At 51.8% G+C, this 57,671-nt stretch carries 45 protein-coding genes, 2 tRNA genes and 2 pseudogenes (1 of these 49 cut by a window edge); 31 read left to right on the forward strand and 18 right to left on the reverse strand.

The features are described 5' to 3' along the window. Positions 1-88: 88 nt before the first annotated feature. Complete coding sequence (locus A7E78_RS15280; RefSeq protein WP_235606780.1) at positions 89-274, reverse strand: hypothetical protein; 186 nt, start codon at positions 272-274, stop codon at positions 89-91. A 237-nt stretch (positions 275-511) separates the two neighbouring features. On the opposite strand from A7E78_RS15280, the gene pepN reads away from it, so the two are divergent. From pepN to A7E78_RS02165, 6 genes are all read left to right on the forward strand, one after another. Further along, positions 512-3,151: an aminopeptidase N gene (gene pepN / locus A7E78_RS02140; RefSeq protein ID WP_072282718.1), complete on the forward strand. Its 2,640-nt coding sequence runs from the start codon at positions 512-514 to the stop codon at positions 3,149-3,151. Between the two features lie 91 nt (positions 3,152-3,242). After that, positions 3,243-3,317, forward strand: a tRNA-Gln gene (locus A7E78_RS02145). Between the two features lie 447 nt (positions 3,318-3,764). After that, the gene (locus A7E78_RS02150) at positions 3,765-5,069 is read left to right on the forward strand and encodes an aminotransferase class I/II-fold pyridoxal phosphate-dependent enzyme (protein ID WP_072282719.1); all 1,305 of its coding nucleotides are present in this window, start codon (positions 3,765-3,767) and stop codon (positions 5,067-5,069) included. Positions 5,070-5,258: 189 nt separating this feature from the next. Next, entirely contained in the window at positions 5,259-6,602 is a 1,344-nt protein-coding gene (locus A7E78_RS02155; RefSeq protein ID WP_072282720.1) for a tRNA nucleotidyltransferase/poly(A) polymerase-related protein, read from the forward strand. A gap of 28 nt (positions 6,603-6,630) precedes the next feature. Continuing rightward, positions 6,631-6,705: transfer RNA gene (locus tag A7E78_RS02160), tRNA-Gly, on the forward strand. A gap of 266 nt (positions 6,706-6,971) precedes the next feature. Next, positions 6,972-7,667, forward strand: coding sequence for an MlaD family protein (locus tag A7E78_RS02165; protein ID WP_072282721.1), 696 nt, complete (start codon positions 6,972-6,974; stop codon positions 7,665-7,667). Positions 7,668-7,951: 284 nt separating this feature from the next. On the opposite strand, the gene A7E78_RS02170 is transcribed toward A7E78_RS02165, so the two are convergent. The 4 genes from A7E78_RS02170 to ppk1 form a co-directional block, all read right to left on the reverse strand. Continuing rightward, positions 7,952-8,455: a SixA phosphatase family protein gene (locus tag A7E78_RS02170; RefSeq protein WP_072285002.1), complete on the reverse strand. Its 504-nt coding sequence runs from the start codon at positions 8,453-8,455 to the stop codon at positions 7,952-7,954. Positions 8,456-8,505: 50 nt separating this feature from the next. Beyond that, positions 8,506-8,979, reverse strand: coding sequence for a CYTH domain-containing protein (locus A7E78_RS02175; RefSeq protein ID WP_072282722.1), 474 nt, complete (start codon positions 8,977-8,979; stop codon positions 8,506-8,508). Between the two features lie 107 nt (positions 8,980-9,086). Then, positions 9,087-10,643 (reverse strand): CHAD domain-containing protein, encoded by a 1,557-nt coding sequence (locus tag A7E78_RS02180; protein WP_072282723.1) that lies wholly within the window; start codon positions 10,641-10,643, stop codon positions 9,087-9,089. A gap of 46 nt (positions 10,644-10,689) precedes the next feature. Next, on the reverse strand, positions 10,690-12,876 hold the full coding sequence (gene ppk1 / locus A7E78_RS02185) for a polyphosphate kinase 1 (RefSeq protein WP_072282724.1): 2,187 nt from the start codon (positions 12,874-12,876) through the stop codon (positions 10,690-10,692). Between the two features lie 224 nt (positions 12,877-13,100). On the opposite strand from ppk1, the gene A7E78_RS02190 reads away from it, so the two are divergent. The 5 genes from A7E78_RS02190 to A7E78_RS02210 all read left to right on the forward strand — a co-directional run bounded on the left by A7E78_RS02190 (position 13,101) and on the right by A7E78_RS02210 (position 17,092). Further along, positions 13,101-14,636, forward strand: a complete 1,536-nt coding sequence (locus tag A7E78_RS02190) for a Ppx/GppA phosphatase family protein (protein WP_072282725.1) — start codon at positions 13,101-13,103, stop codon at positions 14,634-14,636. Positions 14,637-14,768: 132 nt separating this feature from the next. Further along, positions 14,769-14,981, forward strand: coding sequence for a DNA gyrase inhibitor YacG (locus tag A7E78_RS02195; RefSeq protein WP_072282726.1), 213 nt, complete (start codon positions 14,769-14,771; stop codon positions 14,979-14,981). A gap of 24 nt (positions 14,982-15,005) precedes the next feature. Next, positions 15,006-15,377, forward strand: coding sequence for a 6-carboxytetrahydropterin synthase QueD (gene queD, locus A7E78_RS02200; RefSeq protein ID WP_072282727.1), 372 nt, complete (start codon positions 15,006-15,008; stop codon positions 15,375-15,377). Next, positions 15,349-16,110, forward strand: coding sequence for a 7-carboxy-7-deazaguanine synthase QueE (locus A7E78_RS02205; protein WP_235606782.1), 762 nt, complete (start codon positions 15,349-15,351; stop codon positions 16,108-16,110). Before queD ends, A7E78_RS02205 begins: the two co-directional genes overlap by 29 nt. Positions 16,111-16,372: 262 nt before the next feature. Continuing rightward, the gene (locus A7E78_RS02210) at positions 16,373-17,092 is read left to right on the forward strand and encodes a creatininase family protein (protein WP_072282729.1); all 720 of its coding nucleotides are present in this window, start codon (positions 16,373-16,375) and stop codon (positions 17,090-17,092) included. A gap of 12 nt (positions 17,093-17,104) precedes the next feature. Here A7E78_RS02210 and coaD read toward each other — a convergent pair whose 3' ends face one another. After that, entirely contained in the window at positions 17,105-17,593 is a 489-nt protein-coding gene (coaD, locus tag A7E78_RS02215; RefSeq protein WP_072282730.1) for a pantetheine-phosphate adenylyltransferase, read from the reverse strand. Further along, complete coding sequence (gene rsmD / locus A7E78_RS02220) at positions 17,590-18,168, reverse strand: 16S rRNA (guanine(966)-N(2))-methyltransferase RsmD (RefSeq protein WP_072282731.1); 579 nt, start codon at positions 18,166-18,168, stop codon at positions 17,590-17,592. The genes coaD and rsmD overlap by 4 nt, the downstream gene beginning before the upstream one ends. Before the next feature lie 92 nt (positions 18,169-18,260). Here rsmD and A7E78_RS02225 point away from each other — a divergent pair, with 92 nt between their 5' ends. Beyond that, positions 18,261-19,394 carry a deoxyguanosinetriphosphate triphosphohydrolase gene (locus A7E78_RS02225; protein WP_072282732.1) on the forward strand — a complete coding sequence of 378 codons (1,134 nt, stop codon included), beginning with the start codon at positions 18,261-18,263 and terminating at the stop codon, positions 19,392-19,394. Positions 19,395-19,538: 144 nt separating this feature from the next. Next, the gene (locus A7E78_RS02230) at positions 19,539-21,632 is read left to right on the forward strand and encodes a putative bifunctional diguanylate cyclase/phosphodiesterase (protein ID WP_072282733.1); all 2,094 of its coding nucleotides are present in this window, start codon (positions 19,539-19,541) and stop codon (positions 21,630-21,632) included. 3 nt (positions 21,633-21,635) lie between these two features. Here the strand turns inward: A7E78_RS02230 and yhbY are convergent, their stop codons facing one another. After that, positions 21,636-21,929, reverse strand: a complete 294-nt coding sequence (gene yhbY / locus A7E78_RS02235) for a ribosome assembly RNA-binding protein YhbY (RefSeq protein WP_072282734.1) — start codon at positions 21,927-21,929, stop codon at positions 21,636-21,638. A 672-nt stretch (positions 21,930-22,601) separates the two neighbouring features. Here yhbY and A7E78_RS02240 point away from each other — a divergent pair. From A7E78_RS02240 to A7E78_RS02285, 10 genes and pseudogenes are all read left to right on the forward strand, one after another. After that, positions 22,602-23,117, forward strand: coding sequence for an NADH-quinone oxidoreductase subunit NuoE family protein (locus A7E78_RS02240; protein WP_072285003.1), 516 nt, complete (start codon positions 22,602-22,604; stop codon positions 23,115-23,117). A gap of 18 nt (positions 23,118-23,135) precedes the next feature. Further along, positions 23,136-23,513, forward strand: coding sequence for a (2Fe-2S) ferredoxin domain-containing protein (locus tag A7E78_RS02245; protein ID WP_072282735.1), 378 nt, complete (start codon positions 23,136-23,138; stop codon positions 23,511-23,513). 25 nt (positions 23,514-23,538) lie between these two features. Then, a complete protein-coding gene (locus A7E78_RS02250; RefSeq protein WP_072282736.1) occupies positions 23,539-25,005 on the forward strand; it encodes an NADH-ubiquinone oxidoreductase-F iron-sulfur binding region domain-containing protein in 1,467 nt (488 codons plus the stop codon). An 18-nt stretch (positions 25,006-25,023) separates the two neighbouring features. Beyond that, a complete protein-coding gene (locus A7E78_RS02255; protein WP_072282737.1) occupies positions 25,024-26,781 on the forward strand; it encodes an NADH-dependent [FeFe] hydrogenase, group A6 in 1,758 nt (585 codons plus the stop codon). Between the two features lie 257 nt (positions 26,782-27,038). After that, positions 27,039-28,109: a [FeFe] hydrogenase H-cluster radical SAM maturase HydE gene (gene hydE, locus A7E78_RS02260; RefSeq protein ID WP_072282738.1), complete on the forward strand. Its 1,071-nt coding sequence runs from the start codon at positions 27,039-27,041 to the stop codon at positions 28,107-28,109. Positions 28,110-28,135: 26 nt separating this feature from the next. Next, the gene (hydG, locus tag A7E78_RS02265; RefSeq protein ID WP_201258024.1) at positions 28,136-29,557 is read left to right on the forward strand and encodes a [FeFe] hydrogenase H-cluster radical SAM maturase HydG; all 1,422 of its coding nucleotides are present in this window, start codon (positions 28,136-28,138) and stop codon (positions 29,555-29,557) included. Between the two features lies 1 nt (position 29,558). Further along, positions 29,559-30,967 (forward strand): annotated as a pseudogene (locus A7E78_RS02270) (aspartate ammonia-lyase). Then, positions 30,967-32,214, forward strand: coding sequence for a [FeFe] hydrogenase H-cluster maturation GTPase HydF (hydF, locus tag A7E78_RS02275; RefSeq protein WP_072282739.1), 1,248 nt, complete (start codon positions 30,967-30,969; stop codon positions 32,212-32,214). The pseudogene A7E78_RS02270 and the gene hydF overlap by 1 nt, the downstream one beginning before the upstream one ends. A gap of 400 nt (positions 32,215-32,614) precedes the next feature. Then, positions 32,615-33,112 (forward strand): hypothetical protein, encoded by a 498-nt coding sequence (locus tag A7E78_RS02280; RefSeq protein ID WP_072282740.1) that lies wholly within the window; start codon positions 32,615-32,617, stop codon positions 33,110-33,112. A gap of 33 nt (positions 33,113-33,145) precedes the next feature. Continuing rightward, a complete protein-coding gene (locus tag A7E78_RS02285; protein WP_072282741.1) occupies positions 33,146-33,979 on the forward strand; it encodes an MBL fold metallo-hydrolase in 834 nt (277 codons plus the stop codon). 131 nt (positions 33,980-34,110) lie between these two features. On the opposite strand, the gene A7E78_RS02290 is transcribed toward A7E78_RS02285, so the two are convergent. Next, complete coding sequence (locus A7E78_RS02290) at positions 34,111-34,614, reverse strand: hypothetical protein (RefSeq protein WP_072282742.1); 504 nt, start codon at positions 34,612-34,614, stop codon at positions 34,111-34,113. A gap of 289 nt (positions 34,615-34,903) precedes the next feature. Here A7E78_RS02290 and A7E78_RS15695 point away from each other — a divergent pair. Then, positions 34,904-36,369 (forward strand): annotated as a pseudogene (locus A7E78_RS15695) (NADH-ubiquinone oxidoreductase-F iron-sulfur binding region domain-containing protein). 57 nt (positions 36,370-36,426) lie between these two features. Here A7E78_RS15695 and A7E78_RS02300 read toward each other — a convergent pair. Genes A7E78_RS02300 through lexA form a run of 3 tightly spaced genes read right to left on the reverse strand, consistent with a single transcriptional unit; the run spans position 36,427 to position 41,211 of the window. Further along, positions 36,427-39,432 (reverse strand): DNA polymerase III subunit alpha, encoded by a 3,006-nt coding sequence (locus tag A7E78_RS02300; RefSeq protein ID WP_072282743.1) that lies wholly within the window; start codon positions 39,430-39,432, stop codon positions 36,427-36,429. A gap of 8 nt (positions 39,433-39,440) precedes the next feature. Then, positions 39,441-40,601 carry a Y-family DNA polymerase gene (locus A7E78_RS02305; RefSeq protein WP_072282744.1) on the reverse strand — a complete coding sequence of 387 codons (1,161 nt, stop codon included), beginning with the start codon at positions 40,599-40,601 and terminating at the stop codon, positions 39,441-39,443. A gap of 1 nt (position 40,602) precedes the next feature. Next, the gene (gene lexA / locus A7E78_RS02310; RefSeq protein WP_072282745.1) at positions 40,603-41,211 is read right to left on the reverse strand and encodes a transcriptional repressor LexA; all 609 of its coding nucleotides are present in this window, start codon (positions 41,209-41,211) and stop codon (positions 40,603-40,605) included. A 129-nt stretch (positions 41,212-41,340) separates the two neighbouring features. Between lexA and A7E78_RS02315 the strand changes: the two genes are divergently transcribed. The 3 genes from A7E78_RS02315 to A7E78_RS02325 all read left to right on the forward strand — a co-directional run bounded on the left by A7E78_RS02315 (position 41,341) and on the right by A7E78_RS02325 (position 44,372). Next, positions 41,341-41,676, forward strand: coding sequence for a transcriptional regulator (locus A7E78_RS02315; RefSeq protein ID WP_072282746.1), 336 nt, complete (start codon positions 41,341-41,343; stop codon positions 41,674-41,676). Positions 41,677-41,841: 165 nt separating this feature from the next. Beyond that, positions 41,842-42,291: a chemotaxis protein CheX gene (locus A7E78_RS02320; RefSeq protein ID WP_072282747.1), complete on the forward strand. Its 450-nt coding sequence runs from the start codon at positions 41,842-41,844 to the stop codon at positions 42,289-42,291. A gap of 152 nt (positions 42,292-42,443) precedes the next feature. Beyond that, positions 42,444-44,372 (forward strand): phosphoenolpyruvate carboxykinase (GTP), encoded by a 1,929-nt coding sequence (locus A7E78_RS02325; RefSeq protein ID WP_235606783.1) that lies wholly within the window; start codon positions 42,444-42,446, stop codon positions 44,370-44,372. Positions 44,373-44,463: 91 nt separating this feature from the next. On the opposite strand, the gene A7E78_RS02330 is transcribed toward A7E78_RS02325, so the two are convergent. Further along, complete coding sequence (locus A7E78_RS02330; RefSeq protein WP_072282748.1) at positions 44,464-45,162, reverse strand: ATP-binding protein; 699 nt, start codon at positions 45,160-45,162, stop codon at positions 44,464-44,466. A gap of 428 nt (positions 45,163-45,590) precedes the next feature. Here A7E78_RS02330 and A7E78_RS02335 point away from each other — a divergent pair, with 428 nt between their 5' ends. Continuing rightward, positions 45,591-49,934 carry an EAL domain-containing protein gene (locus tag A7E78_RS02335; RefSeq protein WP_072282749.1) on the forward strand — a complete coding sequence of 1,448 codons (4,344 nt, stop codon included), beginning with the start codon at positions 45,591-45,593 and terminating at the stop codon, positions 49,932-49,934. A gap of 76 nt (positions 49,935-50,010) precedes the next feature. On the opposite strand, the gene A7E78_RS02340 is transcribed toward A7E78_RS02335, so the two are convergent. Next, entirely contained in the window at positions 50,011-50,403 is a 393-nt protein-coding gene (locus A7E78_RS02340; protein WP_083552564.1) for a nitrous oxide-stimulated promoter family protein, read from the reverse strand. A gap of 70 nt (positions 50,404-50,473) precedes the next feature. On the opposite strand from A7E78_RS02340, the gene A7E78_RS02345 reads away from it, so the two are divergent. After that, positions 50,474-51,904 carry an aldehyde dehydrogenase family protein gene (locus tag A7E78_RS02345; protein WP_072282750.1) on the forward strand — a complete coding sequence of 477 codons (1,431 nt, stop codon included), beginning with the start codon at positions 50,474-50,476 and terminating at the stop codon, positions 51,902-51,904. 62 nt (positions 51,905-51,966) lie between these two features. Here A7E78_RS02345 and A7E78_RS02350 read toward each other — a convergent pair whose 3' ends face one another. Continuing rightward, positions 51,967-52,638: a DNA-binding protein gene (locus A7E78_RS02350; RefSeq protein ID WP_072282751.1), complete on the reverse strand. Its 672-nt coding sequence runs from the start codon at positions 52,636-52,638 to the stop codon at positions 51,967-51,969. A gap of 386 nt (positions 52,639-53,024) precedes the next feature. On the opposite strand from A7E78_RS02350, the gene A7E78_RS02355 reads away from it, so the two are divergent. Together A7E78_RS02355 and A7E78_RS02360 are read left to right on the forward strand one after the other, a co-directional pair. After that, a complete protein-coding gene (locus A7E78_RS02355) occupies positions 53,025-53,378 on the forward strand; it encodes a DUF3135 domain-containing protein (protein WP_072282752.1) in 354 nt (117 codons plus the stop codon). Positions 53,379-53,514: 136 nt separating this feature from the next. Then, positions 53,515-53,850, forward strand: a complete 336-nt coding sequence (locus A7E78_RS02360; RefSeq protein ID WP_072282753.1) for a PilZ domain-containing protein — start codon at positions 53,515-53,517, stop codon at positions 53,848-53,850. Positions 53,851-53,882: 32 nt separating this feature from the next. Here the strand turns inward: A7E78_RS02360 and A7E78_RS02365 are convergent, their stop codons facing one another. From A7E78_RS02365 to A7E78_RS02375, 3 genes are all read right to left on the reverse strand, one after another. After that, on the reverse strand, positions 53,883-55,274 hold the full coding sequence (locus A7E78_RS02365; RefSeq protein ID WP_072282754.1) for a TatD family hydrolase: 1,392 nt from the start codon (positions 55,272-55,274) through the stop codon (positions 53,883-53,885). Between the two features lie 67 nt (positions 55,275-55,341). Then, a complete protein-coding gene (metG, locus tag A7E78_RS02370) occupies positions 55,342-56,874 on the reverse strand; it encodes a methionine--tRNA ligase (protein WP_072282755.1) in 1,533 nt (510 codons plus the stop codon). Next, positions 56,867-57,671: the 3' portion of a PSP1 domain-containing protein gene (locus A7E78_RS02375; RefSeq protein ID WP_072282756.1), read on the reverse strand. Its footprint extends 242 nt past the window's final position; only the last 805 of its 1,047 coding nucleotides appear in the window; the start codon falls outside the window, past its right edge; it ends in the stop codon at positions 56,867-56,869. Before A7E78_RS02375 ends, metG begins: the two co-directional genes overlap by 8 nt.

Genomic DNA, 57,671 nt, shown 5'->3' on the forward strand with positions numbered 1-57,671 from the left:
ACGCAACCCGCCGGTTTTGAATCTAAGTTTTGTTGGCAAAAATCACAATCGCTGCTCGGCTGATAATTCAGAGGATGTGCTGTCTTTACTAGCATTCTCTGAAGGTACGGTTGTTTTTTTTGCGAAAAGCTTTACGCAGCGCCCCTGCTGCTCCGAACAGCAACCAGCCCGTCAACGCGAAGATGCCGACAGACAAAGCGACCAGCAAGGTGTCGCCCTTTGCCAGGAACTTCAGAAGATTGGCGCCCATGGCCCAGATTGTCACGATCAGCATAAAGAGCATCGGTATGGCGGTGACCAGGTAATTCCTACAGCGCTTTGCCAGGTAGACAGTGGCAACCGTCAGGCCCAGTGCGAGAGCAGTTCGTTGAGGGTGCCGAACAGGGGCCAGAGCATCAACGCACCCTTGGCGCCGGGTTTTATGAAGGTCAGCAGCGCTGCCAGGCCCAACATCATCAGGGTGGCTACGGTACGGTTCGAAACAACCTATGAATTCAGGAGAAAGCAAATAATGGCCAAACGAGCGGAAACCATCTATCTGAAAGATTATACGGCGCCGGCCTTTTGGGTCGACAGCGTCGATCTGCATTTCGAGCTCGGTGAAGAACAGACCAGAGTTGCCAGCCGCTTGGCCCTGCGTCGTCGTCCCGACTCGCCTAGCGGGGCACTGGTTCTCGATGGGGATAAACTTGAGCTCGAGCAGATATTACTTGATGGTCGGCCTCTGGCAGCGAACGAGTACCTGCTCGACGACGAAAGCCTCACCGTCCTGGCGGTGCCGGAAAGTTTTGTCCTCGAAACCACTGTTGTCATTCGGCCCCAGGACAATACCGCCCTGGAAGGCCTCTATCGATCCGGTAACATCTTTTGCACCCAATGCGAAGCCGAAGGTTTTCGCAAGATTACCTACTTCTTTGATCGGCCCGACGTTATGAGCCGCTTTACCACGACTATCGTTGCGGATAAGCAAAGCTATCCCGTGTTGTTGTCCAACGGGAATTGTATCGACCGGCAGGACTTGGGCGACGGTCGCCATTCTGCCACTTGGCAGGATCCTTTTGCCAAGCCTTGTTATCTCTTCGCATTGGTTAGCGGTGATCTCGGTTGCGTCGAGGATCGTTTTACCACCTGCTCCGGGAGGGAGGTGGCGCTAGAGATCTACGTAGAAAAACACAATTTGGATAAATGCGCCCATGCCATGCATGCACTCAAAAAGGCTATGCGCTGGGATGAAGAGACTTACGGCCTGGAATACGATCTCGATATCTATATGATCGTTGCGGTGGATGATTTCAATATGGGGGCCATGGAGAACAAAGGGCTCAACATCTTTAACTCCAAATATGTTCTGGCACGCCCCGAGACCGCCACCGATGCAGACTTTCAGGCCATTGAAGGCGTTATCGCCCACGAGTATTTTCATAACTGGACCGGCAATAGAGTGACTTGCCGGGATTGGTTTCAACTAAGCCTCAAAGAGGGTTTGACCGTATTTCGTGATCAACATTTCTCCTCGGATCAAGTTTCTCGAGCCGTGAAGCGCATTGAGGATGTGTGTGTGCTGAGGACTCATCAGTTTGCCGAGGATACGGGGCCTTTGGCCCACGCCGTACGTCCGGAGCATTATCAGGAAATCAACAATTTCTATACTGTTACCGTTTATAACAAGGGGGCTGAACTGGTCCGTATGCTTCAGACCATACTCGGTCCCGATACTTTTATTCGAGGGGTGAGGCGTTATCTGCAGCACCACGATGGCCAGGCGGCTACCGTAGAGGATTTCCTGATGGCCCTGAGGGAAGCGGGCAACTTGGACCTGCAGCAGTTCCAACGCTGGTATTCTCAGGCCGGCACTCCTCAGGTTTCCATAACCAGTCAATATCTGGCTGCCGAGCAGGCCCTGGAGATTACCTTCGAACAATTTTGTCCGGCCACACCGGGCCAGGCCAATAAACAGCCGCTACATATTCCCTGTAAGATCGGCATGCTTGATACTGGGGGGCAACCCTTGACGCTTCAGTTGTCGGGTGATGAAGCGGGTACGGGAACGGAAGAGATGGTACTGCATTTGCGTCAGGACAAGGAAACCCTGCGCTTTATCAATCTACCCGAACCCCCGGTGCTGTCTCTGTTCCGTCAATTTTCCGCGCCGATTCGATTTGTTGGTGAAGAGTCGTCGCAAACATTAGCGTTTCTTCTCAAACACGACAGTGATTCATTTAATCGATGGGACGCGGGGCAGAGGCTGGCAGAGCGAATAATATTGAATGGAGCAAACCAGTCGAGTCGCGAGACTGCGGCAAATGATCTAGACCTGTTGGCCGCAAGTTTCGCTTCCATTCTGCAAGATGACAGCCTGGATAAGGGGTTAGCTGCCAAATTGCTCGAATTGCCCAATGAACTCTATTTAGCCCTGCAAATGCAGGAGGTCGATGTTGAGGGCATCCATACAGGCAGAGAACAAGTTCGCAAACATCTGGCAGTTAATTTACGGGAACTCTTCAGGGCAGTCTTTAATGCCAGTCAAAGTACAGGTGACTACAGTGTTGAGCCCGAAGCCGTAGGGCGGCGCAGCCTGAAAAACCGCTGTCTATGGTATCTTGATGCTTTAGATACGGAGGAGTCCTCTCAACTGGTGGCCGACAGCTATCGATCGGCAACCAACATGACAGATCGTATCGCCGCTTTGATGTTGAGTGTGGATAATTCCGGAGCATTGGGGCAGGAACTGCTCGGGGACTTTTATAGAAGGGCCGAAAACGATCCGTTGGTTCTCGATAAATGGTTTGCAGTGCAGGCTCGTTCCAGTAAGCCCGAAACCTTGGCGTCTATCAAGAACCTGCTCAGCCATTCGTCTTATCAGCCGCAGAATCCTAACCGCGTGCGCGCCCTGATTGGTACCTTTAGCCGGGCCAATCCCCTGCGCTTTCATGTTTCGGATGGAAGCGGGTATGCGTTGTTGGCTGAGCAAATCATTGCCCTCGATCCCGTGAATCCTCAACTGGCCGGATATTTAGCTGGTGGTTTCAGTGCCTGGCGCCGTTATGATGAAGGACGCAGGAAGGCAATGCAGCAACAATTGCAAAGAATTGTTTCCCTGCCGAAGCTTTCCAGGGACCTGTCTGAGGTGGTGACCAAAATGCTGGAGTAGAGAAAAAATGTAGAGCATTTTTTAATATCAAAATATCGAATAAAATTGTTGACAAGTGTCTTCTGGATTGATAGAAGATTGATTCCTTTTTTGGGGCGTCGCCAAGCGGTAAGGCACCGGATTTTGATTCCGGCATTCCCAGGTTCGATCCCTGGCGCCCCAGCCACTATCAATGTAGTTCATACTACATTTATCATATTAAACATGACAGCCATGAGTGGCTGGCAAGAGTTTAAGTTGTCCCGAGGGGCGACACGAAGTGGAGCGCAAGCTCCACTTTTTTTTTGCCGCGCGCAGCGGTTGCTTTTTATTCTGTCGCCGTGTACAAACAAAGGCAGGTCGATGGGGCCTATTGCTTGCCATCGCTGTTGGTTTTTAATTGTGAGGACAAGGTGTCATATGAGTGAGTTTACGGCAGGGGATCTTCTTTTTGCACTGCTTGTTGCCAGCGTGATTGTGGGTATACTTTTTCTGGTAAAACGGGGCGCCTCAAAATGAGTTTGACTGCGGCATTGTTTTCCGTTGACAAGCCTTCCAAATTGTTGCTTTAATGCGCCCAAAATTGCCCGTAAATTCGGGGTAGGCGACTATTTTCAATCCGGGAGAATTCGTTTTGAATCCATTGGCCAGTGCGTTAAACGACGATATTGCGCAACATAATCCAGCTGTACTGCAGATGTTGTCCGACTTGGGAAAAGAAATTTTCTTTCCCAAGGGCATTCTCAGCCAGTCTGCGGAGGCGAAGGCCAAAGCCAACCGGTTCAATGCCACCATCGGCATTGCCACCGAGAATGGCGCTCCCATGCATCTTGATTGTATGCACGAAAAGCTAAAGGCCTACGATCCTGCCGATATTTATCCTTATGCACCACCTGCCGGCAAGCCGGAACTTCGCGCGTTATGGCGTGAAAAAATGTTGCGCGAGAATCCATCCCTGCAGGGAAAAGTCTTCAGCGAACCTATTGTCACCAGCGCTCTGACTCATGGTCTATCTATTGTTGCCGACCTTTTTACCGAGGTTGGCGACACAATTCTGCTGCCCGACAAGCTCTGGGGTAATTATAAATTAACTTTCGGCACTCGCCGAGGTTGTCATATCAAAACTTATTCGACCTTCAACGCCGATGGTGGTTTTAATGTAGCTGCCTTTAAAGAGGCATTGCAGCAGGTTGCCGATGAGAAGGGCAAAGCTGTGGTGCTGCTCAACTTCCCTAATAACCCCAGTGGTTATACGCCTACCGAGGCCGAAGCAGATGCACTGGTTCAGGCTATGGTCGAACAGGCCGCCAGTGGTTGCTCGATTGTCGCTGTATCTGATGATGCCTATTTTGGATTGTTTTACGAGGATTCAATCAAAGAATCCTTGTTTGGCCGGATGGCCAATCGGCATCCGAACCTGCTTGCGATCAAACTGGATGGCGCTACCAAGGAAGAATTTGCCTGGGGGTTCCGGACCGGTTTCATTACCTTTGCCGATGGTTCCGCCGACGGTGGATCCGCGGTCCTCGAAGCCCTTAGCAAAAAGACTCTTGGCATCATTCGCGGCACAATTTCCAATTGTCCCCATCCGTCTCAGACCTTCGTTATCGAAGCCCTTCGGTCGCCCCTGTTTCTGCAACAGAAACAGGAGAAATTTGAGATTCTCAAGGCGCGTGCCGTACGCACCAAAGAGGTTCTTGACAGCGGTGAATACGACCATGTTTGGGACTATTATCCATTCAATTCCGGTTACTTCATGTGTCTGCGCCTCAAAGAGGTAGACGCCGAGCAACTGCGGTTGCATTTGCTCGATAACTATGGAGTCGGCACCATCGCAATCAATAGCACCGATCTTCGGATTGCCTTTTCCTGCATTGCTGAAAATGATATTGGCGAACTGTTCGATTTGATTTATCAGGCTGTTTGTGACCTGTCCTGAGAGTAGGGCAGCAGTCGTTTACGGTAATATATCTATAAGTCTTGCTTTCATGTCTTAATGGCAACGATTTGAGCAGTTTTAGCTCATATCGTTGCCCCTTTCTACCTATTGGCTGCAGAGAACTCGCTAAGGTCGCTTATTTTCGGGTTTTGGAGTTTGGCTTCAAACGCCTACCCAGTGAAGGCCGCCATGGGAATAAATCAACTTGAACAAAACCTGATTCGTAAGGGAATTTTACCCGCTCTATGCGGATTGTTAGACCCCGGCAGTGCGTTTTATCTCGTAGGTGGTGCGGTTCGGGATGCCCTGTTAAATCGCAATAGCACCGACTTTGATTTTGCTACACCTTCTGATCCTACGAATCTCGCCAAATCATTTGCGGCCGAAATTGGTGGTAGTTGGTTTATGCTTGACCCGCAGCGTCGCCAGAGCAGGGTGGTGGCGGGGCAGGGGATGGATCGATTCTCCTGTGATTTTGCACCCTTTCGCGCCGATACCCTTGATGGCGATCTGCTGCGGCGGGATTTCACCATCAATGCGATGGCAATCGCGCTGAAACCAGGTGTCGGTTTCGGTCCTCTCCTCGATCCCCTCGATGGTCAACAGGATTTGCAGCGTCGCAGATTGCGTTGTTGTTCCTCCGAAGTCTTGTTTAAAGATCCTTTACGGGTCCTGAAAGGGGTTCGTCATACAATTTGCCTCCAACTGACTATTGAGCCGAGTACTCTTGCTTCCATGCGGCATGCCGCTCCTAGCCTGGACCGGGTAGCTTCTGAGCGCATCCGCAGTGAATTTGCTGCCATGCTGGCTGTTTCGCCAGCACGACGCTGTTTGGTATGGTTGCAGGAACTCGACCTTCTCCCGTTGATATTCGGATCTGCCGCAAAAGGGGGGATCTCAGGTGCTGGCTTGGCGCGGCTTGACCGTGCCGAAGAGTGGCTAAGTTTCCTGGTCCAGACAGACAAGAGCGGCTCCCTTGCCGAATTTTTTTCTCAGGAATTAGAGCAGGGGATTACGCGTGCGATTGCCTTTAAATTGGCTGCCTGGTTTTCGGGGCAGAAATTCAATGGCGTTCGCCTCATATTACAAAATTTGCATTGCAGCCGCGCCGTACAACAGGCAGTCGATTGCATGCTGGACCTGGAACAGCGACAGGCTGATGAGCTTTTGCAACTTTCCGCCACAGGTCGCAGTAGAGCTTTATGGGCGGATAATCTCGGAAGTCATCCCCGACTGGCTGTCTGCTTTCTCGGGTTGCTGTTGCCTCTTTCTTTTACCGAGAGCGCTCGCTTGTTATTGCCCGTGCTGAGCGACCTGGATCACTTTCGAACCAACGGAAAAGTTCCTGACCTTTTGACCGGCGGGTGGTTGCAACAGAACTTGTCTCTGAAAGGACCTGACATTGGCCTTTGTCTTAAAGCGCTGAGGCAGGAAGAGATTGCCGGACGCGTTGTAAACCAGCAACAGGCCGAACATTTTGTATTGAATCATTGGCAGATGACCAGGCAAAAAACGATTGACAAAGAAACCTAGCGGTCTCTATAATTGTCCCTCTTTACCGGCGGGAATAACTCAGTGGTAGAGTGTCAGCTTCCCAAGCTGAAGGTCGCGAGTTCGAATCTCGTTTCCCGCTCCAATAAAAACAGGGGTCAGGCATTAATGCCAGACCCCTGTTCTCGTTTGTCCTCCTAAATCAGCTGTCTGAACGGCTTTGTCGAATTTTCCTGAGTCTTGAATCGCAGATCCCCCTAATTCAGATTGGTCCAGCGTTTTCGCTCTATAACTTCTGTCGGATGCCGAAATCGGATCTGCTTGGCTTTACACTAACAGTGGAGAAGGCTAGACTGAAATTTAGAGGCCGCGGAGTACCTGCCTCGGCTTATCAGACATGGGGAGGATTCTATGCTGCAGACAAAAGTCTGGTTGTTTCTACTGGTCCTGTTGGCGATGTTCGGTTGTGTCCAGGGTAAGCGTCATCTGACCGTGCAATTTAACGCCACTGAGGGGTTGAGGGTCGATGACCCTGTTGTCTTTCAGCAAAACCGAATCGGCACGGTGCACCATATCCGTTATACGGATCAGGGCAATTATCTGGTGGATATCCTTGTCGAAGCGGATTTTAAAAATGCTCTGACCGTCGACTCGCAGTTCTATATTGATCGCGATCCGGCCAAGCCGGATGGCAAAGCCCTGATCGTTGAACAGTCGCGCCCTGGTGGTATCTTGCTTGCCGACAAGGCGCTGGTTGTCGGGGCGGAAAAGCCTTCTCCCTGGCGGCAGATGTTGGAAACCCTGCAGGAGAAGACCGGTGATTGGGAAGAACAGCTGGAGCGTAAACTCAATGAGCTGCGGCGGGACTATGAGGATAAATCTACGGAGATCAATCGCGACGTCGATGCGGCTATCGCCGAACTGAACCGCCGTTTGGTCGAGCTGCAGGAGGCGATGCGGCAGGCCTCAAGCAGTGAAGAGATGCAGGCCTTACGGCGTTCGGCGGAAGAGGTGTTGGCCGAGTTGCAACAGCTCTTAACCGAGTTGGGAGTTCAACAGCGGTCGCCAGCTCCGAAAGCGGCACCCGAAGGCGCACCTGCTTCTTAGCATCACTGAGGATTCCGGTTCACGGTGCCTGTAAAAAAAGCCCGACCGTCTCCACCTGGGAGACGGTCGGGCTTTGCTGATTCGGTCTGCCACGGAGCGCCCGGGTAGCTACTTCTTCTTGTCTTTGGCCTTATCCTTATCCTTGATCTTTTTTGCCTTGCATACGTCGCCCTTCTTTTTAACAACGGCACCGCATTTTGGACATTCGTACGCTCCCGGCTTCGATTTGGTCTTCGATTTTCCCTTCAGGCAGCCCATAGTATAGTCTCCTTTGCCATTAATAGTCAGGGTTCGATGTGTTTTTTCGGGTAGTCGTAAAAAAGCAGGTTGCCGGCAGTTCCTTCGAGGTCCCGCCAGCTGGTAATCGGAAGCGAGACGCTGAATACACCGCAGGTCGGAACATTTTCGATGCAGGCACCGACCAGGTAATTGGCCAGGTCCGTGATGCCGGGATTGTGTCCTATTAGTAGCACATCCTGTAATTGTTCATCAATGCAACGCAGCAGGTTTATCAGTTCATGGGCACCGGCCAGATAAATACCATGGTCAAAGGATAGCTTGCCTATGTCGACCTCGAGTTGTTCTGCAATGATCTCGGCGGTCAAACGGGTGCGAAGCGCTGGGCTGACCAGAAACAGGTCGGGTGCGAAGCCCCTTTTTGCAAGACGCCGGCCCATCATCGGCGCATCTCGCTGACCTCGCTTGTTGAGAGGGCGGTCAAAGTCGGTAAGGTCGGGATCGCGCCAGCTTGATTTGGCGTGACGAAGCAGGGTTAGTCGCTTTGTCATGACGGTTTCTGTGAGGTTGGGCATTCCTTGCGCGTGTGCCTGGCGCCCAGTTATTCTTTGTCCCAGGATTGATAGGGGAATTTGGACAAAGAAGCGTTATAGTAGCGGGGATCGCTGGTGACTTCTTTACCAGCCCATGGGGGCAGTTCAACCTGGTCGTCGCTGGATTCCAATTCTACTTCTGCCAGAACCAAGCCTTCATTGACCCCTGCGAATACGTCGATTTCCCAGAGGTGTTGCGAATAATTTACTTTGTATCGAACCTTCTCAATCAAGGGCCTTAAACAGAGAGTATCGAGCAGTTGGGTTGCTTCGGCAAGGGGGATGGAATACTCGAATTCGCTGCGGGAAATGCCCTCAGTTTTGCCCTTTATGGTCAAAAATCCCTTGTCTCCGGCTATGCGCACTCTCACGGTGCGTTCGGGATCGACAGTTAGATATCCCTGACGGTAAGCTGTTCCGACAGCCTCTTTTCTCCACTTGTCGCTACGGACCAAATATTTTCGTTCAATCTCTATCGCCATTCTTTGTATATCCTTTCAACTTCACATATCCATGGGGCAGTGAAGGTTTGCTGGTAAGTGTAGCCATATTCGAACAAAGCTAAGCGTTGGGTGGATAATCTTTATTGTTACTTTGTTGAGGAAAAAAGTTTTTGAAACAGCCGGTGGTTATCCGGCTGGGAAAAAGTTTGAAACTGGTGATCAAAGTCGTCCCTGGTCTGCTGTTGTTGGTTAAACAGGCTGGAGGCTAAAATTCCCATGGCCAGAAGGGTGGCCGGAGGCACCCGGTTTTGAGCGGCCATTTCTATCCCGAAAGAGTATATAGCCTCGCCTTGCACCTGGTAGTCCTGAAAGTCACCCAGGTTATCTTGCAATACTTTGAGGGATTTTATCAATGTTTTGATGGCAATCGGGGGATAAAGGGATTGGAAAAACTCCAGAAGATAGCGAAGCTTTTTACAGGTTTTACGTAATTCGTGGAGAGCCTCTGCGGGACTCTCTGTGGCAATGGAATGACCTTCTTTCAGGCATCGCTTATAAAGTTTCCAGATTCGGCGATCGGCAACCTCCTTCACCGGCAATTCGGCATCGGGCAGGGTCGGGTCCGCTTCTCGTTCCTGGTCCAGAAACTCCTGCCAAAGGGCGAGTATGTTGGAGCTCTTGGCTCCTTCCAGAAGAGCGGCCAGCTTTTCTTGTTCTTCTGCTTGGCGTTGTTTCAGGAAATTGTGAAAAGGGACCAGATCCTGACGGTGGCTTTCAGGCAGGAGTTGGACGTAATCGGAGTATTTCAGCAAGTAGACATCAAGGTCGCGGGTCAGTCCGGTGATATTGCCAAGCCAGGCGAAACCCTCGCGAAAGGGTGCCAACTCCACCGTCGGAAGCAGTCCTTTAAGCTGGTTTAAAGCAGAGCGGGTACGGCGCACCGAAACCCGCAGATCGTGCAGAAATTCCGAGTCGAGATCGTTGCAGGTGCCTTCGATGTTGGTTCGAAGAGTCGAGAGCAGGTGATTCAGGATGGTTCGCAAGGCCTGCTGAGCGGTCAGCGTCGGTTGCAGGGAGAGGTTGAGCTTGGAACTGTAATCGGCCGGACTACGGCCGAGGGTGGCCAATGCATCGGCCAGAGGATCAAATTGGGTCGTTTGTAGAAAAAGGTCATCGCCCAGCAGGTTGTTGACTTGGTTTAAGGCCGATCGATATCCTTGCACCGGCAGGACCTGCAGGTAGGACCGCAAGGAGTGTCGGTTGCCTTGGGAATCAATGGCCTGCCGGAGAAAAAAAACCACCATTCGCAGTACGGTTTTACGGTCTCGATTGAGCATAGCCAAGCTTTGTTTTCGGCTGCAAACCGCTACCTGAGGCAGCAGACGGCGCATTTTGATCAGGGGTTCCAACTGTTGGCGCAACTGGCCTATGGGCAGGTCCCAGGCGAAACCGGGTTCTTCAGAATGATCGGAACTGGCCAGTAGATCACCCTTGTGAGAACGATAGATCAGTTCCCGCCTTCCCTCGGAACTTTCCAGTTCCAGAGTGGCTCCTTTGCGATACAGCCGCCAGTCAAAGGTGTCATAATAAGCGGTCAGGTTCTCCTGCAAGGAAACTGCTTGCCAGAGATCGTCCTTCGCCAGTTGTTGCAGCCAGCTCTCTACATCGCATTGATCATTAAAAAGATAGCAGTGGGTTTGCATCGAATAACTCCTGGGGTGCCAGGGCGAGAAGCAAGCATCGAAAGCATCAGCGTAAATTTCGTTGGCGGCCTTTTTTTCCTTTACGTTCTTTTTGGCGCATAACGTCGTTTTTGCGCTTTTTTGCAGCCTGAATTGTCAGCTCCTGACTGCCGGGATGATCTTCGTCCGGTTTCGGCTGGCGTTGTATGTACGAGCCGTCTTCCTGCATATCCCAGGCGCAGCGTTGATCATGCCATTGGGTTTCAAGCATTTTCCAGAGTTCTTGCTGCAGTTTTGGTTCGGTAACGGGTACTAGAACTTCGACGCGGTGTTCCAGGTTGCGTTTCATGGCATCGGCTGAGCCGATAAAATACTCTTCCTGCCCGGCGTTGCGAAAGTAGTAAAGGCGTGTGTGTTCCAGAAAACGACCGACGATGGATACAACCCGGACCGTTTCCGTCAACCCGGGCAAGTTGGGTCTAACCCGGCAGCTATCGCGAATCAATAGCTCAACCCGCACCCCGGCCTGAGCCGCCCGATAGAGGGCTTTTGCAATATCGCCATCTTCCAGAGCATTCATTTTGAAACGTAAATGACCTTCCCGTTCCTGTTGCTGATGCTCAATTTCACGTTCGATTTTTGCCAGTAAAGCTTTTTTAAGGGACTTGGGTGCCACCAGTAATTGCTGGTAGCGGCGAGCCGGGGTGTACCCGGTGGTCAGATAGTTGAAAAGTTCGGTAGCGTCCTGACCAATCTGCTTGTCATAAATGAGCATCCCCAGATCACTATATAGACGGGAGGTCTCCGGATGATAGTTCCCCGTGCCAATATGCACATAGCGACGTAAGCCTTTATAATCTCGGCGAACCACCAGAATTACCTTGGCGTGAGTTTTGAGGCCGACGACTCCATAAGTGACATGAATGCCGGCTTCCTCCAGGCGGGTCGCCAGGCGGATATTGGCGGCTTCGTCAAAGCGTGCCTGTAATTCCACCACAACCGCAACCTGCTTGCCGTTCTGGGCGGCTTGAATCAATTGATCAAGGATCGGACTGTCACTGGAGGTGCGATACAGGGTCATCTTAATCGCCTGTACCTTGGGATCTGTTGCCGCTTCCTTTAAAAATCGCCCTACGGACGAAGCAAAGGATTCGTAGGGATGTTGCAGCAGAATGAACCGGGCCTCGCGAATATCATAGAAGATATTGCGTCCTTTGGTGAGTTGCGGGTGATCGATGGGCAGGTGGGGTATGTCTTTCAACTGTGGCAGGGGAAGAGCGGTGAGTTGCATAAAATCCCGTGCACCTATAATACCGTTAACCTCAAACACATCGGCTTCTTGGTCCAGGCCCAGTTCTGCGGCAAGAAGGCCCCTGTGAGATTCATTCATGTCGGGCAGGATTTCGAGTCGCACAATGGGCGCAAATTTCCGTTCGCGCAAGGCCGATTCGATTAATGCCAGCAGGTCGTCGGCATGTTCCTCAGATTTATCGGTATTGGCATTGCGAGTAACTCGAAAAAGATCGCAACTGACGACCTCCATGGCCGGGAAAAGCATATCGAGGTTGTTGGCCATGACATCCTCGAGCAGAACAAAACGGTTCTGGTCGTCAATCGGCAAGAAGCGAGGGGCGCCGCGCCCGACCGGTACCTTGACCCGGGCCAGGGAGAGTTCACCACTGCCTGGATAACGCAGGTTTACCAGCAGGTTGAGAGAGAGATTAGAGACGAAGGGAAAGGGGTGGGCCGGATCGATGGCCTGCGGGGTTACCATCGGATAGATGTTGTCGTAAAAGTTGCTGCGAAGAGCGTTTTTTTCAGTCTCAGTTAAATCCGTGTAGGTGCAAATAAAAATGTTTTCTTGGGCCAATTCTCTGGTTAAATCGATCAATATTTTCTGTTTGTGCTTTTGGTGATCTTTGATGACTTCATAGCATTCGGCAATCTGTTCATCGGGAGAGCGACCGTCAATGGTACGTTTTTGCACACCGGCCAGAGATTGTTGTTTGAGTCCGCCAATCCTCTTCATGAAGAATTCGTCAAGGTTGGAGCCGGCAATAGCGAGGAACTTAACTCGTTCAAGAAGAGGAACACGCAGGTCAGCCGCCTGAAGCAACACACGATGGTTGAATTGCAGCCAGCCAAGTTCGCGGTTTAGATAATGTTGTGAATTGTTGAAAGGGCAAGGATCGGGTAAAGAATCGGATATCTTTGGGATGGATTCAGTACGGCTCTTATTCTGTTGCTCTTGCAATGGTCATAATCCTCGTTGAAGGAATGATTGGTGAGCAAAGTTACCGTTTTGTATAACCCTCTTTGACTTATAGCATGCTTTTAAGTTGGATGCATCCCTGATGGAAGTGAGTTCATGCGACAGCATTAAAGGTCGTTGCAATCAAAAAAAGGTGGGTTTTGAAGGTTATGCCGGGCTAAAATGCAGTAACCAAAGGTTCAGTTTTTATAACCCAGGAGAAGAACTTGCCTCAAAAACGTCTGGCCGCAATCGATATCGGTACCAATTCAATCCGTTGTATTATCGTAGAAGCCTGCGGGGAAAGCGGTTATCGAATTTTGGATGACGAAAAGGCGACTGTTCGTCTTGGTGCCGGGCTTCACCGCAGTGGCAATATTAGTTCGCAAAGTTGGCAAGCTGCCGGAGAAGCGCTGTCACGAATGCGCAGAATTGCTGAGGGCTTCGGAGTGCGGGCGATTGAGGCTGTAGCGACCAGTGCCGTGCGTAAGGCCTGTAACGGACAGCAGTTTTTGGAAGATATGCTGGAGCGGGGCGGTTTTCCTATCCGTGTCATTAGTGGCGAGGAAGAAGCGGAACTTGCCACTCTCAGCGCCTGGCGCCACTTTGATATGAAACACTCTCGTCATGCGCTTATTGATATCGGTGGCGGGAGTGCAGAAATTGTTTTGGCTACTGGAGACCATATAGAGGAGGTGCTTTCCTTAGAGGCCGGGGCGATATTCATGACAGACAGGTTTCTGTCCAGCGAACCGATCCTCCATGGCGATTTGAAAGGGGTGCAAAAGTATCTGCGCAAGCAGACCCGTAACCTGTTTGAAAAACATGAGTTTAACCTTCAACAACTGATCGGCTCGGGTGGTACCATCACTAACATCGGCAGGGCGGTGATGGCTCAGCGTAAGGAATCCTTTAATTCGGTACATGGATATGAAGTGCTCCATTCCGATCTTGTACATCTGTTGACAATGTTAGCTCGTTTGACACCCAAAGAAAGGGCGACGGTACCTGGAATCAGTCCTGAACGGGCCGATATTATCGTCGCGGGTGTTGCCGTGGTCGAGGGGCTTATGAGAAACCTCGGTGCGAATATTTTAAAAATCAACGAAAGAGGTATTCGAGAAGGCCTCATTATTCGCAGCCTGCAGAAGCATGACCTGGTTTCAGGAGACGTTTCTGTCTTAAACTGGCGTACCTCCGTGGAGGAGCTGGCGCGCTCCTGTCAAGCAAACCTGGGCCATGCGAGACAGGTTGCCCGTCTGGCCCTGAAGTTGTTCGATGCTCTGCGGGAACAGGTTTTCTTTTCAGAGGACGATCTTTTGTTATTAGAAGCCGCGGCTTTGTTGCACGACATCGGATATTTTATCAGCTACAAAAGCCATCATAAGCATTCTTATCATCTGATTCGCCATGCTCGACTGGATGGGTTCTCTCCACGACAAAAGGAGTTAGTCGCCAATATTGCGCGCTACCATCGGGCTGGTCTGCCCAAGAAAAAACACCCCAATTTTAGTCACCTGTCTGCTGAGGATCAGCAACTTGTACAGCAACTCGGAGGAATTCTGCGGTTGGCAGACGGATTAGACCGGTGTCGCGATCAGCGGGTTAAGGAGTTGTCCTGTCGTATTGAAGGGGGTCGGTTGTATCTCAAGCTGCACGCTGATTGCGAGGACCTATCCGTGGAGGTCTACGGTGTCAATCGTAAGGGAGACCTGTTTGAAAGGGCTTTTGGGTACAAGGTTCTGGTCGAGAGGTTTTCGTGAAACAAGCCTTATTGCAGCATGTGCGTTGACCGGAGGTGAGGGTTGAAGTATTCTGCGCCGGTTCAATTGTCTCCAGCTGTCGAGGTGTGTTAACCTTGAGCTGTTAATTTCCTTTGAATCAGGGTTTTTCTAATGACTTCTCCCTCTGAGCAGCCAAAGAATATTTGCACCATTATCAAATGCCCAACCTGCCAGCAGACGACCCGCTGGCAGAATAACCCTTATCGACCTTTTTGCAGCAACCGTTGTCGATTGCTTGATCTTGGCTGCTGGGCCGAGGAAGAATATAGGGTTTCCGGTGAGGACCGGATCAATATTTCGGACACAGAAGAAAACTTCGAATAAACAATAATTTAGAAGGAACAGTTAATGTATTATCTTACAATTCATACCCAGTTTGCAGCAGCCCATAACCTGATTCACTATCAGGGAGATTGCGAAAATCTTCATGGTCATAACTGGAAGGTAGAGGTTACCGTGACGGCCAAGGAGTTGGACAAAGCCGGTCTCGGGATTGATTTCAAAGTGCTCAAGCGTGAAACCAACAAGCAGCTGGACCTGCTTGATCACAAATATCTTAATGACCTTCCTGCTTTTCGCGAAAGCAGCCCTTCTTCAGAGAATATTGCCCGTTTTCTTTACGAACAGTTGCAAGGGGTCTTGAACGACGGAAATGTCGCTGTCGATAAGGTGACGGTCTGGGAGTCGGATTATGCCTGTGCCAGCTATGTCGCAGACTGATGGCCAGCTGATCGAGCTTTTCTCTTCAATCCAGGGAGAAGGGCTGCTGATCGGTTTTCGGCAGATATTCATTCGATTGGCATTATGCAACCTTTCCTGCCGCTACTGTGACACACCCTTCGATGTTGCCGATTCCTGTCGTGTAGAAACCGCCCCCGGTGCCGGAAGCTTTTTCGCTCTGCCCAATCCCGTTTCTCTGGACGTACTGTCTAACCTTATTGCTGACTGGCTTGATCGCCTGCCCGGCGGGCATCACTCCATCAGTATTACCGGCGGTGAACCTTTAATGCAGGACAAGGTTCTGCAGGGATGGCTACCGGTCTTGGGGCAGCTGCTGCCCATACATCTCGAAACAAACGGCACCTTGCCTGATGCCTTTGAACCCCTTGTCCCCTTTGTTGACTGGGTATCAATGGATATCAAGCTGGCGTCTCTGACCGGCGAACCGACCCCATGGCTCGCTCATGAGGACTTCCTGTCGCTGGCATCGGATCGGGGGTGTTGCGTTAAGGTGGTGGTCGGGACGGAAACGACCGTAGAAGAAGTGCAGCAGGCCGCCGATTTGGTGCATCGTAAGGCTCCGTCGGCGCCGCTGATTCTGCAACCGATAACCATGGCAGGACAGGTCGGAACGGCCGCAGCCCATTTGTTTCGTTTGCAGGAACAAGCGGCGCGTATTCACGGGCTGGTGCGGGTTATCCCTCAAACCCATGCTTTTCTCGGTTTGCTGTAACGCACGGGCCCGTCGTCCTGTTTGCTGTCCGTTTTTTTCAAGGGTGGTGTCACTCACGCGAAAAGCTTTCACCGCAGAGTGCGCAGAGGGCGCTGAGAAAAGCTAAACCCGTTTTCCTGGTTTTCTTTGTGATCTCTGCGTTCTCTAGAGAGCAAAGCGAACGGGCGGTGAAAATCTTTTTTGCACATTTTATTACATGTAATCCAAGTTATTTACTTGAACCAGGCAGGTGGTCGGCCGTTGCATTGTTTGGGAGGGAATTGTGATTATTGAAGAGATGACGATGCCGGAGTTTGTCCGCGGCCTGGAAAAGACCCGAACTGTACTGGTACCCTTTGGTGCCACCGAGGAACATGGCCCGCACCTGCCTTTAAATACCGATACCCTGCATGCCGTCGAGGTTGGTCGCAAGTTGGCCGAGAAGAGGGCCATATTTATCGCGCCGCCCGTACCTTACGGCGTGTGTCGCTCGACCAGTCAGCACCCCGGCACTCTCTCGATCTCTACCCAAACCCTGCGAGCTTTAACCCTTGATATTGTAAGCGCCCTCTATCGCCAAGGTCTGCGAAATGTCATTCTGCTTACTGGGCACGCCGGTGGCACCCATACTTCGACTCTGATTGATGCCGGGGAGGCCTTGCTGGAGCGTTTCTGCGATTTGAAAATCGCCGTATTGACCGAGTTTATGCTGGCAGCCAAGGAAGGACGCGGGCTTATCGAAACAGTAGACGACTCCCATGCAGGCGAAATCGAAACATCCCGTATTCTTAATTCTCATCCGCAATTGGTTAAGGGAGAAGCCGAACGGGAATACCCGTCTTTTCCCGTGGGGATTTTGGTCCGTGATAAACGCCGGTTTTGGCCCGGTGGGGTGTGGGGAGACCCGACTCTGGCATCGGCAGAAAAGGGCCGCCTGCTTGAGGATTTGGTAGTCCAGTGCCTTGACCGGTTTGTGACCAGACTGGAGGAGTGGCAGGAATAGACGCTCCGGGAGCTAAAGGGGAGGGTGTTTCAGTTGCAGAGCCTTTTGAACGCAGGGTGGAACAAAGTCGTCAATTTTGCCGCGCATGGAGGAGACCTCTTTGACGATGGAGGAACTGAGATAGCCGTAGCGAACCGATGTCATCATAAACAGGGTTTCCATCTGGTTGTTCAGGGAATGGTTCATCTGGGCCAACTGGAATTCGTTCTCGAAGTCTGAGACGGCACGCAGGCCCCGCAATAAAACCCGAGCCCCTTTTTCCTCCATGTAGTTAACCAGCAGTCCGTCAAAGGTGTCGACTTCGATCTGAGGATAATCCTGCAATGTTTCTTGAATTAGCGCCAGTCGTTCATCGATATCGAACAGGGCTTTTTTATTAACGTTTTGCGCCACGGCAACGATGAGTTTGTCGAAAATCTGCAGTCCCCGCAAGATGATATCGAGATGCCCGTTGGTAATAGGATCGAACGATCCTGGATATACGGCTATTTTTTCACTCATGTATGCGGCTCCTCGCATTGGCAGCGGGTCAACAGGAAGACCTGAGTAGCGCCGTAGCGACGCTGGACATCGGTTTGTAATTGGCCGATTCGTTCAGGAATACTTTCCTTGGTAGAGGCCTCCACGCACACTATACCATCTTCATCGAGCAGGCATAGGTCGGAAATCATTTCCAGGGTTGGCGTGAGCAGGCCCTTGTCGTATGGTGGGTCGAGAAAGATCAAGTCAAAGGGGGCGCTGCTTTGCGTTAGGGCTAATTTGTCAAGGACCTGGCCGTTAATCAGCCTGATCTTGTCCTTAAGGCGGCAGGCCCCGGCATTCTTTTCAATAAGGGCGGCGGACTGGCTCCCCTGGTCGATCAAGGTTGAATGGGTGGCGCCGCGGCTGAGAGCCTCCAATGAGAGGGCTCCAGAGCCGGCATAGAGGTCTAGAACGCGCCGGTTGCTAAAGGTGCCCAGGCGGCTTAACAGCATGCTGAAAAGGGCCTCGCGGACACGGTCGCTGGTCGGGCGAATTTGATTGCCGTCAAAGCTTGCCAGCCGGGTACCCCTGGCGCTGCCGCTGATGATACGCATGATCGTCTACCTCGAAAAAACTGCACCATTACCATGCCGGCGAGATTGCGTCAAGAGGCCGGTAATACTATGATATCTCCTCAGGAGGAGTTATGGAAAGACCCGATCTGGCAAAATATGCAACCCGTAGCAAGGAAAGCCGTGGCCGCAGACATGCGGAAGACTTCAAGGATATTCGATCGGCCTTTGCTCGAGACCGGGATCGTATTATCCACTGTGCCGCTTTTCGCCGCCTGGAATACAAAACACAGGTTTTTGTCAATCATGAGGGTGATTATTATCGTACCCGGTTAACCCATTCGCTGGAAGTGGCTCAGATTGCCCGCGGTATTGCCCGCCAGTTGCTGCTGAACGAAGACCTGGTTGAGGCTCTGGCTCTGGCTCATGACTTGGGACATACGCCTTTTGGTCATACGGGAGAGGAAGTGCTCAATCAGTTGATGACCGAGCATGGTGGCTTTGAGCATAATCGGCAGTCTTTACGTATTGTCGAGACTCTTGAAGAACGCTACCCGGAATTCAATGGCCTTAATCTCAGTTGGGAGACCCGTGAAGGCATCATTAAACATTCTTCGGATTATGACCAGGCCGCATCGAGCGATTTAATCGAATACTGTCCCGGAGAACGTCCTTCTCTTGAAGCTCAACTTATCGATCTCGCAGATGAAATTGCCTACAACAATCACGATATCGATGACGGGCTGAAAGCCGGTCATATTAAATTGTGCGAATTGGCCGAAGTGGACCTCTGGCAGGAGACCTTTGTTCACGTCGGTCAGAAATATCCCGCTTTGGATGAAGAACGCCATATTTACCAAACGATCAGTCATCTCATCGGGCGTTTAATTCATGACGTAGTTAACAAGACGCTGGCCAATATACAAGCTCACGACATCGACGGTGTGGCCAGGGTGCGTCAACACCAGACCCGCTTGGTCGCTTTCAGTGAAGACATCGACCAGAAGAATCGGCAATTAAAAGGGTTTTTATTTAAAAATCTTTATCGACACCATCGTGTCGAACGTATGCGGGTTAAAGCGGAACGCTTTCTTGCGATGATTTTTGAAAGTTATTGCACTAATCCCACTCTTTTGCCTCGCAGTTATCAGGAGCGCTTTGAATTGTATGGAAAAGAACGGGTCATATGTGACTTCTTAGCCGGCATGACCGATCGCTACGCCTTGGAAGAATATAAAAAATTATTTGAACCGTATGGGCGGGTTTAGGCCTTTGTTTATCTGGAGTAGGTTGCCAGGTTTGGTTCTTCCAATGCAAATTCCCTTGAAGGGGAATAAGCGGTGCTGTATAAGGGCAGTTGAAAATAGTTAGTTACGCAATTGTTGTTTTTGGGTAGGGCAGGGGGCAGTCGCATGCGAGGTTTCCGGGAGAGCATTCGTTTTCCAGGGCTACCGTCAAGCCATCGAGAGTCGCGGGGGGAGTATCTGCGGCTGGCTCTGGGCCTGTTGATACTCGTCTCACTGCCGTTTTTCCTGGCCAATTATTTAAACGATATTCCCAACCGTTTATTGGTCGTCAGTTTTTCCCTTCTGTTAGTCAATTTTCTTCTGATTTTCCTTTACAGTATCCATATCCGACAAAAATTGTACCGGGAACAGCGTCACTTCTATGACATGATTCGTCGTGTCTCCGAACATGGAAGCGAAACATTTTTCCCGGCTCTGGTTACTCAGTTGAGAGAGTTTCTCGGTGCCGATTATGTTCATATCGGCCGGTTCGATAAGGCCCAGGGCAGTGTTCTTAATACCTTGGCGATTTGCCACCATGGGCAGATCACAGAAAATACAGAGCTGGATTTGACCGGGGCCCCTTGTACTGAAGCCTTTGAAGGGGATGCATGGTTTGCCCATAAGAACTTGCAACATAAATTTCCTGACTCGACGCTGGTCTCGGAACTGCAGGCCGATAGCTACCTGGGACATCCTCTCAGAGATGGAGCCGGCAAGGTGGTCGGTGTCATTTCCGCTTTTGGTCGTAAACCATTGAGGCGAGGCCAAAGGGCTTTGGTACCTTTGGCCCTTCTTGCACAACATGCATCGTCCGAGCTGGAAAGGCGCAGGGTCCAGCAGGCCATGGAGCGCTTGGCCTACCATGATCCCTTGACCGAAATGTCTAACTGGCGTTTTTTTAAAGAGCGCCTTGTGACGACGCTTGGGTGGGCTCATCAGAGTGGCGAATCATTTGGTCTGATTTTCCTGGATGTTGATCGTTTTAAAAATGTTAATCAGACATTGGGTCATGAGACGGGGGATCACCTGTTACGGCTTTTTGCCGAGCGAATGGCGAGTACCCTGGATAGCCAGGCGATCCTCTCTCGTAAAGGGGGAGACCGCTTTTTCGTTCTGCTTCCCCACCTGTTGTGCGCCGCTGATGTCTGTCGGGCTGCCGAAGGCTTGTTAGAGATGCTGCGGGAGCCCTTTGAGGTTCAGGGACGAGAGGTTTACTTATCCATCAGCATCGGTGTTGTTACTTGCCCTGAGAATGGAGAGACCATTGCTACCCTGCTGGCAAATGCCGATGCCGCTATGCACCGGGCCAAAGAAAAGGGCGGGGGGCGTATTGAAAGGTATGCACCGGCTATGGGGAGGGCCAGTCGCGTTCGGCTCGGTCTCGAGGGGGCCCTGCGTAATGCGCTGAAGAACGAAGAGTTTGTGCTGCATTTTCAGCCGCAGTATCAACTTAGTACCGAACGTGTTGTGGGCGATGAAGGGTTGTTGCATGATCGCGTTTCGAGTCGCTTGGTAGGAGCTGAAAGCCTTGTCCGCTGGCAGCGTCCTGGGTGTGAGCTGGTTCCGCCAATGGAATTTATTCCACTGGCGGAAGAGACCGGTTTAATCGATGAGATCGGTACTTGGGTTCTCGAGTCGGCCTGCAGTCAACTGCGACAATGGCAACAATGGTTTGGTTCAGAATTTAAGATGTCGGTTAACCTATCCGCTCGCCAACTATGCGACCCTGCATTAGGGGCTCGCATCGCATCCATCCTCTCGGCGAATAATCTGCGTCCTGAAGTCCTTTGTCTGGAACTGACCGAAAGCTGTCTGATGGGTAGCGTTCAGGAGAACCAGCAACGGTTGCAACGACTGCGAAGTCTCGGAGTAGGTATTTCCATCGATGACTTTGGGACCGGCTACTCTTCTCTCAGTTATTTAAGACGTTTCCCGGTCACCGCTTTAAAGGTCGACCGGTCTTTCATTCAGGATCTTGGTGAACATGCCGATAATCAGGCCATAGTTAAGAATATCGTTGACATGGCCAAGGTTCTCAAGCTCGAGGTGGTAGCCGAGGGAGTCGAGACCGAACGGCAGCTTTCGTGCCTGCGCGCTATCGGTTGTCATACCGTCCAGGGTTACCTCTTTGGGCGTCCCGTTGCCGCAAGTGATTTTGCCACGTCCATTAATTGTTCGACTGACGATCAGACAGACAGGATGGGGCAGATTGGATGATCGCTAGGGAAGGGTGATGAGCTGAGCCGGGCTCGGCAGGTAGAGCAGTATGGTCCGTCCCAGAACCTGGGCTACGCTGGCTCCTGTATGCTGCGCTAACTCGCTAGCCACTTCTTTGCGATCTTGCGGGCAGCTCTCCAGGATCTTGACTTTGATCAGTTCGTGAACGTCCAATTGTTCTTTGCATGAAGCAACCAGTCTCTCGGTAACAGCCTCTTTACCAACCAAAACGATCGGTTTGAGTTTGTGCCCAAGAGCACGAAGATGGCGTACCTGTTTTCCGGTTAATTTTGGCATTGTCAGCTCCATTTCTTGGATAGTGTGAAAGACCGGAACTCTAACAAAAACCGATAATAAATGATAGCTTTTTTGTACAGCATAACCTGCTCAGAGGAGGGGCCTGCTTGCCCGGTTTTTTACTTTCCTGTAAGCCTGATTCCCTATGATGTAGATCACTGTTTAGAAATGAAACGGCTTATCAATTTCACAATGCTCCGAGGCAAGAAATTGGAGCTGTTTTATTTGGTTTGGAAAAACCTGAAAAACCGCAACAAGTTGAAACGATTTGTCAATTTCAAAATATCTAGGGGGTTGAAAAATAAGAACTCTGATTGGACGAGGGGAGTGTTCCATTGTTGTGCGGAATGGTCCAAAAGTTAGGGTTTGCGGGAAGTCGAAGAGAGAGTTTGCCGACTTGCTAAAAAAATGTTTTAAATAGTTGCTCTCGGGCATTGACAGATCAAATTGATTTGTGTAGAAATTGGTGGGCTGTGGAAAACGGGGGTTTTGCGCAGAGAGTTTGGCTGGGTCTAAGTTACAGTGTCGGATACCGGTCGAGGCCCATTTCTGATTAATTTCTTATGGAACGCAGATTGGTAGGAGGCGCTGATGTTGAAGAAGATTCTTAGCTTTTTTTGTAAACCCAAGCCAGATTCCGATTTGGCGAACAAAAAGGAGAGGAATAACAGTATGCAAACGTCCACTTGTAAGAAAGAATGTAGAATTCCTGAGCGCGCTACGTTGCCTAAGGACCTCTATCAGAAGCTTGCAGATTTTGTCTCTGAGCTTCCCCAGAAAGAAGGTCACCTGGTAACCGCACTGCACCACGCTCAGCACCTGTTCGGTTACCTGCCTCGCGAAGTGCAGGAATTTGTTGCCGACCAGATGGAAGTTTCCCTCGCCAAAGTATATGGCGTGGTAACCTTCTACACCTTCTTCACCCAGATTCCCAAGGGTAAGTATCCCATCTCTATCTGCATGGGTACTGCCTGCTTCGTTGTTGGTGCCGACAAAGTCGTTGAGGCTTTCCAGCAGCAACTCGGTGGTGTTGAGGTCAGCGAAGTTACTGCCGACGGCAAATTCTCTATCGATTGCCTGCGCTGCGTTGGTACTTGCGCACTGGCTCCGGTTGTTATGATCGGTGAAAAGGTCTACGGTGGAGTGACTCCTGATCAGGTTAAAGACATCATTGCTGACTTTTCATAAGGACGGGGGAATCTGAAAATGGCAAAAATTAATACAATTGCTGAACTGAAGAAATTGCGTGAAGACCTGCAAGGTGCTGCCCAGGCTAATGCCGGCAAGCCTCTGGTCAATGTATCCCTGGCTACCTGCAGTGTTGCTTCCGGCGGCCGCGACGTTATGGCTGCCATGAAAGAAGAAACTGCCGCTTTGGGCCTGGATGTTGAGTTCGTGCAGTCCGGTTGCATGACTTTCTGCTTTGCTGAGCCGACCGTTGTAGTGACCCTGCCCGGCAAAGACCCGGTGACCTTTGGGTACCTAGATGCCGAAAAAGCCAAGACCCTGGTGCAGAAATACATCAAGGATGGCGAGTTGGTCGATGGTGTCATTCCCGTAGGCTACGAGCGGATTGTTCTTTAATATAAAGGATTAGGAGAGACTAGCTATGGCAGAGAAAAAGCAACTTAGAATAGCCACCAGGAACTCCGGATTTATCGATCCGGAAAACATTGATTCCTATATTGCCGCTGGCGGATACCTTGGCCTGGCCAAGTGCCTCGGCGAGATGACCCCTGATCAGGTTATCGAAACCATGAAGGCTTCCGGCATCCGCGGCCGTGGTGGTGCAGGTTTCCCCACCGGCGTTAAGTGGGGCTTCGCTTCCAAGTACGCCAGCGACGACAAATACGTGGTCTGCAACGCGGATGAAGGCGATCCCGGTGCATTTATGGACCGCGCTATTCTCGAAGGCGACCCGCACAGCGTGCTTGAGGCTATGGCCATTGGCGCTTACGCCATCGGCGGCAACAAGGGCACCATCTACATCCGTGCTGAGTACCCTATGGCCATTGAGCGTCTGAAGATCGCCATCAAGCAGGCTGAAGAAAAAGGCGTGATCGGCAAGAACATTATGGGCACCGACTTCTCTTTCGACCTCGACATCAAATACGGCGCAGGCGCCTTTGTTTGTGGCGAAGAGACCGCCCTGATCAACTCCATGGAAGGTAACCGCGGCGAGCCTTACACCAAGCCTCCTTTCCCCGCCGAAGCCGGTTACTGGGACAAGCCGACCATCGTTAACAACGTTGAAACCCTGGCCAGCATCCCGGCCATCATCGTCAAGGGCGCCGAGTGGTTCAACGGCATCGGCACCGAGACCTCCAAGGGTACCAAGGTTTTCGCACTGGCCGGTAAGATCAACAACGTTGGTCTGATCGAAGTTCCCATGGGCATCACCCTGCAAGAAGTTATCATGGAAGTTGGCGGCGGCGTGCGTGACGGCAAGGAGTTTAAAGCCGTTCAGACCGGTGGTCCTTCCGGTGGCGCACTGACCTACAAAGACCTCGACGTCAAGATCGACTACGAGAGCCTGGTTGCTTGCCAGTCGATGATGGGTTCCGGCGGCATGATCGTTATGGACCAAGACGATTGCATGGTTTCCATCGCCAAGTTCTTCGTTGAATTTACCATGGAAGAGACCTGCGGCAAATGTACGCCTTGCCGGATCGGCTCCAAGCGTATCTACGAAGCCCTCGACAAGATCACCATGGGTCAGGGTTCCCTTGAAGATATCGAGAAGCTGAAGCAAATGTCCAATGCTATCAAGGACACTGCTCTTTGCGGCTTGGGCCAGACCATGCCTAACCCGGTTCTGTCTACCATGCGCGTCTTTGAAGATGAGTACACCGCGCACGTTGTAGACAAGAAGTGCCCGGCTGGCGTTTGCTCCGACTTGCTCGAGTTCGTCGTGGTTGATGACAAGTGCGTGGGTTGTACTCTGTGTAAGAGAGTCTGCCCGGTTGACTGCATCAGCGGCAATGCCAAGGAAATTCACGTCATCGATCAGGCCGCTTGCATCAAGTGTGGTGCCTGTCTCGACAAGTGTAAGTTCGACGCCATCATCAAACAGTAAGGAAAGGAGACATATCGCATGTCTATGATGAATATAACCATCGACGGGAAAGCCACCCAGGTACCGGCTGGCAGCAAGATTCTTGATGCCGCTCAGAAGTTGGACATCAACGTTCCGACTCTGTGCTACCTGAACCTGGACGTCATGAAATACAACAATATGGCCGCTTCCTGCCGCGTTTGCGTGGTTGAAGTTGAAGGTCGCCGCAACCTGGCACCTGCCTGCGCCACTCCGGTCATGGACGGTATGGTCGTTAAGACCAACACCCTCCGCGTACTGCTGGCTCGTAAGACCGTTCTCGAGCTGCTGCTTTCTGACCACCCCAAGGACTGCCTGGTTTGCGCCAAGTCCGGTGATTGTGAACTCCAGGATCTCGCCGAAGCTTTCGGTATCCGTGAGATCAGCGTTCCGGGCGCCATGTCCACCTATCGCCAGGATGTATCCGCTTCCATCATCCGCGACATGGACAAATGCGTAATGTGCCGTCGTTGCGAAACCATGTGCAACGACATTCAGTCCTGCGGCGTACTGTCCGGTGTTAACCGCGGTTTCGACGCCGTTGTTGCTCCGGCCTTCGAAATGAACCTCGAAGACTCCGTCTGCACCAACTGTGGTCAGTGTACTCAGGTTTGCCCTGTAGGCGCCCTGGTTGAGCATGACCACACCTGGAAAGTCATCGACGCTCTGGCTGATCCCGAAAAGGTCACCGTTGTTCAGGTAGCCCCTGCTGTTCGCGCCGCTCTCGGCGAAGCTTGCGGCATGGAGCCTGGCCAGTCCTTCACCGGTAAGATGGCAGCTTCCTTGCGTATGCTCGGCTTCGATCATGTTTTCGATACCGACTTCGCTGCTGACCTGACCATCATGGAAGAGGGTTCCGAATTCCTCGACCGTCTGCAGAAGTTCCTGGATGGCGACAAGAACGTTAAAATGCCCATCATGACCTCTTGCTGCCCCGGCTGGGTTAAGTTCTTCGAGCATCAGTTCCCTGACATGCTTGACGTTCCTTCTACCGCCAAGTCTCCTCAGCAGATGTTCGGTGCCATCGCTAAGAGCTACTACGCTGAAGTTCTCGGCATCCCCCGCGAGAAGATGGTTGTAGTTTCGGTTATGCCTTGCCTCGCTAAGAAATACGAAGCCGCCCGTCCCGAGTTTGCCGTTGATGGCAATCCCGACGTCGACATCGTCATTTCTTCCCGTGAGCTCGGTCGCCTGATCAAGACCATGAACATCGACTTCGCTCAGCTCCCCGAAGAAGATTTCGACAATCCTCTCGGCTACTCCACCGGTGCTGCTCCGATCTTCGGTAACTCCGGCGGCGTTATGGAAGCTGCTCTGCGTACCGCTTACGAACTGGCCACCGGCGAAACTTTGCCGGCTGTTGAGTTCGAAGCCGTTCGTACCCTGACCGGTGTTAAGACTGCTGACATTCAGGTAGGTCCTCACACCCTTAAGGTCGGTGTTGCTTCCGGTCTCGGCAACGCTCGTGAGTTGCTGGAAATGGTTCAAAAAGGCGAAGAGCAATTCCACGTCATCGAAATCATGGCCTGCCCCGGCGGCTGTATCGGCGGCGGCGGTCAGCCCTACCACCACGGCGACATGGAAATCCTCAAGAAGCGTAACGCAGTTCTCTACGCTGAAGATGCGGGCAAGCCCGAGCGCAAGTCCCACGAAAACCCCTACATCGTTGAGTTGTACGAGAAGTTCCTCGGCAAGCCTCTCAGCGAGAAGGCGCATCACCTGCTGCACACCCACTACTTCAAGCGTCAGCAGCTGTAGGATTCTTTAGAATCTAACTGTAGTACAGTGCAGTGATTTTAGGCCGGATGAGCAATCATCCGGCCTTTTTTTATCTGGATTTGGGGAATGCATTCAGAATGAAGTGATTAATGGTACGAATTTGACCTGAATCAAAGATTAGTCAGTCGAATTAGCCATAATAGGGACAACATAAGAATCTTCAGTTTCTTCATGGTCGATTTCGTTCCTCTCCCTTGCGGAATCGACCACATTTTTAAAAATTTCAGGAATCCCTTATGACTTTTATTCATACCCCCCCAGATAAACAGTCCATTTTACGTTGGTTGCTTAGCGAAGATCCTGCAGAAATTGCTGAGCTTTGGGCCTTGGCCGATGCGACCCGTAAAAAATATGTCGGAGACCAGGTTCATTTGCGCGGCCTGGTAGAGGTTTCCAATCGCTGCGAAAGAAATTGTCTTTATTGTGGTATCCGTGCAGACAATCGTGAGTTACAGCGTTACTTGATGCTTTCCGACGAAATCCTCGCTTGCGCTCATAAGGCTGTGGAAGTCGGTTTTGGGACCCTGGTTTTGCAGGCCGGCGAAGACTCCTCTATCGAGGCCCAGTGGTTAGCTGACATTATTCGCCAGGTTAAAGAGGAGACCGATCTGGCTATCACCCTCAGCCTCGGGGAGCGCTCGGATGAAGATTATCAGCTCTGGCATGCTGCCGGTGCTGATCGCTGTTTGCTTCGTTTTGAGACGGGTAATCGTGAATTGTTCGATCGTATTCATCCGCCCTTGGCCGGACAATCCAGTGATCGATTGGCTATCCTCGCAAGACTTCGTGAAATTGGTTATGAGATTGGCAGTGGTGTAATGATAGGTATCCCCGGCCAGAGTTATGAGTCTCTAGCGGATGACATTGATCGGTTCCGGTCACTGGACCTCGATATGATTGGGGTCGGACCATACATTCCTCATCCTGATACGCCCCTTGCCGGTATCGGAAATCGCTGGGACTTGCCCAAAGGCGAGCAGGTGATTAATTCTGTGGAGTTAGGTTACAGGGTCATTGCCCTTGCACGGTTGGTCTGTCCTCAGGCTAATATCCCCAGCACAACAGCGCTTGCCACTTTAGATGGCCCTGTTGGGCGGGAACTTGGATTGCAAAGGGGAGCCAATATCGTGATGCCTAATCTTACGCCCCTGAAATATCGTCAAATGTATGAAATATATCCTGCTAAAGCGGCTAGTACCGAAGACGCCGAGCAGAGTTGCGCCGCTGCTCTACGTCAAATACGTGCCCTTGGGCGTACGGTAGGTACTGGCCGGGGCGACTCGCCCAACCTGCATAAATCTATTTAACCTTCCTACAGAAAGAGGGTCTCGTTATGTCTTTGCCATCTATGGATTTGAGTAAGAAAGCTGTCGATTTTATCGATGAGGATTTTCTTCACGGCCTGATCAATAAGGAACAGCCTACCAAAGCGCGCATTCGCGAAATTGTCGCCAAGAGCTTGAACAAAATCGCTTTGAGTGTTGAGGAGACTGCGGACCTGGTCCGTACCACTGACCCCGAGTTGCATGAAGAGATTTTTGCAGCTGCCCGTCAACTTAAAGAAAATGTTTATGGGAACCGGATCGTTCTTTTTGCCCCTTTGTACATTGGCAATGATTGCATCAATGATTGCACCTATTGTGCCTTCAAACGTTCCAACTTTCAGGCCGTGCGACGGACCCTGACCCCTGATGAGATTAAACAGCAGGTTACTGCCCTCGAGGATCATGGTCATAAACGACTGATTCTTGTTTTTGGCGAGCACTCCCGGTATGACGCCGATTTTATCTCGGATACCGTTCGCAATGTGTACTCGGTTCGCTCCGGTCATGGGGAAATTCGCAGAGTCAATATTAATGCTGCCCCTTTGGATGTTGAAGGATACAAAAAGGTGAAAGAGTCTGGCATCGGTACTTACCAGATTTTTATGGAAACCTACCATCACGACACTTACACCAAGATGCATCCCGGCAATACTCGCAAGGGTAACTATCTCTATCGTCTCGATGGTTTGAACCGCGCTTTTGAAGCAGGCATCGACGATGTAGGCCTGGGGGTTCTGTTCGGACTCTACGATTGGCGTTTCGAGGTGCTGGCCATGGTGCGCCATGCGCTTTATCTGCAGGAAACCTACAATGTCGGTCCCCATACCCTGAGCTTCCCGCGATTGAGACCGGCCCAGGGTGTTGAATTCGATGAGCAATATTTTACCACAGATGACGAATTCAAACGGATTATCGCCATCCTTCGTCTTGCTGTCCCTTATACCGGACTGATTCTAACCGCGAGGGAAAATCCGGAACTGCGCCGTGAGTTGATGTCTTTCGGTGTGTCGCAAATCGATGCCGGCAGTCGTATCGAACTGGGCGGCTATACCGAGGCAGGCGATGCTCAGGTCATGGAACGGGAGCAGTTCTCCCTGGCCGATATCCGATCCCTTGACGAGGTCATGTGCCAGTTGATGAGCGACGGTTATGTGCCGAGTTTCTGTACCTCTTGCTATCGTAGCGGCCGAACCGGAGAGCATTTCATGGAGTTCAGCATTCCCGGATTCATCAAGCGTTATTGCACACCTAACGCCCTTTTGACCCTTGAAGAATACCTGGTCGATTACAGTTCCCCAGAAACACGTAAGGTCGGTGAAAAGCTCATTGAGGAGGAACTGGCCAAAATGGAGGATGGGGATATGAAACAACGGACCATCAAGCAGTTGGAAGAAATCAAACAACGCAATGTGCGGGATATTTATTTCTGATATGACTGACTTTCGTAGCGAAAAGGATTTACTGGGTGAAGGGGAAGTTCCTGCACAGGCCTTATACGGTATCCATACGGTGCGTGCCCTGGAAAACTTCGCTCTTTCGAAAAGACAGGTCAATAAAGCCCTGGTTCATGCCTTTGGCGCGGTTAAGCTTGCCTGCTGTCGTACCAATCAGGGCTTAGGTCTTTGGTCTGAGGAAAAAGGCCAGGCCATTGACCGGGCGTGCAGCGAAATGATGGAAGGGCATCTTGATGAGCATGTCGTGGTCGATGCTCTGCAGGGGGGGCCGGAACTTCTACCAATATGAACGTCAATGAGGTCCTGGCCAATCGGGCGTTGCAGCTCCTCGATAAGCCTCTCGGCAGTTATCACGAAATAAGCCCACTGGACGATATCAATCGACATCAGTCGACCAATGATACCTATCCCACCGCTCTAAAGGTTGCAGCGATCGGCTTGTTGCGAGATCTGGAGCGGGAGGTGGTGGCGGTGTGCGAAGCATTTCAGGCCCAGGAAAAAGCCACCGCACATGTTGTCAAGATCGGCCGCACCCAGATGCAGGATGCGGCGCTGACCACCCTCGGCCGGGAAATGTCCGCTTATGCCGATGCCTTTGCCCGGGATCGCTGGCGTATCTATAAATGCGAGGAACGCCTACGGGTGGTTAATCTTGGCGGTACTGCCATAGGAACGGGTTTGTCAGCACCTCGCCAGTATATTTTTCGGGTGGTAGAACAGTTGCGGGCCATTACCGGACTTGGTTTGGCCAGGGCGGAAAATCTTATCGAAGCGACCCAGAACAACGACGTCTTTGTCGAGGTGAGCGGCATTCTTAAGGCTCTTGCCACTAATCTGCTTAAGATCGCTTCCGATTTACGTTTTCTTTCCTCTGGTCCGGATGCCGGAGTTGGTGAATTACGCCTTCCGGCTCGTCAGGCCGGTTCTTCCATCATGCCCGGGAAGGTTAATCCGGTAATTCCTGAGGCAGTTTCACAAGCGGCCATGCAGGTTATGGCTAACGATCAGGTCATTGCTCAAGCTTGCGCTATGGGGCATCTGGAGCTTAATCCCTTTTTGCCATTGGTCGCCGATGCTTTACTCGGTAGCCTGGACCTGCTCACTAACGCCTGCAGCATTTTTCGTCGTCATTGTGTAGAACTGCTGGAACCTGATGAGGCTCGCTGCCGCCGTCATGTAGAAAACTCCACTGCCAGCATTACTGCTCTGGTATCATTGATCGGCTATGAGCAGGCGACCGCTTTGGCTCAGGCGCTGAGAACCAACGAACTGAGTTTGCGCGAGCTTGTCGTTGAACGAAAATTGGCCACGGCCGAAGAGTTCGATCAGATGGTTTCACCGGAAAGTGTCACCCGTTTGGGAACCCCCCTTAAAAAGGAACAATAATGAAATCGACTCCCAAAGGATTACGTCTGCATATCGGTCTGTTTGGTCGCCGTAACGTTGGTAAGTCGTCGTTACTCAATGCTTTGACCCGGCAGGACGTTTCGATCGTTTCTAACGTGGCTGGAACTACCACCGACGCGGTGGAAAAACCGATGGAAATGCTGCCCATCGGGCCGGTGCTGTTCATCGATACCGCCGGCATCGATGATGTCGGTGCCCTGGGTGAAATGCGGGTGCAGAAAACCCAGCAGGTTTTTGATCGGGCCGATATCGGCATCATTGTTACCGAAGTCGGTGTCTGGGGAGATTTTGAGGAAGCAATCTTCGCTCAATTGCAGGAACGCAAGACTCCGTTCATCGTAGTATTCAATAAAACCGATCTGGGTGCTCCCGATGCCACTCATATCGCTCGTCTTGATCAACTTGATGTGCCCTGGGTAGCCGCTGCGGCTGAAAAAGGTGAGGGTGTCCTCGATTTGCGTGAGGCCCTGATTCGCACTGTTCCCGATGAATTCATCAATCCGCCCAGTATTCTTGGTGACTTGGTGCCTTCCGGCGAGATGGCTGTCCTAGTGGTACCCATCGATATGGAGGCCCCCAAGGGCCGATTGATTTTGCCTCAGGTGCAGTCAATTCGCGATATTCTCGACAACGATGCTTATTGTATGGTGGTCAAAGAGCGGGAGCTGCGAGATGCCTTGGACCGTCTCAAACGCCCGCCTGCACTGGTTGTCACCGATTCCCAGGCTTTTCTTAAAGTCGGCGGCGATACTCCCAATGACATCAACATGACCTCCTTCTCCATTCTGTTCGCCCGTTTTAAGGGGGATCTGGTGGAGTATGTGCGCGGAACCATGGCGATAGAAAACTTACAGCCGGGAGATAGAGTTCTAATCGCTGAATCCTGTGCTCATCATCCTATTGGTGAAGATATCGGCCGCGTTAAACTGCCCCGTTGGCTGCAACAGTACGTCGGAGGCAAGCTCGAGTTTGTTCATGTTCAGGGACATGACTTCCCTGACGATCTTAGTTCCTTTAGTCTGGCCATCAATTGTGGATCCTGCATGTGGAATCGTCGCGAGGTGTTATCACGTATCGTGAAGTGTCAACAGGCTGGTGTGCCGACCAGTAACTACGGTTTGACTATTGCTTATTCACTAGGGATCTTCGAACGGGCGCTTAAGCCTTTTCCCGCGGCGATGGATGCTTATCGGGAACTTGGCGGCAGCGGGCCGATTATTGGTTGACATTAGCGCGGCTAATCATTGCGCATTTGCTTTGCAGTTTATAGAGAAATCACTTTGTCGTATCCATTGATGAAGTATGACCCTTATTTTCTCACCGTGGGAAAGAATCAGGCGCAGCGCTGCAAATCAGCTGCGCCATTTCTTTAGAGCTCAATGTTCTCCTGCAAAAAAAATCTCTAAAGAGTAAGTCTCAAATAGATCGTTCCCATTGCCCCTGTGTGCCAATCCTTCAGGGATGGTGATTAGTTACCCCAATCGAGGAATAGTCCTTTTGTTTAATCCCTTTGTGCCTTCGGCTATTGTCAGTTGGCAGAAAGTTGGCAAAAGGGGTATAATCAACCGCATAGCAGCTCTGTTTCCTGTTTGAACCGAGCCTTGAAATTTCGTCCAAAGGATCGATATGACCAATTATTTAAAAAGTTCATCAGCTTTTGTGCGGATCCTCCCTCCGATCCTGCTGCTGGCTTTTTTACTGGTGCCGTCGAGTGGGTGGTCGGCCAAGAGTAGTGAAGAGTTCAATGTTGAAGGAGGTTCGATTAAGAAAGAGAATCTCTTCAATCTTTTTTTTGGCGGAGCACCCCTGATGCCAACCCAGCACGGCACGGTCATTGTCGAAGCTTACCATGATAAGAACGACAATAAGTTGCGCGATGCTGGTGAAGAGTCTCTCGATCAGGCGATAATTTGCATTGTTGAAGAAATTGTTTACCAGATACCAGCGTTTATTCCCGGGCTAGACAATGGAATGAACTATACTTTTTTGTTTGAAGGAGAGGGCTTTCAGCCGTCAATCAAGCAAAAGAATGTTTTTATCAAAAAGCGGGGTCAGATCATTCGTATCGATGTCCCCTGCCGACCTGACCTTCGTCAGGAAGTGCATGCTCAACTAGGCAACTGAGGCTTATTGGCATTTGCCGGGACATTCAAAACAATGCATATCCGAATAACTATCCTTTGTGAGAATTCCTGCGGTCCTCCTCGTGGCACAGTTGGTGAGCATGGTTTTGCCTGTTTCATTGAAACCGAGGCGGGTAATTATCTCTTCGATACCGGGCAAGGTATAGGCCTGGTTCACAATGCCGGTTTGTTGGGCAAAGATCTCACGTCTGTCAAGGCCGTGCTGCTCAGTCACGGTCATTATGACCATACCCAGGGTCTGCCAGACCTATTGCGGCGTACTGGTCCCGTCGATGTTTTTGCCCACCCCGATATCTTTACCGAACGCTATGCTCTCGATCGCCATGGGCGGCATTTTGTCGGAATCCCATGGCGCCGGGCCTACCTTGAATCTTTGGGGGCTCGTTTTCGTTTTGAGCGTGATTATTCTCAGATAGCGCCGGGACTTTATCTGACCGGTGAAGTGCCCCGTACAAATGATCTGGAAAAAGGTGATCAGCGGCTGGTGGTACCGACGGGAGAAGATCTCTTTGAAGCGGACCCCATGTTGGATGATATGTCTTTGGTCATCAACTCCAGCAAAGGCCTGGTTCTGGTTCTGGGTTGTGCCCATGCCGGGGTGGTTAACATTATGGAGCATGTCTGTAACAAGACGGGGCAGGAAAAGATCTATGCGGTGGTTGGCGGTACACATCTGGGTTTTGTCGGCCCTGAAGAATTTCAGGAAACGGTTAAGGCGTTTCGGGAGTTCAGCGTCGAGCAGATCGGGGTCTCTCACTGCACCGGGTTACCGCGGGCCGCTCAACTTTACCACCATCTGACGGAACGTTTTTTCTTTGGTACCGTCGGAACCGTGCTGGAAGTCTAAATCCTTTGTAACCAGGGATATAGCTCCTATTAGCTAATGTAGTTAATCAAGAATCCGCTAGCCGCTCAGGCATCAATTAAGACAAAAGGCCTCCCATTGGGAGGCCTTTTGTCTTTGGCATAATTTCAGGATTACTCGACGATCGCTTCTTTCTCTGGGCTATCTTCAAGTGTGTCTTCCGCTGTGGGTTGACCTGCTTTGCAGGCCAGTTGATTGGTTGACTGCAGCAGAGCCTCTCGAGCTTTTCCGATCTGATTCAAGGCTGATTCGGCCTGAGTCAACACAGTCTTTATTTCTGCAGCTACCTGGTCGAGGCGTTGGTTAAGATCTTCCACCTGTTGCGTCACTCGGGTTACTTCTTTGGTCACAGATTCAGCTTCTTCCGCAAGAATAACCGCTTGCTCTCCCAGGACCTCCAAGCGGGCCTTGGCTTCATCGGAGGCTTCGGCGGCTTGATCGACGTTTTCTTGAGCCTGTTCAACGGTTGGCATTGCCTCGTCTGTTACTGGGGGTGCAGGCTGACTGATTTCAGCTTTCGGTACGCTTGGTTTTTCCGCTTCTTTTTGGTCCTTTTTGTCGGTACAGCCAAGAGCGAGAATTAAACTCAAAATCGATACCATTAAAAAACGCAACATTTTCACCTCCAGAGAGTTGGTGTTTGTCCAAGAATCTCTTAACGATATTATTTTATACGAACGCTCATCAGTAATCCAGTCGTTTAGTATGCAGAGTATTTAGTTCCGGGGGCTTGAGTGGAAATATTCTTCGATGTGGTGCGTTTTCCGTAAAGATAATTATTGTCCCAATATATAATTGTGCTAGCAGATTGAAAAAGTCTGAGAAGCATATAGAATATTTAAGCATTTTCGTTAGTTGTGTTTCTGTGAGAGCGTATCACAAGTTTTTATAACGGAGGGTATGTCGATGACGGAAAAGAAACAGTTGAGGATTGCTACCCGGAACAGCGGGTTCATCGATCCGGAAAACATTGACTCGTACATTGCAGCAGGCGGCTACCAGGCTCTAGGAAAATGTCTCGCCGAGATGACACCGGAGGAGCTGATCGAAGAGATCAAAAAGAGTGGTCTTCGCGGGAGGGGCGGCGCTGGTTTTCCAACGGGCGTCAAATGGAGTTTCGCTGCCGGTTATCCTTCTGATGTCAAATACGTTATCTGCAACGCTGACGAGGGAGACCCCGGCGCTTATATGGATCGTGCGGTATTAGAAGGGGATCCGCACAGTGTTCTTGAAGCTATGGCTATTGCCGGTTACGCCATCGGTGCCAGTAAGGGAACTATCTATATACGCGCTGAATATCCTCTGGCTATTAAGCGCTTACGTATCGCAATCTCCCAGGCTCTCGACTATGGACTGCAAGGCACCGATATTCTCGGCACCGGTTTCGATTTCGAGATTGAAATCAAATATGGTGCCGGTGCCTTTGTCTGCGGCGAAGAAACGGCTCTGATTCGTTCTATTGAAGGCAACCGGGGGAGCCTTATACCAAACCTCCTTTTCCTGCCGAGGCCGGTTATTGGGGGAAGCCAACGGTTCTCAACAATGTGGAGACTTTGGCCAATATTCCTGCCATTATTTTAAAGGGGGCTGACTGGTACAGCAGCATCGGGACTGAAACCGCCAAGGGGACCAAGGTCTTTTCCTTGGTGGGTAAAATTCAAAATGTGGGCCTGATCGAGGTCCCAATGGGTATCACCCTGCGGGAAATTGTATTCGATATCGGTGGAGGGTGCCGCGATGGGAAAAAGTTCAAGGCGGTTCAGACCGGTGGGCCGTCCGGTGGCGTGCTGACTTATAAGGATCTCGATGTTCCTATCGACTATGAGCATCTGGCGGCCTGCGAGTCGATAATGGGATCCGGCGGCATGATCGTTATGGACGAGGATGCCTGCATGGTCGATGTGTCCAAGTTTTTTCTTAACTTCACCATGGATGAAAGTTGCGGCAAGTGTGCGCCGTGCCGTATCGGCTCCAAGCGGCTGTTTGAATCGCTGGAGGCCATTACCCTCGGCCATTCCAGCCTTGCGGACCTGGAGCGTCTTGAAACCCTGGCCCGGCAGATTAAGGACACCGCCCTGTGCGGTCTCGGTCAGACCATGCCTAACCCCATATTGTCGACCCTGCGGGTTTTCAAAGATGAATACATAGCTCATGTGGTGGACAAGAAGTGCCCGGCCGGTGTTTGCAAGAATCTCCTCGAGTTTTTTATTTTGCCGGAGAAGTGTACTGGCTGTACCCTGTGTGCCAAGGTCTGCCCTGTTGAATGTATCAGCGGCCATGTGAAGCAGTGCCATGTAATTGATCAGGACCTTTGCATCAAGTGTGGAGTTTGTCTGGCAAAATGTAAGTTCGATGCTATCGTCAAACGCTGATTACCCATCTGTTACAACGACAACGGCCCGCTTTGGAGCGGGCCGTTGTCGTTGTATTCAGTCTTGCAGAAAACCCAACCATTTCACATTGAGCGAAATTACGCCGAATTCTTCCTCGACCAGTCCCTTGACCAGATAGGGGCGGGGCTGAGCCAGTAACCGACAAAAGCGGTCGTAGATTGCGGGAAACAGGGTGGCGTCGAACAGGGCGCTGTGGTCCTCAAAGGTGGCGAATTCCATGGGGCGTCCTTCGTGAGTGCGAATCGGCTTGCCGGTGACCCACCAACCGACCAGAGTAACGTGACGCCCGATCCAACGAGACAGAGCGGCTGCAGGGACAGCACCGCTGCGAGCAATGGCCATGCGGCAGTGATCCAGAGGATGGTGGGAGACGGGCAGGGCGAGGCTCTCCAACTCCTGGGCCCTTAAGATGTTGCGCTCGCAGGGAGGCAAATCAGGTACGTCCGGTGGTGGTTCGGCGAACAGGCCGCAGCTGTCCGGTTTTACCTGCTGCCGCCTGTTAAGCAGCAGCCAAACCAGCTGCGGTCGTCTATCCGCTCCCTCCAGCTGATCAAAACAACCCGCTTTGATCAGCAGTCTGATATCGCTTTCGCACAATTGCGGCAACCGCGCCAGAAAATCGGCAAAATCGGCAAAGGGACCGTGGTGCTCACGCTCTTTTAACAGGTTTTCGATTGCCTGGCGGGTGAGGGAGACGATCTGGAGAAATCCGACTTGCAGTTCTTTGCCGCAACCGCGATAGGGGTAGTCGCTCTGGTTGATATCGGGGGGCAAAACGGTCAGACCCAGGCGACGCGCTTCAGACAGGTAACCGAGGGTGGAATAGTAGCCGCCGCCGTTGCTGATCACAGCGGCCATGAATTCAGCCGGGTAGTTGGCCTTGAGCCAGGCCGATTTGCAGCTGACCAGAGCATAGGATGCCGAGTGAGGCTTGCAGAAAGAATAACCCGCAAAGGATAGAATCTGCTCCCAGACTTGTTCAAGAACCGGTTTGTCGATTCCCCGTTCTTCTCCTCCGGAGAGGAAACGTTGATGAAAGTCACTCAGCCGTTGATGCTTGTCCTTTTTACTAACGATCTTGCGTAACTGATCGCCTTCGCTGGCGGAGAACCCGGCCAGGGCCATGGAAATTTGGGTGATCTGTTCCTGGTAGACGGCCAGTCCGTAGGTTTCCTCAAGGATAGGCATCAAGTCGGGGTGCAGGTGGCGCCAGGCTTTGCCCCGCATGCGGGAGACGAACTCGCGAATGAAACGATTGGCTGCCGGGCGGATAATCGACGAAGCCATGACCAGGTGCTCAAACAGGTCGTCTTCGCCGGGCAACGGCTGCCGCCTCCACATCTTCTGCAGCAGTTGGCGGGTTGCCGGTGACTCGATATAAAAGCAGCCGACGGTTTTCCCGGCGCTGAGCAGAGCGCGGGTCTTGTCGTCGCTCAAGGGCTGCCAACTGCGATAGTCGATGTTCTTGCCATGGTATTGTTGAATGGCTGCGAGAGCGTCGCGGATGACCGCCAGCGAGCGGTTGCCGAGAATGTCGATCTTTACCAGACCGGCCGCTTCCGTCTGGTCTTTTTCCCACTGAATGAGAGGGCGGCCGCTGGCGGAGGTTTCCACCGGTACATAACAACGCATGTCGTCAGGGACCACCACCAATCCGCCGCAGTGCTGGGACAGGTGGCGCAACTGGCCGTTGAGTCGGCTGGCCAGTGCGACGATGGTTTGCCAGTCTTCGTGCAGGTCTTCGTCTTGAAACAGCGGATGGTTTTGCAAGGCCTGAACGCCTTTGGCCGGCGACCAGCAACTGGCCAGCCGATCGGTTATCGATTTGATTTCGGCGGCGGGCAGACCGAACACCTTGGCAATCTCCCGCAGAGCGGAGCGGCTTTTGAAGCCCACCTGATTGGCGACCATGGCGGCTCGTTGGCGGCCGTACCGTGCAAAAGCAAAATCGAGAATTTCGTCCCGCTCATCCCAGGGAAAATCGATGTCGATATCGGGAGGGTCTTGTCTTCCCTCGTTAAGAAACCGCTCGAAAAACAGGTTGTAGCGTAAGGGGTCGACGTGGGTAATGCCAAGGCAATAGGCGACCAATGAAGCGGCGGCGCTGCCCCGGCCGCAGGTGCGCGGCGACCGACCGGCCAACTCCTGCACAACCAGAAAATAATGCGCGAAACCTTTGTGAACGATGAGATCCAGCTCTTTAGTCAGACGTTTTTCAATGCGGTCGTTGAGGGCTTCGTAGCGCCACAACGCCCCATTTTTAGCCCTCTTAGTTAATTCCGAAGCGGCCCTATGGTCTGTCAGATTTTCGTAGCGAGGAAAAATTGTCTCCCTGAATTCCCAGTCGGTTTTACAGGCAGCTGCGATCTGTGCGGCATTTTTTACCGCCTCGGGACAGTGGGGCAGGCGGGCGGCCAGATCCTGAACCGAACAGAGCCGGGCCTCGGGATTGGCACAATCGGTGTCCGACAGGCGGGACAGGGTCGTGTTTCCTGCAATGGACCGCAATACGCGGTGTAGCTGGTGATCGTCATCATGAAGAAAGGTCGCTCGCGTGGTGGCAACGGGCGGCAATTGCAGTTGCTCAGACAGCTTTCGTGATGCTTCCAGGGTGTGCCCGGGGGAAAGCTCAACATAGAGACTATGGCGATCTTGCTGACTCAAACAGGTGAGCAGATCGCGATCATCACTGATAACGAACAGTCCGGACCGGCGACGGGTCAGAGTGGTTGCAAGGTCAAAGTTGGAATCATTATGCAAGGCCGAGATTAGCCGGCAGAGATTGCGATAACCGGCTTGGTCACGGACCAGCAGGAGAGCTCGCTGTCGGCCGTTGATCAATTCGCTGCCGACTAGGGGAATGATGCCGGTGCGTTTTGCGGCGGCAATAAAATCGGGTAAACCGTAGAGACCATTGCGATCGGTCAGTGCCAACCGCTTCATGCCCAGGTCTCGCGCAGCAGCACATAACGCGAGCGGAGTGTGTAACCCCCAGTTGGGCGAAAAAGATGAATGAACATGAAGGTGGACGAAGGAACTCATGGTGTCTTTCAGATGTTACGGCCCCAGCCCAGCGACTGATTTCCAAAACGGTAGCGAAGTTCATCTAAAGCGCTCTGCAGGGTGTCGCTGGCCCGTGTTGTTTGTGGCGCGGAAAATAAGCTCAACTGCCGGCTGGGCGCAACCAGTTGCTCACAGCTTAATCGCAGTAAGCGCAGGCGAATGCGGCGTTGCCAGGCCCGTTGTAACAGCTCGTCGGCGGCAGTCATAAGATCCAAATCCAGATGGCAGGGTGCGGCTAAAGTCAGACGCCGTTCAGCGCTGTAACCATCGGCATAGACCAGGACCAGACGTAGTCGTTTGCTGCCGCGGCCCAGGCGACGCAGATGCAGTCCGCACCTTTCGGCCAAACGACCCAGAGCCGCCCGGATCGCAGTTTCTTCGTTGCTGGCCTTCTCCAGCAGTGCTTCCTCGGTGACAATCATTTTTCGTTGTGGGGGCCGAACGGGGTCGGGATCAATGCCGTGGGAGCGTTGTTGCAACAGGGCGGAAAAAGGGCCGCAGATCGGTTCCAATTGTGCGATGGACAAGGCCGCAATTTGCTCCACTCGGCGTAGATTGAGATCCTGCAGCAACCGCTCGCTTCGCATCCTGCCGATCCCCGGCAGGCTGGAAACGGCCAAAGGAGCAATGAAGTTTCGCTCACTGCCGCGCAACACGTCGCAGATACCCGGACGATCAAGGTAACTGCCGGCCATGCGAGCCACCAATTTATTGCCGGCCACACCGCACATCGCCGGCACCCGCAATCGGTCGGCGATCTGTCGCTCAAGGCGAGTGGCGACATCAAGGGGGGAACCGAGCAATCGTCGACTGCCGGTCAGGTCAAGAAACAATCGCCCCTCGCCGTTTGGTTCCCACAGGGGGCTGTAGTGACGGGCCAGGTTTTGCAAAACCTGGCCTGCTTTACTGACCAATTCCGGTCGGGGTGTCAGCAGTTGCAGGGCCGGGCAGCACTTGCGGGCCAGGTGAACGTTCATGCCGGCGATAACGCCGTCCCGGCGGGCTTCGTCTGAAACGCAGCGTAACAGGCTGCCCTGACTCTGGCCGGCTGCCACGGCCAGAGGCCGGTGGCGCAGCGAGGGATCGACGGCTCGCGCCAGGGCGACGTCAAAATCTGGCACTGCCAGATGAAGAATATCGCGCGTCATATCAACGGTAGTGACGGATCACTCCGACTACCACTCCTTCGATCCCGAAGGGCACATCGGCGGCGACGGTAATGGGTTGCATGGTAGGGTTGGCGGGATGCAGTTCAATGCTCTGGCCATTGCGATGCAGCCGTTTGACGGTGGCTTCATTATCGAGTAGAGCAACCACTGTCTGACCGTTTTCGGCTGTGACCTGTTTGCGTACTACGACGTAGTCGCCGTCAAGGATGCCGTCATCGATCATCGAATCGCCGGCAACATGCAGTACAAAGTGCTCTCCTGTACCGACCATGGCTGGCGGGACATCAATGGAATCAGATGTTTCTATGGCTTCGATTGGTTTACCGGCTGCAACGGTTCCGGCCAACGGCAGCTTCATGCCCTGTTCGGGTTCGGCGGCGGCTGCCAGGCGCAGACTGCGACGACCGTTCCAGTTGCGGCTCAACAGCCCCTCGCGTTCCAGGCGGACCAGATAGTTCTGGACTGTGCCGAGAGAGCGAAAACCGAAGGCCTTGGCAATCTCCTGCTGCGAAGGGGCAAAGCCCTGGCTTTCGATGTATTGTGAAATAAACTCAAACACCTGTTTTTGTTTCGGGGTTATCGGGCTCATGCAAAACTCCTGTGATTGATGATCAAAGTGTATGCGTAAGTTTTGCGTAAGTCAAGAAGAAGAAGGGCACAGAAAACAGTCTATGTGTGCTAAGCTTGACAAGGAAAGCAACCACTGAAAGGAATTGTTGTGGCCGATAAACAAGCCCTTAGACCTCCGGTGCCTGTCGAACGGGCCGCCACGTTGCGGCAGCAGATCGTTGCGGTGCTGCAGCAGCGGTCCGTTTCCGCCAAGGATCTGTCGATGGAGATCGGTATGCCTGAAAAACAGGTTTATGATCATTTGGAGCACATTCGACGCAGCTTTAAGAAGCAGGGGAAGTCCCTTCGCATTGAGCCGGCCAGGTGCAAGAAGTGCGGGTTTATCTTCGAAAAACGCCAGCGTTTTCATAAACCGGGTAAATGTCCAGCCTGCCGCGGCCAGGCGATTGAAGAACCCCGGTTTTCTCTGTTGGGTAGTGACTGACTCTTTTTCCCAGGTTGAAAAAATCTTTTCGAGCTTGACACAAAACTCTATAATGCCGTAAATATAGAATTTATTTATATTTCTAAGATATTTTAAGGCTGTTGCAACTGGGCGACATGCTTCTAAATCACCGATCTTTCTAGGCACGAGAAGGGCTTCCTCACGATGGACTATAAAGGAATTATTGATCAGGCGGTGGGAGAGATCTTTTCCACCATGCTTTTTTTGGAGGTTAAGGCCCTTTCGAGCGAGCCGGTTTCCAGCTCTGAACAGCGCATGCTCTCTGGTATGATCGGTTTTGCCGGCGATCTGCGGGGAACGGTGGTTATTCATCTACCTGCGAAGGTGGCTATTGCCATCACCAATGCGTTTTTAGAACTGGATCTTGACGAAGTCAACGATGAAGTTAAGGACGCCATCGGCGAGTTGGCCAACATGGTCGCCGGCGGTATCAAATACCTGTTGCCCGACCAGGATCAGGATGTGCAGTTGTCGATCCCGTCAGTTATTTCCGGGCGAGGGTATACCTGCGAGGCGACGGGGAAAACCGAGCGATTCGCGGTTGAGTTTGAGACTGTCGGCGGTCGCTTTATCACGGAATTGCTCGTCAAGTAGAACAGTCTTCTCCCGGATTTCGGCAAGGAAGTATTAAAACAAAGACGGCCCGCACACATTATTAATGTGTGCGGGCCGTCTTTGTTTCTGAGAAAAGGAGGTTTTTACGATAAAATTAAAGCACAGAACCCCTTAAGGCAGGAGGTGTGGTTATGGCCAAGGCGATGCTCAAAGGGGAAAGAGGGAAGGAATGTGCCGATTCCTCGTGGCAACTGCTAACTAAGCGGCTTGATGTTGCGGGCCTGGCAAAGGTCGCTGCTTTGGGCAACAAGCGCATCAACCAATTTCTGGCTGAGGCGATAGAGCTCTGTAATCCCGATCAGGTTCTGGTTTATGATGACAGCATAGAAGATGCCGCCAGGATTCGGGCCAAGGCCATGGCCGATGGCGAGGAACGGCCGCTGGCTATGGCCGGCAATACGGTCCATTTCGATGGTTATATCAACAGCCGTCAGAACGATCAGGCTCGGGACAAAGAACATACCCGTTATCTGGTGCCGGCCGAATGTCCGGATGTAGCGGAATTGAACAGCATCGAACGGCAGGAGGGGCTGACCGAGATACAATCGATCATGCGCAATATCATGGCCGGTAAGGAAATGCTGGTGCGCTTCTTTTGCTTGGGGCCGACTGCTTCGCCATTCAGCATTCTTTGCGTGCAGATCACCGATTCAGCTTATGTCGCTCACAGTGAAGACTTGCTTTACCGACCGGGGTACGAACAGTTTCGACATGGCGATTCGGATATCCCCTTTTTTGCCATGCTGCATTCTGCCGGCCGGTTGGAAAATGGAGTCAGTATAGATAGCGATCGCCGCCGGATCTATATCGATATAGTAAGAAACCTGGTCTATTGCGCCAACAGCCAATATGCAGGCAATACTGTCGGATTAAAGAAGCTGGCGTTGAGGCTGGCTATTCGCAAGGCTGAACGTGAAGGCTGGCTGGCAGAGCATATGTTCCTCATGGGGGTGCATGGACCCGCTGGAAGAGTAACCTATTTTTCCGGCGCCTACCCGAGCGCTTGTGGCAAGACCTCCACTGCCTTGCTGCAGAAAGAAACGGTGGTCGGTGACGATCTGGCCTATATCCGTGCCATAGACGGCCAGGCACGGGCGGTCAATGTCGAACGAGGTATTTTTGGGATCATTGAAGATCTAAATGAGGATGATGATCCGGTGCTTTTTCGCGCGTTGAACACGGTGGATGAAACGATCTTCAACAATGTGTTGATCAGTGACGGTAAGCCTTACTGGAATGGTATGGGCCGGACATTGCCGAAACAGGGGGTCAACTATGCGGGACGCTGGCGACCGGGACTTACTGACTGTTATGGAGAAGAGATCGCAGCATCTTACCGGGGTAACGCGCGATTCACCCTGCGCTTAAATCGACTGAAAAACCTTGATCCGAAGGCTGAAGAGCCTGCTGGCGTTCCGCTGGGAGGAATCATTTTCGGAGGCCGGGACAGCGACACCGCGGTTCCGGTGTTGGAAAGCTTTGATTGGCAACACGGCGTAATTACCTTTGGTGCAGCGCTTGAGAGCGAAAGCACCGCTGCAACCCACGGCGCTCAAGGGGTGCGAAAATTCAATCCAATGGCGATCCTCGACTTTCTGTCGATCCCACTGGGGAGGTATTTGCACCACTATCTGGATTTTAGTAAACAGTTGGACCGGCCGCCGCAGATATTTGCTACCAATTACTGGCTGACCGATGAGAGGGGAAACTATCTCAATGAAAAGTGTGACAAGGCGGTGTGGTTGAAATGGATGGAACTTCGGGTGCACGGAGAATGTACGGCAGTTCGTGGACCGACAGGTTTTTTGCCTCGATACGATGACTTGGCAAACCTGTTTCATCAGGTGCTGGACAAGGATTATTCCCGGCAACAGTATGCGCGGCAATTCGCCATACGTATTTCGCAAAATCTATCAAAAATCAAACGTATCGTTGAGCACTATAGAGGCTTGACCGGCATTCCACAAATCGTATTCAGTTTATTGGAAGATCAGCGGAAACGGTTGATTGATCTGCAGAAGCAAAGGGGGGATATGGTCAGCCCCCTGGATATTCTCTAAGGGGGCCGAACTTACTCTGAGACGACTACAAAATTCGTTTCGGTCCGTCAAGCCCGACGCCCCCTGTGAGCTAAAACCTGTTTGCGCTGGATTATTTCACATCCCCTTTTATGCCGATAATAACCGATTCAAAGGGGATGTCCTTGCCGCTGGCAGCCAGTGCCTGCCGAGCAAGGCTGAGAAGTCCCGTGCAACAAGGTACTTCCATATGCAGCACTGCCAAGCTCTTGATGTTGTTTTGGATCAGGATGGCAGTCAGTTTTTCTACATAAGCTTCGACATCGTCCAGTTTGGGGCATCCAATCAACAGGGTTTTTCCGCCCAGATATTTCTGGTGAAAGTCCGGATAGGCAAAGGGTACGCAATCGGCTGCGAGCAACAGATCGGTTTCGGCCAGAAAAGGAGCTGTCGGTGGAACCAGTTTGAGCTGAATAGGCCAGTTGCCCAATTGCGAAGGTCCTGCATCGGTTCCAGCTATAACCGTTTTGGAAGGCGGAGCAAGTTTCTGTGCCTGCGCAGAGGGACACCCACCACCGTGGACCGGAGGTTTAACCGCCTGTTGTGCTGCGACGACCGCCTGTTCATCAAACTCGTTGGCTTCCCGTTTTTCTATGGTGATGGCGTCTTGCGGGCAATCACCGAGACAGGCACCGAGGCCATCGCAGAGATTGTCGGCAATCAGCTTGGCTTTCCCATTGATGATCTGAATGGCTCCTTCTGCACAGGCAGGAACGCAGAGCCCGCATCCGTTACATTTCTTTTCGTCAATTTTTACGATATTGCGTATCATAATAAGCCCCCAAGCAAGGATAGGTGTTTTGTTTTCTGTTGAGTCGATATTGACACCGTTATGTCTTGATGGACTTGATTACGGTCAATAATCGATGCCTTTTTTCCGCATCTGCACCGATTGATGAAATCCGCAAGCCTTGAACCTTTAAGTGCATGCGCGTACCCACCTGGTATCCACCAGTTAAGTTTCCTCGGTGTATCACGGTGGTTTCCCTTTGCCTTATGGGAAGTTGTAAACTAAAATTGTTTTACATAGGACATGGGGTGGCCAATAACCGGCAAAAATTGTTTCCTTAGCCGATACTTTATCCCTTTGTAGCTGTCCTTTGGCTTAAGTTCTCCTCGTTTAGGTTTTGGCCAGGAGTTAATTCAGGATGTACCAGTCACGGACTCTATTTCGCTCCCATGATTGCTTGGATGGATAGAATGCCTATAATTCGTCGTGTTGTACTTTTTGTTCTTTTCCTGCTCTTCTTTCCCGGACTCGTTCAAGCCGCCCAGAAACAGCTTCGGGTCGGCATTTTTCCGTTTGAACCCATCAATTATCTCGATGAAAACAAGCAGGCCCAAGGCCTTAATCCGGCTCTGTTAAACAGGATGGCCGAAGAACACGACTGGCAGCTGACCTTTGTCGGAGGAAGCTGGGCTGAAGGCCTTGCGCGCTTGCAGAACGGTGACATCGACCTGGTCATGTCGGCGGCCTATTCTCAACGGCGGGCCGAGGTTCTGGATTACACCGTGCAGCCAACAGTGGAGTTATGGGGGCAGGTTTTTGTCAAGCCGGGTGCTTCCGAGGTGAATATCTCCGCCTTGGCCGGGCAACCTGTGGCGATAATGCGCCACGATATCAGCGGCCAGAATTTTATCCAGATGACCAAAAAGCTTGGGGTGGACCCCCATATTCGGGAATTACCTCATTTTTCCGACGTGTTCGCTGCGGTTCAAAACGGTGAGGTGGCAGCCGGTGTCGCCCCTCAGCACTACGGCTTGCGCCACGCCAAAGAGTACGACCTGGTCCCGAGTTCGATTCAATTTTCACCTTTCTCTATTTATTTTGTCAGCAAGAAAGGACAGCACGCCGAACTCCTCAGGCAGATCGACCAGACCCTGTTCCGCTGGAAAAATGATAAAGACTCCTTCTATTATCGGCAGCTGGCCTATTGGCTGGGTTTCAAGGTAGAACGGAAATTTCTCCCGCTCTACTTGAAGATCATGCTGTTGGTCGCCGGTGGCATCTCCATCCTGTTTTTTTTCAACAGCCTGTTGTTGAAATCGCAAGTGAAAAGGCGCACGGCTCAATTGCGTCAAAGCGAAGAACGCCTGTCCGCCACATTGAGTTCTATCGGTGACGGGGTAATCAGCACCGACAGGGCAGGGCGGATCGTCAGCCTTAACGGGGTGGCTGAAGAGCTGACCGGATGGAAGGCCGGCGAAGCGGTGGGGCGCTCCATCCAGGAAATATTTCCCATCGTCAACGCCAAAACCCGAACCGTGGTGGAAAACCCGGTGGAAGAGTGCCTTCGAGAGGGCCTGAGTGTAGACCTTGCCAATCACACCTTACTTCTCCGTCGTGACGGCACCGAATGCCATATCGCCGATAGTTGCGCCCCTATCCTTGATCTGAGCGGTGCGGTGATCGGTGCGGTTCTGGTCTTCCGCGATGTTACCAAGGAATATCGCCATCGTCAGCAATTGCGGGATGAAAGGGAGCGTTTGGCCAGTGTACTGTGGGGGACGGGAGTGGGCACCTGGGAATGGAATATTAAAACCGGCGAGACGTGCTTCAACGATCGTTGGGCCGATATGATCGGGTATACGTTGGCGGAAATCTCCCCCGTCAGCATCAAAGCCTGGGAAAGACTTTTACATCCTGAAGATAGTCAGAGGGTCGAAGAGGCTTTGCAGTGCCATTTCCGTGGAGAAACCGACTATTTCGAATGTGAATGCCGCTTGAGACATAAAGCAGGCCATTGGATTTGGATTCTTTCTCGGGGGAAAATTACTTCCCGGACCGAAGAAGGGCAGCCCTTTCGGATGGTCGGAACTCATTTGGATATTACCGCTCGCAAGCAAGCCGAAGAGACGTTGCGGTTAAGCGAAGAGCGACTTCAAAGCGTTTTTCGAGTGGCCCCTGCAGGGATTGGGGTGGTGCGTAATCGAGTTCTGTTAGAGGTTAACCAACGCATCTCTGAAATGACGGGATATCTCCCCAAGGAGCTCATCGGCAACAGCTCTCGAATGTTGTATCCCTCTCAGAAAGATTATGAAGCTGCTGGCAAGCCGAAGTACGATCAAATAAAGGCAATGGGCACCGGGGTTGTTGAGACCCGATGGCAACGAAAAGACGGCAGCATAAGAGATGTCTGGTTGGCTTCGGCCCCTTTGGATCCAAATGATCTATCGCAGGGGGTCACTTTCACCGCACTCGACATTACGGACCACAAAAGGGCCGAGAAAGCCCTGACCGAAAGCGAGGCTCGCTACCGTAGTCTCTTTGAGAACAATCATGCGGTCATGCTGGTACTGGATCCGGCAACCGGTGCAGTAGTTGATGCCAACCCGGCGGCGGCCTCTTGGTATGGCTGGAGTCGGGAGGAACTCTGCAAAAAAAACATCAGTGATATCAATACCCTTTTGAGGCAGGAGGAACTGTTGTCGGAGCTTGACCGGGCGCACAGGCAGCAGGCCGGTCATTTTTTGTTCCGCCATCGTAGGGCCGACGGATCGGTACGAGATGTAGAAGTTTTCAGTGGTCCGGTACTGGTTTCTGGTCGATCGCTGCTCTATTCCATTATTCATGACATTACCGACAAGAAACGGACCGAAGATGCGCTGGAGAAGCGGATTCTGGCATTGACACGCCCGCTGGACGACGCTATCTGCATGACCTTTGAAGAATTATTTAATTTAGAAGATATTCAACGCCTTCAGGACGATTTCGCCAAGGCTACCGGTGTCGCTTCGGTCATTATTACCCCGGATGGTGCACCGATCACCATGCCGAGCAATTTCCACCATCTCTGCCGGGAGATCGTTCAGGGAACAGACAAAGGTACGGTGAGTTGCCGTCGTTCCCAGGTTTTATTGGGGCGGCCTGCCGCTCAGGGGCCAACACTTTCCAAGTGTCTGACCGCTGGCCTCATGAATGCGGGCGCTTCCATTCTGGTAGGAGGCTGCCATATCGCGACCTGGATTGTTGAACAGGTACGTGATCCAGGCCAAACCGAGGCAGATTTGCGGGCCCATGTCCTGGAAATCGGGGCTGACGAAAACGCCATGGTTGAGGCTTTTCGGGAACTTCCCGTTATGCCCCGGGAGCAGTTCAAACAAGTCGCACAGGCTTTATATACCCTGGCTAATCAATTGTCGGTTTCTGCTTACCAGAACATTCAGCAAGCCCGATTTATTACCGAACAAAAACAGGATCAAGAAAAGATAGCTTTTTTGGCTCATCATGATCAGTTGACCGGACTGCCCAATCGTACTTTGCTTGCAGAGCATTTCGAGTGTGCCGCAGGGCATGCCCTGCGGACCGATACCAAAATGGCCTTGTGTGTTCTGGACCTTGACGGCTTCAAGTCTATCAACGATTCCCATGGGCATCTTCAGGGAGACCAATTGTTGTGCGATGTCGCCGAACGACTCCTTGAGGCCGTCCGGACCAGTGATACGGTGTGCCGCATCGGCGGTGATGAATTTGTTCTTCTTTTCACTGACCTTCAGAAAACCGCTGCGGTATCAGCCTTGATTCACAAGGTGCTTGAATGTTTTGAACCGGTTTTCAATCTTGAGGGGGTGCCTCATGCTATTAGTGCCAGTTTGGGGGTAGCAGTTTTCCCCGTAGATGGTGACGACTTTTCAACTCTGTTCGAACACGCTGATGCCGCCATGTATTTTGCCAAAGAGTCCGGACGCAACAACGTTCAGTTTTTCCGGCAGGAGATCAACCAGCGGATACAGCATCGTTTGACAATCGAGAAAGAATTGCGCCATGCCCTTCAGTTCGATGAACTGGAATTACATTATCAGCCCATTATCAAATTGCCTGGCATGCAAATCGCCGGCATGGAGGCCTTGGTTCGCTGGCGCCATCCGATCAATGGTTTGATTCCACCAAACCAGTTTATTCCGGTGGCCGAAGATTCCAATCTCATCGTTGCTCTCGGTGAGTGGGTTCTTAAATCCGCATGCCGGGACATGAAGCATTGGCGAGACCTGGGGCTGCCGGAATTGTCGGTCTCCGTCAACGTTTCGGCCCGGCAGATCTTTGACAGGGATTTTGCGGGCTTCGTAGAACAGACACTCATTGAGTACTCCCTGCCGCCGCATCAACTGGTTTTGGAAGTAACGGAAAATATTTTTCTGGAGAGCTCCAACTCGGTGGAATCGGTTATGAATCATCTTAAAGATATCGGTGTCGGCCTCAGCCTGGATGATTTTGGCACTGGATATTCCAGCCTTAGTTATTTGAAGCGATTCCGCATCGACAAGCTGAAAATCGATCGTTCGTTCATGGAGCAGGTTTGCCATAGCCAACAAGATGCCATCCTGGTTAAAACCATCATTCGGATGGCTCAGAACCTGGGTATGCGTGTTGTTTCCGAAGGGGTGGAAACTGAGGATCAGGTTCAATTTCTGATTGAGCAGGGCTGCGAACTCGCCCAGGGCTTTTTCTTCAGCAAACCTTTGCCCCTTGCTGCGATACAAGAGGTGCTGAAACGGCCAGAGCCTTACAGGTCAAAATTCCCTCAAGCCCCTGGAGTCATTTGAACTTGCCGGTTTAGACACTATGTTTTTTCGGTGGAGCAGGCAAAGACCACGAGGTATCACGAGGTGTTTACCAGATTCAGCCGAAATACATTCGCCAGAGCAGATCGAATCGTCCATGTTTAACGAGGTAAGGGCCGCTAAAGGACATCACTTCTCGAATTTCCTCACGTTTCGTCTGGGTGTAACAGTTTTTCGGACATCGACGACAGGTCGGTTTCGGGTCGAGGGGGCAGCGTAAGCGGCGGGAAACGGCATAGTTTAAAAGCTCTTGGCATTCGTTGCAGTAGGTATGACGATCAAACTCCGGCACAGGTACGGGCAGCTCCTTTGGCGTAAACCTATTTTTTGTGCCCTGGTGGTGGTTCCGGCAGTAGATCGCGGTAAACAGAGCCAGTGTTTTAAGGTCGCGGCGTAGTTTCCTCTGCTTAAGGAGGTTATGTAGTCTGTTTGTCGGTTTCATGTAAGTCATGTTAACCTGTTTTGGTGAAAGAGGCTTTGATTTCTATCAACTATAAGGTTGCACATAAAAGGGGCCAACAATGATTATCCGTGACAAACTATATATTGACGGGCAATGGGTTGCTGCGCAGGGTCAGGAAAAACACCCGGTTGTCAACCCGGCTACCGAAGAGATAATCGCCATGGTGCCGGCCAGCGGAGAGCAGGATGTTGATGACGCAGTCCGTGCGGCCCGGGCCGCTTTTACCGAATGGGGCAATACTTCTGTAGCTCAACGGGCCGCCTGGTTGAAAAAGTTGGCGGAAGGGCTGCAAGCAAGGTCCGAAGAGCTGGCTGCGACGATTACTGCTGAACTCGGGATGCCTCTGAAGTTCTCCCAGAGGATTCAGTCCGCTTTACCCATTGCCAATATGGAATTCTACGCCGGTCTGAGCGAGGATTTTGCAGAAGAGCGAATTGGGAACTCATTGGTGGTACGGGAGCCGGTTGGTGTGGTCGCCTGTATCACTCCGTGGAACTATCCGCTGCATCAGATTGTGGCCAAAGTCGCCCCGGCACTGCTGGCTGGCTGTACCGTAGTTCTCAAGCCAAGCGAAGAAACTCCCTTGAATGCATTTTTGCTGGCAGAGGTTGTTGCTGAGGCGGGTTTGCCCGCCGGGGTCTTCAACCTGATCAGCGGTTCGGGTAAGAGTGCCGGAGAAAGCCTGGCTGGCCATGCCGGGGTTGATATGATTTCCTTTACCGGATCCACCCGGGCTGGGAAACGTGTGTCTGAGCTGGCAGCGGCTACGGTTAAGCGAGTCGCTCTGGAACTCGGCGGCAAATCCGCAGCGTTGCTTTTGGATGATGCCGACCTTGCTGCTGTTATTAAAGCAACCCTTAATAGTTGTTTCATTAATTCGGGGCAAACTTGCAACGCCATGACTCGGTTAATCGTGCCGGAGGACCTTTATGATCAGGTAACGGCATTGGCTGTGGCCGGTGCTGCGACATTTACCGTGGGTGATCCTGCAGAGGGTAAAGCCAAACTTGGACCGTTGGTGTCAGCCCGGCAACAGCAACGGGTCAGGGAATATATCGCTAAAGGGGTTGAAGAAGGGGCAATGCTTCTATGCGGCGGCGTAGAACTGCCATGCGGGTTGGATAAAGGCTTTTATGTGCAGCCGACCATTTTTGGCCGAGTTACCCCGGAGATGACCATTGCTCGCGAAGAGATTTTCGGCCCGGTGTTGTCTATCCTGTGTTATCGAAACGAGGATGAGGCGGTGGATATGGCGAATGATAACGATTATGGACTGGCTGCGGCTGTCTGGTCGGGAGACGATCAGAAGGCGTTGACTATGGCCCGACGTTTAAGGGCCGGTCAGGTTGAGGTGAACGGCGGCCCGTATAACCTGCTCGCTCCTTTTGGCGGTTATAAGCAGTCGGGCAATGGCCGTGAGTTGGGTCGGTATGGCCTGGAGGAGTTTTTAGAAGTCAAGTCGATCCAATTGCCCAAAAGTAAGGACTAACAGCTATTTCAAAGGTAAACCGTAGGGAGCGGCCAGCGGCTATAGCTGGTTTCGGTATATCGCTAAAAATCGAATAAACTTTGCTGGACCTTTTTTTTCGGTTTTTTGGTGGCAGGTGCTTTTTTTTGTGCCGTAGATATTTTGGGTGATTCTTCCAGAACCTGGTCTTTTTGTTCCTGTCCTGGTGTTGGGTCTTCCCCGACTGGCTTGAGGTCTTGTGCTTTTTGCAGAATTGTTCCTTTGAGCAGTTGTTTGCGCCGCTCTCTTTGAAGAGACTTCTGCGCAGTGTTCAGGCGGTCTTGGGCGCTGCGCAGTTGTTTTTCAGCAGTTGCAGCCCGTTGCTCTGCATCAAGTAACTTTTTCTCCAGCAGCCTTTTCTGTTGCTGGGCGATTTGAAACTGTTGTGCGAAACGTAACTGTTTCTTCTCCGTTTCTTTTTTTAACTGGTCAATTTGCTGTTGCGCTTCCTTTATCTCCTTCTGACCTGCATGGCGGGCCTGAGCAGCGGCTTCTTCCAATTCGCTCAGCAGGGCATGGCGCAACCGGTCGGAGATGGTTGTTTCGACTCCCGCCTGTCCTGAACGTTCCCGTTGCCAGCGGCGATAGTGTTTGAGCACCGTGGTCATCGACCCGCCGGTTCGCGCCTGAATGGCGCGGACGCTCAGCTGTTGAGACTTTTCCAGAACGGCACAAGCCTCGGCGACCTGCTCGTACCTGATACCTTTTCTGGGCATGCGAAACCCTCCTTGACTATAATGGCGTTATCGTAGCGCTATTTAAGGCCCCTGCCAAGTATAAAGTCCGTCATTTTCTACTCTTCAAAGACGTAGTTTTCCTGCCGCCTTTTTATCTTCTTGCTAATAATCACTTCCTCGAATAGTAACGTAGGTTTGCTGTGTGGAGAGGTCACCGGAGGTGGAGGAGTTAAAGTAATTATTCAGCAGCAGGATCCAGGCCGGGTTATTGATTGGCAAATGGTTGCCGATTAGAGAAAATCTTGCATAATGTTAATTATATAGGGAATGAATCTTCTAGACAGTGCTCAAAAGGTTTTGGACATGTTCCAATTCACCCTGTGATTAGATAGAGCTGGCGCATCTAACGGGGTAAGGAGCCTATTATGGAAAGTCATATCCAAAAATCGGATAATATCTACGAGCAATTACAGGGGGTCTACCAAAAAGACCCGGAAGAATTTGAACGGCTTAGCAGCGACTTGATTCGACAGGCATTGGATGATGTTCCCGATGAATTCAAAGCCCAGGCCTATGGAATCCAGCGCAAAATTGAACACCAACTCAAAAAATATAAAGATCCTATTGCGCGTATGAACGCAATGGTAGAAATATTTTGGCGCCAATTCCAAGAGTTTCAGGCGGTGATCAACGACCCCCGTGAGGTTCTTGAAAACAAGCGCCGTTGTGGCACATCGGCCAAGGTTTTACCCTTTAAGGAACCGGGCCCACATCATTAAATAATGCAGTTACTAAAACGCCTGTCGAAGAGGACAGGCGTTTTTTTTGGCGTAATGTAAAGCATACACTGCATAGGGGGCTTTTCTTTTTGCCTAAAGTGGTTTAATGTGGGTGGGCTTCGAGAAAGGACGGCACATGACTGAAAAGCGGCTGAGTCTCCGTAAAAATAGACGACTGGAACTTCGGTTCGGCCCGGATGAGCCGAAACGGATCGGTTTCACCTGCGATATTACCCGGCAGGGGTTCTTTATCCAAAGCAGCAGCGTTTGTCGTCCGGGAACTCTGTTGATCGTTGTTATGGTTATGGCGAACAACCAGGAAGTCAGGCTGGAAGCAAGAGTCCAGTGGGCCAAAAGGGTTCCACCCAACCTTCTGCGGAGAGTTAAGAAAGGTGGGATGGGGGTCAAAATTATTCGCTTTTGTGCCGGTGAGGCAATCTATCATTCCTACTGTGCGGCCCTCAATGCTTGAGCGCCTTTCCCCTGAAATTACCTAGCTTATTATCAGCCCACCTCGTTATATTTTCTGATCAAAAATTTTACCCCGAGTTCTTCTTCAACTATTTTACGACAGGATTCTACATCGATGCCCGGTAGGGTTACGACGCTGGCGGTTACCGACGGAATGTGTTTTTTAGCTTCCCGCAAAAAATCTTTGACCGCTTCATATCCTGCTTCGCCGAAGTCCGACTGGCAAATTCGCTGATAATCCGCGGCATTGGCCGCGTTGAGAGATACGGAGATGGCATCCACCAGACCGGCCAGCTCGGGGAGGATATTTCGTTGATGCACCAGATTGGCCTGGCCGTCGGTATTTATTCTGACCCGGACTCCTTGTTCGTGCAGCCAGGCGGCCACTTCTTTGACTAAATCCAGGCGAAGCAAGGGTTCGCCATAGCCGCAAAAAACCACCTCTCGATAGTTTTGAACGCTCCCGACAGCCCGTTTAATCTCTTCAACGGTTGGCTCCCTTTTCAGCTTCAAGGCGTGGCCTTTAACGGTAAAATCCTTGAATTTTGCGCAAAAAACACATTGATTGCTGCAGCGGTTGGTGATGTTGAGATAAAGCGCATCACGTATTGGATAAGCAATGCGGCTGTTTTGATCTGGCTCGCCAATGCCGAATAAGCGAAAGGTGTTGAGGCGGGTAATACGGGCGATATCGGCAAGCGATAGGCCTTTGATACGCGCCAGTTCCTCAGCCGTATAGCGAACGAAAGCCGGTTCGTTGCGTTTGCCCCGGCATGGTTGCGGGGCAAGGTAAGGGCAGTCCGTCTCCAGAAGAACGTGGTCGGTGCTGATGGCTTCAGCCACATCACGCAATGCCTGGTTGGCGGGGTAGGTCAAAGTGCCTGGGAAGGAAATATAAAACCCCATGTCGATGCAGGCTTGGGCCATAGCTAAATCGCCACTGAAACAGTGCAGTACTCCGCCGACTTGTTTCGCCTGTTCTTCCCTTAATATTTGCAGTACGTCCTGATGGGCCTCTCGATCATGAACAATAATCGGCAAGCCTACTTCTCTGGCCAGGGCAATCTGACGGCGAAAGGCCATTTGCTGAATATCGTGGGGGCAGTGATCGCGATAGTAGTCGAGGCCCATTTCACCGATGGCCACCACTTTGTCCTGTTGGGCGAGGGTCTTTAACTGGTCCATTGCCTCAATCGTGGCTTCACGAGCATCGTGAGGATGAATGCCGACAGCCGCATAGACTTCGGAATAGGTTTTCGCCAGTTCGACGCTGGCTCTGGAACTGGCGAGGTCGCAGCCGATGGTAAGTATATGGTTTACACCGGCTTCTTTGGCCGCCTCGATGACCTGTGGCAGATCATCGGCAAAACGTTTACTATCCAGGTGAGCGTGGGTGTCAATGAGGGCAGGGGAGTTATTGTTCATCTTGGTTCTCCAACAGTAAGGGGCGCAAAAGCGCCCCTTAGCACAAACAACTATATGAAGGTCTTGTTTACTCTGTTTCGATACGGGGAAAGAGGGGCGCTGCCTTGGCAATGGCGGTGCCCGGCTTAAGCAGACCCCAGCGACTGTTGTCACCCAGGTTCAGTTTTTCTTCGGGTTGACCAAGGGTTTCCATGATGCTCTGAGCGGTATCGGGCAGGAAAGGCCCGACCAGCAGGGCGACGATGCGCACGGCCTCGAGGAGATTGTAAAGCACAGTGCCGAGGCGCTCTTGCTGTGCGGGGTCTTTGGCCAAGGCCCAGGGACTGCTGTCGTCGATATACTTATTGGCGGCGCTTATCAGTTCCCAGATGGCTTGCAGGGCTTTATTAAAGGCCTGCTCGTTCATGAGTTGGTCGACTCGGTCAATAACCGGTGCAAACTGGCCGACGAAAGCCTTATCCACTTCGTTCAGAGCGCCAGATGCGGGTAGTACGCCATCAAAATATTTGTTGACCATGGCCGTAGAGCGGCTGACCAGATTGCCGAGGTCGTTGGCCAAGTCCGAATTAATGCGATGAATGAGCGAAGAGTGAGAAAAATCGCCGTCGAGGCCGAAGGGAACCTCACGCAGTAAGAAGTAGCGGATGGCGTCGGCCCCGTACTTGTCGATAAGCATGTTCGGTTCTACGACATTCGCCAGACTTTTGCTCATTTTCTGGCCTTCGACTGTCCACCATCCATGAGCGAACACCTTTTCCGGCAGAGGGATGCCGGCGGCCAGGAGAAAGGTCGGCCAGTAGACAGTGTGAAAACGAAGAATATCTTTGCCGATGATATGTACATCCGCCGGCCAGAATTTATCAAAATTCTGATCGTTACCGTCGGGATAGCCGAGGGCGGTAATGTAATTAGTCAAGGCGTCGAACCAGACATAGATGACATGCTTTTCGTTGTCCGGCACCGGAATACCCCAGGAAAATGAGGTGCGGGAGATGGACAGGTCTCGCAGTCCTTCACGAACGAAATTAAGTATTTCATTGCGCCGGGAACGAGGCTGGATGAAGTCAGGATTCGCCTCAATGTGTTGCAGCAAGGCTTCCTGGTATTTACTCATGCGGAAGAAATAGGATTCTTCTTTTAGTTTGTCCGTCGGCCGGCCGCAATCCGGGCAGCAACTTTCAATGAGTTGGGTTTCGGTCCAGAAGGTTTCGCAGGGTGTACAATACCAGTCTTCGTATTCACCAAGATAGATATCGTCGGAGGCAAAAAGTTTTTTAAAGAGGTGATGAACCCCTTTTTTGTGACGTTCTTGCGAGGTACGGATAAAGTCTGTGTGGCTGATGTTGAGTTTGTCCCACAGAGCCTGAAACCGCTTCACTACACGATCGGCTAACTCCAGAGGTGTTTCCCCCTTGGCCTGGGCGGCTTTTTCAACCTTTTGCCCGTGTTCGTCGGTACCGGTCAGGAAAAAAACGTCATACCCCTGGGCTCTTTTATAGCGGGCCAGTACATCGCAGGCCACGGTGGTATATGCATGTCCGATGTGGGGTACATCGTTGACGTAATATATAGGGGTTGTGACGTAATAACGCTTATCCATTCTGGTCTCCTGATGGTTTGCTGTTGGCAGGGCGGCGCCTGGGTCTGCGACGGGATTTTTTACGGGCTGGTTTGTCCCCATCACTACTTTCCGCCGTTTTTTGTTGCTGTTTTTGCTGCGGTTTCTTTGTCCGTTCCTTCGTCTCCTCGGCAGAAGCATTCTTGCGAGGACCTTGCCGACGGCCTGCACTTTGTTTGCCGCGGGTGCGGGAAGGGGCCTGGGGTTGTTTTTCCGCGGTTTTATCCAGCAGTTCCAGTTGGTCAACAGGAACCTCAACGCTCACGTTGTCTTCTCGCCTGACGGTCACTTTGCGGGCCAGAACGTTTTGAGACACCACCATGCCTTCCAGGCCCTCATGTTTCACTTTGCGACCACATTTCGGCAGTCCCTTACGGTGGTCACGATAGGTGTCGTACTCGTAGTTGAGACAACAGAGCAGTCTTCCGCATTGTCCGGAAATTTTATTGGGGTTAAGAGCCAGGTTCTGTTCCTTGGCCATTTTTACCGATACCGGGGCGAAGTTGACCAAAAAGGTGCAACAGCAGAGGGCGCGACCGCAGATTCCAAGGCCGCCGGTAATTTTGGCTTCGTCTCGTACACCAATTTGGCGCATCTCTATGCGAGTGTGAAAATGATGAGCCAGGTCTTTGACCAGGTCACGAAAATCAACCCGTCCGTCCGAGGTAAAATAGAAAATAATCTTCGAGGCATCGAAAAGATACTCAGCCCGGACCAGTTTCATGTCCATATTGCGGGACTGAATGCGTTGCTGGCAAAATTCGAAAGCTGTTTTTTCT

Source organism: Syntrophotalea acetylenivorans (assembly GCF_001887775.1).
Taxonomy (GTDB): domain Bacteria; phylum Desulfobacterota; class Desulfuromonadia; order Desulfuromonadales; family Syntrophotaleaceae; genus Syntrophotalea_A; species Syntrophotalea_A acetylenivorans.

Excerpts from the sequence above, each read along its gene's own strand:
- A7E78_RS02365 (WP_072282754.1), bottom strand. The coding sequence starts at position 55,274 with ATGAACAATAACTCCCCTGCCCTCATTGACACCCACGCTCACCTGGAT.
- A7E78_RS02155 (WP_072282720.1), top strand. The coding sequence starts at position 5,259 with ATGGGAATAAATCAACTTGAACAAAACCTGATTCGTAAGGGAATTTTA.
- A7E78_RS02180 (WP_072282723.1), bottom strand. The coding sequence starts at position 10,643 with ATGCAAACCCACTGCTATCTTTTTAATGATCAATGCGATGTAGAGAGC.
- rsmD (WP_072282731.1), bottom strand. The coding sequence starts at position 18,168 with ATGCGTATCATCAGCGGCAGCGCCAGGGGTACCCGGCTGGCAAGCTTT.
- A7E78_RS02325 (WP_235606783.1), top strand. The coding sequence starts at position 42,444 with ATGGCCAAGGCGATGCTCAAAGGGGAAAGAGGGAAGGAATGTGCCGAT.
- A7E78_RS02240 (WP_072285003.1), top strand. The coding sequence starts at position 22,602 with ATGCAAACGTCCACTTGTAAGAAAGAATGTAGAATTCCTGAGCGCGCT.
- A7E78_RS02355 (WP_072282752.1), top strand. The coding sequence starts at position 53,025 with ATGGAAAGTCATATCCAAAAATCGGATAATATCTACGAGCAATTACAG.
- A7E78_RS02170 (WP_072285002.1), bottom strand. The coding sequence starts at position 8,455 with ATGACAAAGCGACTAACCCTGCTTCGTCACGCCAAATCAAGCTGGCGC.
- A7E78_RS02345 (WP_072282750.1), top strand. The coding sequence starts at position 50,474 with ATGATTATCCGTGACAAACTATATATTGACGGGCAATGGGTTGCTGCG.
- A7E78_RS02305 (WP_072282744.1), bottom strand. The coding sequence starts at position 40,601 with ATGACGCGCGATATTCTTCATCTGGCAGTGCCAGATTTTGACGTCGCC.
- A7E78_RS02330 (WP_072282748.1), bottom strand. The coding sequence starts at position 45,162 with ATGATACGCAATATCGTAAAAATTGACGAAAAGAAATGTAACGGATGC.
- A7E78_RS02320 (WP_072282747.1), top strand. The coding sequence starts at position 41,842 with ATGGACTATAAAGGAATTATTGATCAGGCGGTGGGAGAGATCTTTTCC.
- A7E78_RS02250 (WP_072282736.1), top strand. The coding sequence starts at position 23,539 with ATGGCAGAGAAAAAGCAACTTAGAATAGCCACCAGGAACTCCGGATTT.
- A7E78_RS15280 (WP_235606780.1), bottom strand. The coding sequence starts at position 274 with ATGCTGATCGTGACAATCTGGGCCATGGGCGCCAATCTTCTGAAGTTC.
- A7E78_RS02285 (WP_072282741.1), top strand. The coding sequence starts at position 33,146 with ATGCATATCCGAATAACTATCCTTTGTGAGAATTCCTGCGGTCCTCCT.
- coaD (WP_072282730.1), bottom strand. The coding sequence starts at position 17,593 with ATGAGTGAAAAAATAGCCGTATATCCAGGATCGTTCGATCCTATTACC.
- A7E78_RS02195 (WP_072282726.1), top strand. The coding sequence starts at position 14,769 with ATGACTTCTCCCTCTGAGCAGCCAAAGAATATTTGCACCATTATCAAA.
- A7E78_RS02290 (WP_072282742.1), bottom strand. The coding sequence starts at position 34,614 with ATGTTGCGTTTTTTAATGGTATCGATTTTGAGTTTAATTCTCGCTCTT.
- queD (WP_072282727.1), top strand. The coding sequence starts at position 15,006 with ATGTATTATCTTACAATTCATACCCAGTTTGCAGCAGCCCATAACCTG.
- hydF (WP_072282739.1), top strand. The coding sequence starts at position 30,967 with ATGAAATCGACTCCCAAAGGATTACGTCTGCATATCGGTCTGTTTGGT.
- A7E78_RS02175 (WP_072282722.1), bottom strand. The coding sequence starts at position 8,979 with ATGGCGATAGAGATTGAACGAAAATATTTGGTCCGTAGCGACAAGTGG.
- pepN (WP_072282718.1), top strand. The coding sequence starts at position 512 with ATGGCCAAACGAGCGGAAACCATCTATCTGAAAGATTATACGGCGCCG.
- A7E78_RS02205 (WP_235606782.1), top strand. The coding sequence starts at position 15,349 with ATGCCTGTGCCAGCTATGTCGCAGACTGATGGCCAGCTGATCGAGCTT.
- A7E78_RS02350 (WP_072282751.1), bottom strand. The coding sequence starts at position 52,638 with ATGCCCAGAAAAGGTATCAGGTACGAGCAGGTCGCCGAGGCTTGTGCC.
- metG (WP_072282755.1), bottom strand. The coding sequence starts at position 56,874 with ATGGATAAGCGTTATTACGTCACAACCCCTATATATTACGTCAACGAT.
- A7E78_RS02255 (WP_072282737.1), top strand. The coding sequence starts at position 25,024 with ATGTCTATGATGAATATAACCATCGACGGGAAAGCCACCCAGGTACCG.
- hydE (WP_072282738.1), top strand. The coding sequence starts at position 27,039 with ATGACTTTTATTCATACCCCCCCAGATAAACAGTCCATTTTACGTTGG.
- A7E78_RS02360 (WP_072282753.1), top strand. The coding sequence starts at position 53,515 with ATGACTGAAAAGCGGCTGAGTCTCCGTAAAAATAGACGACTGGAACTT.
- yhbY (WP_072282734.1), bottom strand. The coding sequence starts at position 21,929 with ATGCCAAAATTAACCGGAAAACAGGTACGCCATCTTCGTGCTCTTGGG.
- A7E78_RS02335 (WP_072282749.1), top strand. The coding sequence starts at position 45,591 with ATGCCTATAATTCGTCGTGTTGTACTTTTTGTTCTTTTCCTGCTCTTC.
- A7E78_RS02300 (WP_072282743.1), bottom strand. The coding sequence starts at position 39,432 with ATGAGTTCCTTCGTCCACCTTCATGTTCATTCATCTTTTTCGCCCAAC.
- A7E78_RS02230 (WP_072282733.1), top strand. The coding sequence starts at position 19,539 with ATGCGAGGTTTCCGGGAGAGCATTCGTTTTCCAGGGCTACCGTCAAGC.
- A7E78_RS02340 (WP_083552564.1), bottom strand. The coding sequence starts at position 50,403 with ATGACTTACATGAAACCGACAAACAGACTACATAACCTCCTTAAGCAG.
- lexA (WP_072282745.1), bottom strand. The coding sequence starts at position 41,211 with ATGAGCCCGATAACCCCGAAACAAAAACAGGTGTTTGAGTTTATTTCA.
- A7E78_RS02280 (WP_072282740.1), top strand. The coding sequence starts at position 32,615 with ATGACCAATTATTTAAAAAGTTCATCAGCTTTTGTGCGGATCCTCCCT.
- A7E78_RS02225 (WP_072282732.1), top strand. The coding sequence starts at position 18,261 with ATGGAAAGACCCGATCTGGCAAAATATGCAACCCGTAGCAAGGAAAGC.
- hydG (WP_201258024.1), top strand. The coding sequence starts at position 28,136 with ATGTCTTTGCCATCTATGGATTTGAGTAAGAAAGCTGTCGATTTTATC.
- A7E78_RS02165 (WP_072282721.1), top strand. The coding sequence starts at position 6,972 with ATGCTGCAGACAAAAGTCTGGTTGTTTCTACTGGTCCTGTTGGCGATG.
- A7E78_RS02245 (WP_072282735.1), top strand. The coding sequence starts at position 23,136 with ATGGCAAAAATTAATACAATTGCTGAACTGAAGAAATTGCGTGAAGAC.